Here is a 57,671-nt window from a genome sequence, read left to right on the forward strand (position 1 = left end):
GGAGCTGCGGCGTCGGCGGCTCACGCCCGGTGAGCAGATCGACACCACGTACGCCTGGCCGGACGTCTGGGTCGCGGCGGAGCCGGACAATCCAGACGCGCACCTCGTCCGCGCTCGGTCGTTGCTGATCCGTGCCTGGGAAGTCGGTCGGACCGGCTGGGCCGAGGGGATCAACGAGCGGTCGCTGCCGGAGTTCGTACGGCTGACGGAGCTGGCCGCCATCGAGGCCGACGAGGCCGCACGGTTGCTGCCCTCCGACCCGAATCCGTGGGCTTTCCGGATCTTGCTGTCGATTCCGCTGTCCGCCGAGCGGCCGGCGATGGAGGAGGCGTGGCAGGAGGTGATCGCGCGCGATCCCGGTCACCGCATGGCACACGACGTCAAATTCCTCTATCTGTGCGAAAGATGGCTCGGTTCGCATGAGGCGATGTATCACTTCGCACGCACCGCGGCCGCCACCGCGGCGGACGGGTCGCCACTGCACATCCTGCCGATCTGCGCCAACGCGGAGTGGTCGGCGCGGCGGCCGCGCGGTGGCCAGACTCCGGAACAACGCTGGGCCGGCGCGGAGTTCAACGCCGACCTCGACAACGCGCTCGACCGCTGGTTCCGCGTCGCGCAGACCAGGCACGGCATGTGGCACGAGGACGCGAACACGCTCGCGTACGGCCTGTGGCGGGCCGGCCGGCACGCCGAGGCGAAGCCGGTGTTCGCCGCGATCGGACCGTACGCCACCGCGTCGCCGTGGGCCGGCACCGTGCGCGGCAGACGGCTCAGCTTCCGCATGGCGCGTCGCGCGGCCATGCGCGGTGGCCTACTTAGGACGTGAGAAATCGTTTTCACGTGCCGTTTTTGCCGCTACGGTCGCGACCATGTTGGCTTTCGTTGCGGTCACCGGCTTCCTCGGCGCCGGCAAGACGACCACGCTGGCGGCGATCGCCCGCCGCCTGGAACAGCAGGGCCGGCGGGTCGCGATCATCACCAACGACCAGGGGGACGACCTGGTCGACACCCGGGTCGCCGGTCCGGCGGCCACCGGCATCGGCGAGGTGACCGGCGGCTGCTTCTGCTGCCGGTTCGACGACCTGCTCGAGGTGATCCAGTCCGTCGTCGCCGCCTCACCGGTCGACACGATCCTGGCCGAAGCGGTCGGCAGTTGCACCGATCTGCAGGCCACCGTCGTACGACCGATGAAGCAGCTTTACGGCGACCGGTTCGCCGTCGCGCCGCTGGTGACGGTCGTGGATCCGCAGCGTTACGCCGAGGTCAGGCGCTCGATCGCGCTCACCGACGCCGAGTCCGACATGGCCTATCTCTATCGCCAGCAGCTCACCGAGGCCGACGTACTCGCCGTCAACAAGAGCGACCTCACGGCCGCCGACGACGTAGTCGCTGAGCTGTCCGAGCACTACGATGGCGTCGTGCTGCGCTATTCGGCGCGTACGGGTGACGGTCTCGACGAGCTGCTCGCCGCGCTTGAGCGACCCGGCAACTCGGCGGTCGACCTGGACGTCGACTACGACCGATACGCCGCCGCCGAGGCAGAGCTGGCCTGGCTCAACCACAGCTACCAGCTGCGGCTGCCGGCCGGCGTCGGCTCGGCGGACTGGGCCGACACACTCCTGCGGGAGATCTCGCGCCGGACGGCGGACAACGGCTGGACGGTCGGGCACGTGAAGGTGTCCGTCAGCTCCGATGACGCCATCAGCAAGCTGAGCCTCACGACGGCCGGCGCGGAGCCGCAGCTCGACCTGCGCGCCGCTCCGCTTAAGACGGAATCCACCGCGATCGCGCTGGTCAACGCGCGCGTCGCCTGCGAGCCGGCAGAGCTGGACGAGGTCCTGGAAGCCGCCGTCGCGGTCGCGTCACGGGCGGCTGCCGCCGCACCGATCAACGCTGTCGCCGCGTTCAAGCCCGGCTATCCGCGCCCGGTCCACCGGATCCGGGTGGCGGCGGGATGACTGGCCGCAAGCTGCTGGCCGAGTTTCTCGGCACGGCACTGCTGGTCGCGGTCGTCGTCGGCTCCGGCATCGCCGCGTCCCGGCTCAGTCCGTCGGACGTTGGCCTGCAACTGCTGGAAAACGCGGCCGCGACGGCCGCCGGCCTGGTCGTGCTGATCCTCATCTTCGGCCCGGTGTCCGGCGCACATTTCAACCCCGTGGTGTCCATCGTGGACGCTGTCATGGGCGGGATGCGGTGGCGCGAGGTGACCGCGTACGCCCTCGCGCAGACGGCCGGCGCGGTTTTCGGGGCGATCCTGGCAAACACGATGTTCGGCGCGGTGCCGGTCAGCATTTCCACCAAACCGCGCAGTTCGCTCGCGCTGTGGCTGTCCGAGATCGTGGCGACCGCCGGCCTGGTCCTGCTGATCTTCGCGTTGACGCGTACGGGCCGCGGCCACCTTGCCGCTCCGGCGGTCGGCGCGTACATCGGCAGCGCCTATTTCTTCACCGCGTCGACCAGCTTCGCCAACCCGGCGGTCGCGATCGGCCGCGTCTTCAGCGACAGCTTCGCCGGCATCTCGCCGTGGTCGGTGCCGGGTTTCGTCATCGCCGAGCTCGCCGGTGCCGGAGTCGCCGTCGTACTGATCCGAGTGCTGTTCGCGTCGGAGCGGACGCAGGCCGTCGCCGCCTCCGAACGAGGTGCCGGCTGACCGGTCGCGTACGCGACCACCGATCAGAAAACCTCCGCCGGGTCGTCAGTCCTGGTAGTCCCCGGTGGAAGGATTGACGACCATGACCGACGCCAGGCCAGCAGGCGCCGACGAGGCCGCGTTCATCGCGGCGGCCCGCTCCGACGACACGGCGAGGTTCGCGCTCGTCACCGAGCGCCACCGGCGTGAGCTGCAGGTGCACTGCTATCGGATGCTGGCGAACTACGAGGACGCGAGGGACCTGACGCAGGAGACGTTCCTGCGAGCGTGGCACAAGCGAAAGTCGTTCAGGGGTGAGGCCGCGCTGCGCACTTGGCTCTATCGGATCGCGACCAACGCCTGCCTCGACCACCTGGAGAAGCGCAACGACCGTACGCCCATACCGTCCGGGCTGCCGGACGCCGAGGTGGCGCACCTGCAGCCGTATCCGGACCAGATGCTCCCCGAGGACCCGCAGGAGTCGGTGGTGGCGCGCGAGACGATCGAGCTGGCGTTCATCGTCGCCGTCCAGCACCTGCCGCCGCGGCAGCGGGCCGTGTTCATCCTGCGCGACGTGCTCGGCTGGACGGCGCCGGGTGCCGCGGACGCTCTCGAGCTGACCGTGGCATCGGTGACCAGCGCACTGCAGCGGGCTCGGGTGACGATGCGCGAGCAGCTGCCGGGCCGCCGCCTCGACTGGCGCGGCCCGGCCACCTATGAGCTGTCTGCCGACGAGCGCGGCGTACTGAGGTCGTACATCGACGCCCACGAGCGCAACGACCTCGACGGGTTGATGGCCCTGCTGCGCGAGGACCTGCGCTTCGCCATGCTGCCTGATCCCGGCACCGTGACCAGGGGTGCCAAGGACGCGGTGGACGGCTGGGTCGCCGGTGGCCTCTTCCAGCCCGGCTACGACGACTTGCGCTGTGTCGCCACGACGGTCAACCGGATGCCCGCCGCCGCGTTGTACCGCCGCACCGCCGACGACCCGCGCTATCGGCTGTCGATCATCTCGGTGCTGCACATCGCCGACGGGAAGATCGCCGAGCTGACCGGTTTCGACGTCACCGACGAACCATGGCTGGGCCTGCCCCAGACACTGTGATCATCTCCTCGTCTCGTATCTGGTCAGTACGACGCCACCGGGGAACGTACGGGTCTGCACCAGCCGGAGGTCGACCCAGTGGTCCAGCGTCGTGAACAACGGCGTGCCACCGCCGACCAGGACCGGGTGGGTGGCCAGCTGGTACTCGTCGATCAACCCGGCCCGCATGGCGGCCGCCGCAAGCGTCGCGCCGCCGATGCTCATCGGGCCGCCGTCCTCGGCCTTGAGCCGGGTGATCTCAGCGACGGCGTCACCGGTGACCAGGCGGGTGTTCCAGTCGACCTTGTCGACCGTCGAGGAGAACACCACCTTCGGCGTGTCGCGCCAGTTTCGCGCGAACGCGACCTGGGCCGGCGTGGCGTCCGGTTGCTGGTCGCCGGTCGGCCAGTACGAGCTCATCGCCGCCCAGATCTTGCGTCCGTACAGCGTCAGACTGCTTTCCTGCTCGCGTTCGAGCCACCACTGGAACAGCTCGTCGCTCGGCGCGCTCCAGCCGATGTCGTCGCCGGGCGCGGCGATGTAGCCGTCCAGTGTCACGTTCATACCGAAGATCAGTTTCCGCATCGTGCCAGCCTCCTGTGAGTCGATCTCACACCTACCGACGGGCGCGCCGCGGAATCCTCATCGGTGCGGCTGTGCCTACCGCTCCTGGTTCAACCGATGAAGCATGCGGTGATCAGCAGTGCGACGAGCGCCATCAGGCCAGCCAACTAACATCGCCGACGCCGAATTGTCGAAGTTGATCGTCCAGCCGATGCCGAATCGGCGCGGTACGAACAATCCACTGTCGTCGCGGTTGAGGTAGAAGACGCCCTAGCCTCGATCTTTCGCGTGGGAGTTGAGTGACTGTTTGGCTGGTTGTGGGGTCTGTGTGTTTGTTTGTGGCAGGGCTGGTTTCCGGCGCTGTGTCGCCGGTTCTCCGGTCCTGGTTGTGGGGTTGGTTCGTCGTTTTTAGCTGGGTTGTAGGGATTTCCAGGCGTTGTCGATGAGGTGGTTGAAGGGCCAGTTGCGGGGTAGTCGTAGGCGTCGTCGTCGGCCGCTGTGGATGATGCGGCCGGCGACGGCCAGGATGCGTAGCCGTAGGCGTTTGGGTTCCCAGCGTCTGGCGGGTTGGTGTGTGTCCCAGGCCAGGGTTTGGGTCCAGGCCAGCAAGTCCGCCGCTAGTGCGGCGATTTCCAGCCAGATCTGGTTGTGGGCGTATCCGTGGAAGGGCAGGTTGCGCATGCCGGTGTCTTTCTGCGCGCGGATACGGTCCTCGCAACGGGCTCGTTGCCGGTGGCGTACTTCCAGTGTGTCCAGTGTCCAGCCGGGGCCGTGGGTGTTGGTGGCGAAGCAGGTGATGCGCCACCCGTCCTGGTCGGTGAGGCGTAGTTGCGCGCCGGGGTGTGGTCGTTCCCGGCGGGCGATCACCCGCATCCCGGCTGGCCATTGTTGAGGACCGGGTCGGGTTGCCGGGGTCGGGTCGGGCATCCATCGCGTGAGCTCGGCGACCTGCGCGCCCTCGCGCGGCTGGCCGTCACCGTCAACAGCCGGTCTCCAGGCCTGCGGCGGGATAGCCTCCATCGCGGCTTTGACCGTTTCATGGGCCGGGAATCCGATCGAATACTCCAACCCCAGATCGGTGATGTGATGCAGGAACGCCTTGGAACACGCGCCGGAATCGGCACGGACCAACACCTGCGCGCGCTCGCCTTCGGGCAGCTGGGCCAGCGCCAGATCCAGAGCCTGGACATGGTCCTGCTTGTTCCACGGTGAAGCGTTGCCAGGACGCAGTTGCAGCACCAGGCTTTCTCCGGTCCCGTACTGGCCATGGTCGACGAACGCGCACATCGGCGCGAATCCGAACCCGCGTTTGTGGGTAGCGCAGGCACGTTCTTTGTCCGAGTGCGCGGTCACCAATGTCGAGTCCAGATCGATGATGACTTGGCCGCCGTCGCGACTACCCGCACGGCCGGCCAACGGCCGGCGCCGCTTCCAGACCGCGCACCGCGCCTGAGCCCGCGCGGACCGGATCGCCGGCAGGACAGCATCAACATCGCCAGCCAACGTGCTGACCAGCCGCGATATCGTCGGATCGCTGGCCACCGGCCCGAACAGTCCAGGTTGCGCCCGGACCACGCTCACATCCGCTAAACAGTCACCGCCGAGCGCAACCGCGGTCGCCAGGTCGCAAACGATCTTCCCCGGACCGTGGCGGACCCGGCGACCACGCCACGGATCAAGGGCTACCGACAACGCTCGCCGCACACCTGACAACCGGATCGTCTGCCGTAACAACAGTCCGCCAGCAGAGGACACCAACGACTCGCGAGCCGGATCCAGAACCAACCCGCCAACCCTGTTAACCTTCACCTACGGAGTGCCTTCCAGTGCAGTGACCCTTGAGACGTCGCAATCCCAAGTTTCCCGCACTGGACAGGCACTTCCGTGCATTTCTAGGCCGTGTCACCGGCCAACAGATGAAAGCCCGAGGCTAGGGGCCGAGGTCAGCCGGAGTTTCGTAGTCCTGCCGGTCAGGTACAGACCGCCAAACACGACGACACGTCCGTCAATGACGACTGGCTGATCAACCGGCATCGCTCGTGCAGCCGGAAAGCCGACCGATTCGAGCCGGTCAGTTCCGCCATCAGCGTTCATTCCGGTCCATTGAGAAGAACAGCCGACAGCTACCAACTGTTGATCTATGATCACGTCAAGTAGCAGGTCTACTCGCTCGCCGGTAGGAGGTAACGTTGTCACTCCCCGACTGGAACGAGTATGGACTCCTGCCCCCAGGCATCCATAAAGGAACGCTCGATCAGATCTATGACCGGTTTGTCCTTGACGCACCGTGCCGTGAAAGGCGAGAGGTCCTACACGGAGCATTGGTGACACACTTAGGCCTTGTCCGTGAGCTGATCCCGCAAGGCCGAGCGTGGGTCGACGGAGGCTTCTGTACGTGCAAGACCGAACCGCCGAAGGATGTAGACGTGCTACTCCATCCTGGTGACTGGACGGCTCTGGAGGCGAGCGAGCCGTCAGCGCAAACGCGTATGTATGGGTTGCTAACTTTGCAAGACGTTTTGGCACAGCAGCCGGCGGTGTGGCTGGAACGCCTGCAACCCGTCGGCGGTGCATTGGACGCGTTTCTATGCTTTCCTGGCTCCGAGAACTACTGGTCAGACCTCTGGTCGTCAGTCAAACGCGCTGACGGCCATGTCGAGCTTGGAGTCAAGAAGGGCTTCGTGGAGGTGTCTTGGTGACAAGTGCATTCCGCGATGCTTTCGGCAGAATTCGCGGAAATTCGTGGCTCGATGAACTTGCACGAGCGTCGCTCATCGCGGCAGAGCGCAAGTTCGCAGCTGGTGGCGTGCCGAGTGCTCAGCTGCGAGTCGAATTCAAAGGTCTAACGAGCATCGGTGCTCGTGAGTCTGCCTTGGTAGCCAAGGCGATACAGGATGCGACGGCGAAGGTCGGTCACATCATTCGGGATCCCTCCACTGAGGCGACGGGGGCGTATCCGGGTGACCGCGAAAGAGCCCGTCTCATTCAACGAGTCCAGGCTCGCAATTTTATGGTTTTTTCGTTTCCCGATGAGGCCGCAGAAGAAGGTCAGTTTGATTTCTCAGGACCCGAGTCGCCGAGAACATTGGCAGAGCTCGCAGCCGAGGAACTTGTGGAGATCCTGCCGAGCACTCAGGAAGACGACGACTCGTTAGACGCAGTCCTAGGCCAGCGAAAGACCATCCGCAATGCAGTCAATGACATCGTCGGTGCGGTCAGTAGTACAGGAACTCTGGGGCTGCAATTTGTCCCACGGGTCGGAGCACCTATAAGTTGCGTCGTTTCGAGCGAGCAAGCTGAAGTTCTCGCCGAGAGCCTCAGCGAATCGCAAGTCGAACGCCGGACGATAACAATGCAAGGGCGTCTGGATGGTGTGCGCACACGCCGCCGCATCTTCTACCTGGAGCTAGACACCGGCCGTGATATCCACGGAGCTATCGGAACTGACTTGCTGGAAGACATCAGGGCTAACCTCGACCATCAAGTTGTCGCCACTCTTGAGGAGACGCGGTTCGAGGCAGTATCTGGTAGACGTACGCGACCGTCATACCGCCTTCTCGGCCTCGATCCAGTTGCACCTTTGAGCGGATAGGGCCGGCACCACGGCAGGGCTGCTCGGAGCCGTACGCTGGGGTGCCGCCGGCATGATCTCGCCACTTGTCGGCCTGCTCGGTAACACCGCGACAGCCATGGCGACCGTATGCGCGGCCGGCCTCATCGCAGCCAGCCTGCTGCTCGCCATCCTCACCAAGCCATGGCGCCGCGCTTGACATCGAGACCAACTCAGTCCAACTGGGTGACACCACAGCCGTGACGCATGACAACCCGAGTGTATTCCACCGGCTGGAGCCGTCACTCCGACGAAGTACAACTCGGCGCGATGTGGTAGCGCAGCTAGGTACATGCACTGACCCGGCCCGAGGCGTGGTTGATGTCGGGACGACCAGGCATCACACATGTGCGATGGAACTCGGCCTAGAAGGCGGTCTTTTGCGCAGAAGATCGCAACGACCAGGCCGCGATCGAACAACTCATCGCACGGGCTGCTTGACCGCAACTGCAGTGAGATGCAGGCGATCAACCTGACGCCACTGGCCCACCAAATTCATGCTGCTGGCAAGGGCCTGCTACGACAACGTGCTCACTTTACCGGTGGAGTGTACGTATTCGACCCGTCGTATTCCTGAACTGGCTCAGTACAAGGCAAAAGCGCGCTCATGCCGATGAGCGGACGTTTGGCCGGTGGCGTCATGTTCGGTGATCTGGGTTGAGACCAGAGGTCGGTAGTGGGGCGCGTGACGGCGCGGGTGAACGAGTCCGATGGATGTAACGGTGTTGGACGAGTTCGATGCCCTGTGCCACTTCGCCCCTAACGGCATCGCCCACCGCACCACGATGAACAGGATTTCGTGATCAACACCTGCATCCGTTGGCGCATCGCTCATGCAGAGCCCATTGCTTGACGCGCCGCCGACTCAGCTATCCGCACCGGGATCCATTACCCGTCCACGATTGCAGGACAGCCACCGGACGGTCCGGAACAGGTGTAACAGATGAGCCTGTCAACGCTCGGCTTCACCTCCAGTTGGGCGTACGAATTGGCCAGCGCCGCCAACCTGCGCGGTCTGCCGTTCATGATCTTTACGAAGGCGCACATCCGCCGGTACGCACGCAGCCGCTCGTCATCCGATCCCAGTCTGGCCAGTCCCGTATCGACCCTGTCCAGGACGACACACACCGTACGCACCTGCCATGGGTCCTCGACTGCCATCAGAAAGCCGGCCAGCGCATCCCACGCCTCGCCGAACGGTCGGCGCTTCAGCAGGGCCTCCGCGAGCCACAAGTCGCGCCCCACGTCGGCTACGAACACCTGGGTGAGCTCGTCCAGGTCGGCATCGCTGAGCTGGTCGGGATGAGCCGACAGAATCCTGCCCGCGCCGGCATCGCGGTCGGTCAGGTACCGACGCACCAGGCCGACCAGCTGTTCTGCTTCGACGCCGCTCAGGGCGAGCAGGTCCCACACGAAGTTCGGACTGCGAGAATACCGGGATGTCGCGAGCAGCACCGCAGCGTCGCGATATCGCATCTGCTCCGACAGGGGCGCGTTGGTGAATCCTTCCTCCCAGGGCTCGCAGGCCCACAGCGGGTCCGGATCGGTCTCTGGAGCCAGCTTCACCATTAGGCGGAGCAGCCTCAGAGCCTCCTCCTTCGTCATGCCGGACCTCCGCGGTCGGAGTACGTGCCTGCCGGTTCCAATGATCCGCCACAGTGGCGTTCCCGTCTCCGGATCCCGATTCGCCAGCTCCCGTACGGTTTCTGCCGGCCTTCGGCAAGGTGGTCCTCGGCTATCACGACCGAAGTCGCATCATCGATGACGCTGATCGCGGCCTGTCCGTGGCCGGCGAGCGGTCGTCCTGGTGGACGGCCGCGTCTCGGTGACGTGGAATGTCTGCAACGACAACGTAACCGTGAGCCCGTTGCGTGAACTTTCCCGAAGCGAAAGAGAAGAAGTCGCGGAACAAGCGCGGGAGCTGACTTCTTTCCTTGTCGAAGGAAGAAGCTAGCCGATGAATTCCCAGAGTACGGGCAGAAACTCCTCGGGCGTCTCGACCTGCGGCATGTGGCCGGTCTGCTCCAGCAGCCGGAATTCGGCGCCAGGAATGGCTTTCGCGTACGCGCGGCCATAGTCCGCGTCCACCACCTGGTCGCTGGCACCCCACGCGACCAGCGTCGGATGGCTGATCTTGGCCAGCCGGTCGGTCAGGTTCGGATCGGCCATCGAGAACGGGCCCGAGTAGATCCGCAGCACGTCGCGGTTGGCCGCCATGGTGGCGAGCTGTGCGTCGGTCAGCGCGCTCGGATCGAAGCTGAACTTCGCGGGATCGTGGAAGGAAAGGCGCGCCAACTCAGGCGGCGTGAGGTCGAAAGTGTCGGCGATCGGATGGCCGGGAACCTCGATGCCGACCGCGTCGATCAGCACGACGGAGGCGATCCGGTCGCTGCCGATCGCCGCGACCTCGGCGGCGAGCCAGCCGCCGATCGAATTGCCGACGACCGCGACATCGCGCAGGTCAAGGACGTCAAGCAGCTGCACGTACGCTTGCGCCAGCGTCGTGACGTCGGTCAGCCAGCCTGGCCGGACAGTTCCGTCGAAACCGGGATGGATCGGCGTGAAAACCCGCGCCGGCCGCGCCTCAGCGAGCCGGCCGGCGAACGGCAGGACGGTCTGCGGACCGCCGCCGCCGTGCAGCATGAGGACGGGACGGCCTCGCGCGCCGCGAATTTCCACGCTGATGTCGAGCGCGCCCTGGTCCATAGTGACTGTGGTCATTTTGTTACTCCTCAGAAAAATCGGTCGCGGGCTCGGTGGCGTAGCGGCCCATCACGGCGATGGTCGCCGCGGGCGTGAGCTGCCGGCCACCGGCGATCATGTCGCGCAGGTCGCGGAAATACTGGACGTACAGGTCGGGCGTGAAGGTGTTGAGCATGACCGCGGGCGTGTCGCCGAGGTTCGCGAAGGTGTGCGGTGCGCCCGGCGGGATCATCGCAAGCGTGCCGGCGGGCGCCTCGTGGGTCGTGTCGCCGACGGTGAAATGGACCGTGCCGGAGACGACGTAGAAACCTTCGTCGTGCTGGGCGTGGCGATGCTGCGGCGGGCCCTGTGTGTGCGGCGCGATGGTGATCTCGCCGATCCCGAGCCGATGGCCGGTCGTACTGCCGTCCTCCAGGATGCGCATCTTCGTCGGGCCGAGCTGGATCGACTCGCCGCCGTCCGGCCCGACCAGGGAAACGTCCGTCACTGCTCTGACTCCTTTACGAGAGTTCGCTCTCACGAGAGTAGATAAGAGTCTTCATAAAAGTCAACTCTCATAATGAGAGCAAACTGCTATAATCCGACCGGACGGAGGCGCGATGACGGAGCAACTCGACACTGGCCGGACGAACCAGAAGATGCGGACGCGGTCGGCGATCGTGGCCGCCGCGCGCGACCTGATCTCCAAAGGCGGCGAGGTGACGATGCCGCTGGTCGCGCAGGCGGCGCAGGTCTCCGAAGCGACCGCTTACCGGTATTTTCCGGACCTGCCGTCGCTGATCAGCGAGGTGCTCGCCGGCGTCTGGCCAACGCCCGCCGAGGCGTTCGCGCCGCTCGGCGACTGCGCCGATGCCGTACGCCGAGTCGCCTTCGCCTGCGAGTTCTTGCTCCGCGGCGTCCTCGCCCGGCAGGGTTCCGTACGCGCGATGATCTCGGCGACTATCACCCGCCCAGAGACCGTGACCAGCCGGCCCGGGATCCGCTTCGGGCTGATCGACCACGCGCTCCAGCCGCTGGAAGACAGCCTGGATCCGGAGGTGTTTGCGCAGCTCAAGCGGGATCTTGCCGTCGTCGTGAGCGCCGAGGCGCTGTTCACGCTGACCGACCTCTGCGGACTCGACGCCGAGGTCGCGATCAGCAGCGCCGTACGGACCGCGACGACGCTGGCCGAGGCGGCTGTCCGCCAGAGCGACTAACGCTGCAGGTCGCCCATGTCGGCGACCCGGTCGCCAAGGTCCTCGCTGTGGCGCACGACGGACTCGGCGGCGCGGTCGGTCGCGGCGCGAGCGCCATCGGCCGTACGAGCCACCGTGTCGGCCACGGAGGCCGCGCGGCTGCCGGCCGGGAGCCCCGACTCCGTGCGCTGTTTCCCTTTACGTCCATGGACATGCTGGGTTTCCGGCCCACGGTCCAGCCCACCACCCGTTCAGATGGTCCATGGGGCGCCGCCGTTGGGCGATGATCGCTATCTGGTCATAGGACCAGGCGACCACGAGGTCGGCGTCGCCGATGCCGACGGCAGCGTCGTACTCGCCTTGACCGTACTCGACGCGACCGCCGAGAAGTAGCTACCCAAGGGCGGCGCAGCATCAGGCTGCTAATCGAGCCTCGCCAACGTCCGCTCATGCCGCCGAGAGTGCGTCGATCACGCGGACTGCCGGCAGATATCAGGCAGGAGCATTCGCTGACTTCGAATACCGCGCGTTCCCAGTAGCTGAGGAGAAGTACATCAAGATCCCCATGCCCGGAATTGGCAAAGGTCCGTACAGCACGCGCCGAACGGTCGCCAGCGTTTGGCCATGTGTCGCCGCAGGCTCGACCTCTCGTCACGGCGAAGCTTCGATCAGCCAGTTGTTGTGCAGTTGAGTGCCGATAGCCAGATGCCGAAGCCGATACTTATGGTCGTGGCGGGACAGCGCTATGCCGGTTCGTGGACACGGGTCTCGCATACAGATGTGCCCGGGCTTAGCCTTGCCCACTTAGCGTCGGACGCGCGGATGATCGATCCGTAGGTAGTTGACCGGTTCGTTGGCGGCGACGGGAGGTCGCGTCGAAATGTTCCTTGAACGCCTCACGCTAACCAACTTTCAGTGCTTCGGACCTAGAGCGACAACGATCTGCTTCGACCAGCAGTTAACGGCGCTGCTCGGCGCGAACGCCGCTGGGAAGACCGCCGCTTGCCAGGCGCTGCTGCGGTTGTTCAGCATCGTCGGAGACCAGCGCCGTATCCGTGTCGAGGATTTCCATGTTCCCGAGAACGAGGATAAGCCGGCCGAAACAAGGTCATTGACAATCGAGGCAGTCTTCGCGTTCCCCGAACTTGCCGACGAGACAGAGGCCAAGGCGTCTGCCAGCGTGCCTGAGTTCTTCGCACAGATGACAGCGGATGATCAGGGGCAGCTGAAGCTTCGCATCATCTTGGAGGCGTCCTGGCTAGCAGATGGTTCCGTCGCTGGCACGATCGACCAGAGCCGCCGTGTCGTTCACACCTTCGACGAAGACTACGGTAGGAATTACGTTGAGCTACGCGAATCGGACCGCAGCCGTATCCAGGCGGTGTACGTGCCTGCCACCCGCGACGGTACGCGTCAGGTTGCGACCTTCCTGCGCGGGCGAGTCTGGCGAGCCAGCCAATGGTCGGAAACCTTCCGGAGACACGTGAGTGAGGCCGCCGTAGATCTCTCTGAAAAGTTCAAGAATGAAGGCGTTGTCGCGACTGTGACCGAAGCGATTTCCAAGCGCTGGCAGGCACTTCACCACGTCACCTCCGATCAGAACCTGATGTTCGAACCAATCAGCAGAGATGTCAGTGTCCTGGTCGCCAACGCTGAGATGGTCTTCGAACCGTCCCCGGCAGGGAGGACCCGGCCGGCCCGAGAACTCAGCGATGGACAACAATCGCTGCTCCATATCGCGCTCACCGCTGCGAGCTTGGATCTCGAGGCAGCGATCGCTGGAGGGAAGCACGACGATAGGTTCGATATAACGGCGACCGCTCTGCCGTCCCTGACGCTCCTGGCGATCGAGGAGCCGGAGAACAACCTGGCTCCGTTCTTCCTCTCCCGCGTCGTTCAGCAACTTCTCGACGTAACGTCATCCGGCCGTGCGCAGGCGGTCATTTCTAGCCACTCCGCGAGCGTCATGTCCCGTATCTCACCCGATCAGGTCCGGCACTTCCGGCTCGACACGACCACCAAGACATCCGAGGTGCGCGAGATCGATGTGCCCGCGGATTCCACCGATGCCGGCAAATACATCCGCGAGGCCGTTCGAGCGCACCCCGAGCTGTACTTCGCCCGCTTCGTCATTCTTGGCGAGGGCACGTCCGAACAGGTGGTTCTCCCGAAGCTCGCCGAGGCGAGAGGCTTGCATATCGATCAGTCATTCGTCGCCGTTGTGCCCCTCGGCGGACGGCACACGAAATACTTCTGGCGACTTCTCACCCGGCTCGGCGTCCCGTACGCGACGCTCCTGGACCTCGACTGGGGCCGCGCTGGTGGAGGCGAAGGACGCATCCGCGACGTCTGCACGCAGATGCAGGCCATCGATACCAGCCCATTTGACGGCTGCGCGCAGATCGCCGGCTTCGCTTCGACGGACGACATCGTCAACCTCGACGACACACAGCTCCAGAGCTGGCTCGACCATCTCGAGAAATGGGACATCTACTTCTCAGCCCCGCTTGACCTGGACATGGTCCTCTTGAGCCAGTTCAAGTCCGCCTACACCATGCACCTCAAGGACGGGCAGCAAGGGCCGAGCGGACAGGGAGACCCGCGTGATGCCGTCCTTGGCGAGCCCGCCGTACGGCCGGAGGTCGCTCGTTGGGCGAACGACGACGAAACCGATGACTTGCGCTGGTACCGCTACCTGTTCCTCACCCATTCCAAGCCAGGCACTCATCTGGATGCCCTGTCCCACGTCGGTCCGTCCGACCTTGCCAAGGTCACGGGTCCGATCGCTCGGCTCTTGGACCGGATCGCGAAGGTGGTCAGTCCGACATGAGGATCGTCCCTAATGACTGGCGTCCACGCGGTATCGACGACCTCGAACCCGCGGCCTGGGAGGCGCTACGGGCCGGCACCGCTGCCATCACCGCCGGACCAGGTGCTGGAAAGTCGGAGTTCCTCGCCCAACGCGCCAGCTACCTGCTTGAAACCGGTTTGTGCCGCCCCCCGCAACAGATCCTTGCGATCTCGTTCAAACGGGACGCGGCGGCCAACCTGCGCGAGCGAATGCGAAACCGACTGCCAGAACACGCCGACCGATTCACCTCGATGACGTTCGATGCGTTCACCAAAACCATCGTCGACCGGTTCAAAGACCTCCTACCGCCCGCTTGGTCGATGAGCGGTAGCTACAAGATCGGCTTCGCCAGCCGGGACGAAATCCGCGACTTCCTTGACACGCTCGCTGAGACCGGACCCGAAGGGTTCCGTAGCGCCATCGCCAGGATCGGGCGGGACGGGTTCATCAACAACACCGTTGGCGCTCACGACCTGGAGCCCGAACATCAGGAACCCACCACCGCGGTTGAGTACGTTGTGCAGCGGTGGTGGATCCAGAAATATCAGATCCATGCCGTCCCGACAGTCGACTTCGTCATGCTGAACCGACTGGCTGAGCTGATCATCCGCTCAAGTCCGCAGCTGCAGCATGCGCTTGGCGCGACCTATCCCTATGTCTTCGTCGACGAGTTTCAGGACACCACCTATGCCCAGTACTCGTTCCTCAAGTCAGTATTCGCACGCGACGGCACAACCGTCACAGTCGTCGGCGACCGGAAGCAGCGAATCATGGGCTGGGCCGGCGCCCTCACCGACGCGTTCGCCCAGTTCCAGCAGGACTTCACGGCGGAATCATTCGAACTGACTTGGAACTTCCGCTCGAACCAGCCACTCATTGACCTGCAACATCGCTTCGCGACGCGACTGGCTTCCGGTAGCCAGCAGCAAGTGTCCCAGGTCGTCAGTCAGGTGGAACAGTTTCCGGTACAGATCTGGTCATTCCCCAACGCCAGGCTTGAGGCAAGAACCCTCGCAGCGTGGATCGCAGCTGATATCGAGGAATCGGGACGCCTGCCCGCCGAGTACGCGATGATCGCGCGCCAACGCGTAGCCGATCTCGAACCAGACCTCTCACAGGAATTCGAGGCGCAAGGTCTGAAGATCCGCAATGACGACGCCCAAGTCGGCGAGCTTCGACTCCAGGATCTACTCAAGGACAGTCTCGCGCGACTGCTCATTGGACTGATCCGTCTCGGCGCAACACGCGGCGGCCAGCCGCAGACATGGCGCGAGGTCACCACCACACTCGACCAACTTACGCCGACCGATCAGAATCGCGATATCGGGTCAGGCATCGACGACGCGCTTTCAAGCTTCCTAGCCGAACTGCGCAACTGGTTCGCCTCCACCCCGCTGAACGACGCGACCAGCAGGTCCGTCGACGCTCTCACCGAAGCCCTGATCAACAAGCTCACGATAGCCGTAGACTTCGATGACATAGCCCAGAAGCGCATCTTCGGCGACCGGCCCGAGGACCTGACGACGACGCTCAACGCATTTAGAATTCGCATCGGCGACGTCCTTGGACGCATCCGCTCCTGGGACGAGCTAGCCGACGCTTTCACCGACGACAAGGCGGTGCCCCTGCTGACCATCCACCGAAGCAAAGGGCTGGAGTATCACACAGTTTTCTTCCTCGGGCTGGACGGCGACCAGTGGTGGGCCCACGCCCGCGACACGATCGAGTCCACCATGACGTTCTTCGTCGGCGTATCCCGCGCCGCCGAAAGGCTCATCTTCACCCAGTGCGACCAGCGCGGCTCCCCAAACGATATCGCCGACTTGTACGAAGAGCTGAATCAAGCCGGAGTTCAGATCGTGCGCATGCGGTGAGAGTCTAAACAGGCACGTTAATCGTCCGCTCGTCGTCAACGATCGAATAGACCTATCCAATTCAGCAACTCGGAATACCGTACGTTCCTAGTTGTTTGTGGAACGAGCGTGCGGTGCGGGCTGAGCTGGAGCTTGATGAATTCGCTAAAGCCACGCCACGCGACACGGCAGCGACGCCGTCGGGCTGCCGCTTCTATCCGCGTTGCCGATACGCCGAGGACATCTGCCGCACCGAGGAACCCCCGCTGGTCGACAAGACCGGCCGTGAGGTCGCCTGCAAGTTCGAACCTCGCCGCTTCCGCCTACAGCCGGTAAACCTACCTCAGCTCTTCAGATCGCCGGCAGCCACTCCGACTTGGTCTTCGAAGTTCTGATGGCGCTCGCGAAGAACAGATACGGCGAGCATTACGGCTCGCAACGCGTTCACAGGTGTGTCTGCTGCTTGTTGACCAGATGCACGGTCGCATGCCGGTTCAACGCACTAGGGACAGCAGTACTGTCGTCTGACCGGAACTCTTCAAGGACGCGAACCAACGGCATGTTGACGGCCCCGATGCGTGCATAATATGGGGCATTTCCCAGCTTCTCCGGAACCTTCCGCCATCTCCGAAGGCTCTTGACCTCTGTTTGCAGTAGCGCGTCGATAACGTTGACCGCACCGCTTTGAGCAGGAATGTATAGGCCCACTGTCAACGCCGTGACGGCCTGACCGAGGGCCTCGACGTACATCCGCGAATCGTCTGACCTGCAGTCAAGAAGCGTTGCCCGACAGTCGATCAGAATCTGGTCCTGGTACTCCACGAGCACCTTGTCGACGCCGCCTTCGTCCGCGTGAACCAGCGCCTTAACCACCTCGACCGAAGGCACCCACACCATCGGCATGCCGCAGGCGGCAGGATTCAACGCAGCGTGGCAGTCTTCGGCGTCCAATCCCTGCCAATTTGGTGCCAGGTTGAGGACCTTCTCGTCCAGACGGGCTGAGATGTGCGCGAAGGCGCATGCTAGCTGCGCCGTCATCGCCGCCGGGAAACACCGGCGAGAAAGTCATCGACTGCGTCAGACCGACAAGCGGACTACGGGGCCAGCGCTGCCTGTCCCAGAGTCCGAAGAGATCAAGACCAGGCCGGGTGATGGTCTGGATGAGCTGCATCAATGGCGCGTTCGCATTGATCGGCATCAGGTGGGCGGTGAGATGGTCTTGAAGCATCCTGGGTGGAAGAACAGCGGCGGCCAGGGACTGCGCGAAGACAGTCTGCGTTTGCATCCGCAACATGTCGGACAATCCCGGCGCCACCGAGACGACCAGGTCCTTCGCCGGAACCCTGCCGAGCTGGGTCCAATCAATGCCAGCTGCCGAGTTGCGGGCATCGAGGCCAACCATTCGAACACTCCAACTAGTTGTCCTGCTGGCGCGGTGTGTCCGCGCCACTCTAGTGTCGCCGATCCTTCTGCAACTTCGAGCTTCCGCCGCGCCGGAACACTACGAGCGCGCGCTGAATGGACTCTCCTGCCACTGAGCGAGCGGCTGTGACTGTGAGCTGTGTCTGTCACCTGATGTGAGCGGTACTTGTCACTGGCTGACATTCCGGAGCTGGTCAAGCCAGGCGCTGTTGTGGTGCAGGAGAGTGAGCTCACGGCCCGTCGTACGAGATCGTCAACGGCGCGTGTGTCATCGTGGTCGCTCAGTATTCAGGGGCGACACGGGAGGTGTTCATACGGTGCCAGAGCTGGCCGAGAGGGTCCTGCGCTGGGTGAGTGCCGCGGTGGGAGGCGGCGCTGGAGTTGCTGCGGTCACCGGTTTACGGCAGGGAGCCAATCCGTGGTTGTTGAGGTTCGAGCCGGGCGGCCGTGTCGAGGCGGCCGTACTGCGGCTCGGGGACGCCAGTGATCCCGTCTATTGTCAGGCGTTCGCGACCGAGGTCGCGGCGCTGCGGGTTGCTGGCAACCACCCGTTGCCCGCGGCCAGGTTGATCGCCGCAGATCTCGACGGTTCCGCAACTGGTGTCCTGGCGGTGCTGAGCACCGTCCTGCCCGGGCACAGCCGGATCCCATTGGTCGCCTCCACGGAGCGGCTGCAGGACCTGGGGGCCACCGCGGCCGCACTGCAGGCGGTTCCGCTGGCGCCTCGGGCCGCTCTGCCGCTGCGGACCCGCTCGATCGCGACTGTGGACTTCGCGGCCCAACGCCGTGAGAAGGGAACCACGGCGTTGCTGACGGCTGCGGAAGAACGTCTGGAGCAGCTTCCCGTGCCCGGCGGGCCGACGGTCTTCGTGCATGGTGACCTGTGGTTTGGGAACACCCTGTGGTCCGGTGACCGCTGCACAGGAGTGGTTGATTGGGACTGCGCCGGGGCCGGTTCGCCGGGTATCGACCTCAGCGCGGCGCGTTTCGACGCGGCACTGATGTTTGGGCTACCGGCCGCTGAGCAGGTGCTGGAGGGGTGGCAGCGCGCCGCTGGCCGACCGGCGGAGCGGGTCGCCTACTGGGATGTCGTTGTGGCGTTAGGCACCCTGGCTGATATGGCGTTCTGCGTTCCGGCGCTCCACGACCAGGGCAGATCAGACCTTGACGCCGGCATCCTCGGGCAACGGCGGGACGCGTTCCTCAGCACGGCACTGAGCCGGCTCGACGCAGACGATCAGTAAGCCGGTGATCGGGGATCGACACCACCATGGACGGCGCCTGTGACAGTTAGCTCTCACATGTGACAGATATCCCTCACAGTCACACTGACTTGGCCCAGTTTACCGGTGGAGTGCACGTATTCGACCTCGTCGTATTCCTGAACTGGCTCAGTGTGAGGCCAATGCGCGCTCATGCCGATGAGCGGACGATTTCCGTTCCGTGGCACGACAGATGGCGTACGTCAGTTCCTCTGGGAGGTGACATCCCGGGTACGGACAAAGGCGTGCGCTCAGCCAGATCCGACAACCCGGGCCGCTCAGGAACACCTGGGCAGGAGGTCTCCTTGCCCTACCCGACACGGAGAGTGTACGCGTTTCCGTATGAATCGCCAGTAACCGCACACGCGGTGTGATCATGTCCCTTGGTGCATCTACCAGTGCGACGTAGAGCCTGGCTTTTTATCCAGTCGCGACAGGCATGTTGCGTTAAACTACGGCTAGCCAGGGCTTCACCGCGGAACGATCTCCGGCTGTCTCTCGTTCCATGTCTGGGTGCGTGTGCATGAGCTGAACCGTCGCGATCCTCAGCAGCTCGAGGCAGGCGAAATGGAGTTGTATGTGAACAAGGCGCCGCCTCCGGTTCCGCGACCGGGCGATTTTCGGCTGACATCGCGACCGGCGCCGTCGCACAGCATGCCTCACACGGGGTACTGGCCGCATCGGGAGGTGACCAGGACCAGTTTGCGTGTGGCCGTTGGCGTGACGATCGGCTCGACGATCGCCATTGGCTTGTGGGTGCTCTGGATGCGTCTCGCGGACATGGTGGCGTATCGGGCACCCTACGGGCACTGGCTCTGCCAGATCGACGCCGGTGGAGTTATGGGCGACCCGTTGCTGACCACCATGGTGGTTGGTCAGAGGTTCGAGCTGCTGGTCGTCAGCTTCGGCGTCGTGGCGCTCATCGCGTTGGGAACGGGGCTGCGGGGCTGGCGGAGCTGGCTCTGTTTGGTTGCGGCCGTCGTCATCATTTCGTTGGTGACCTGGGGTTATGTGGCTGGGATCGACAGTCTGATAGCGACGCATGGCCGCTACGAGGTACCGGAATGTCCATGACGGCGTCGGCCGGTCGCCGGGTCACCCGGAGGCTAGGCGACGTCGCCGACTGGGCGCTGCTCTACCCGCGGTACTTCGGCGTTGCCCCAGAGCGCGTTCACACCAACGAACTGAGCCTGATCGACGTAGCGTTCGAGCGACAAAGTCTAATTACGGCGTAGCGACCGACGAGGCCGCGCTGCTGGGTCCCCGGATATCCGACCACGGACTCGCTGTTTCACATAGCGCATTTTTCGGCGCGATTACGGTGAATACATATCACCCGCTGTGGCGCCATCCGGCGAACGCAAAATAGACCAGAAGTGGCCGAGCCCGCCTCGATTCTGCTTTACGTATCGGCCGAATATCTCCCGTACCTTGTCTACCGGCGCGCCATTGACGAAAATCTGCAGGATCGAGTTCCGCAGGGGACTGCACTCCAGAACGATTGTCCGGTCGGCGGTGGCACAGCGTTCGGGGAGCCGCACCACAAGTCGACGCCATACACGGTCGGGTCGATCGCCAAGCCGTCCTCGCCGATGTCGTCCGGTGACTGGATTGTGGCGGCGATCCAGCGCTCCACTGCGACGAGTCGTTCGTCGCGTGGTGGAAGGGCGCCAGTGGCGACCAGAATGCTGCGCAGGTGAGCCAGCGTCTTGCCTGCTGGTAGCTCATCGAGAACCTGGTGGTCCAGTGGCCGGTGGTCGTGTCGCAGGGCGGTAAGTAGTCCGGCGACTTTCGGGCGCGCGAGCCAGTTGTTGGCGGTGTCCGGCCGCTCGACGCCCATTAAGGCGTCGTGGAGTGGGTTGAGGCCAGAAGAGATGACGCCGTTCTGATCGCCGAGCAGGGTTCGGGCCCGCATGTCGAGGGCGCAGCGCGGACATGGAGCGTTGCCGAGCTGCCAGGTGGTTCCAAGGCTGGTAACGACCTTGGGCTGATCGGTCTTGATGGAACTGTTGTCGCACCCAGACCCTTCCGGGACTGGCGGGCAACGCCGAATGCCGGCGGTGAACGGCGTCGGTGAGCCGTGTGCGGGAGAACCGCACGCACGGTTCGATGGGCGGGGACTGGAAACGGAGCAACCGGCCACGGACACGAAGAAGAACAGCCCTTGCCGGGAAACCGGCGGCATCAGATGGCTTCGTGTCCTATCGCCAGCAACTGCTACCGCGCCAGTCCTCGACCCTACACGGATCGAGGCCGGTACGACCTCAGGCTTACGGCCGCGGCACATGACGAGCCGCTGAGCGTACGCGGGCGGTGGTGATCTGCTCCTACCGTCATCGCCATGACCCGTATTCGGTTTCTGCTGATCGCCTGCCTGGCTCTAGCGTCAACGCTCGGCCTGCAGGCTTCGTTGCATTTCCCGGAAATCCTGCTCGATCCGACCTCTTTCGCCACTTCGCTGAGCTTGGTCTATCTTTCTGTGGTGTTGGTGAGGATGGTTTCGATGCCGGTCCAGCCGCTGCCGAATCCTGGCGTGCAGGTGGTGAGGGTGGTGCCTTTGCTGTTGTTCGGGCAGTAGCGCAGGCCGTCGCCGTCGATGTCGATGAGGCCGGCGAGTTGATTGTCGGTGATGTCGACGGTGCGGAGCTGACTGGTTGGTTTCAGGCCTAGCGGAACGTTCACGCACGAGGTGAGCGGGATGCGGTTCGCGCTTTGAGCGATCTGGTTGATGCAGGTGCGGAACCCGCTGGTGCTAGGCATTGTGCCGATGACGTCGAGGAGACCGTCTCCATTGACGTCGGCAAGGAATATTTTGCTGTCTTTTTCCCATCCGCCGCCGATGGGTACGCCGGTGCTGAAGGGTGGGCTGTGGCCGGAGTTGTGGAAGTAGAACATGGTGCCGCGTGTGTCGGTGGTGAGAAGGTCGGCGCGTCCGTCGCGGTCGAGGTCGCCGGCGGACACCTGCGTCGCGCTGTTCCAGTTGGCCCCGCCGCCGTCTTCGCAGCCAACGAATGGGCGGTGGTCGGGGTTGACGGAGGCATTGTTGGCGCAGTAGATGAGTTTTCCTGAACTTGCGGAAGGGTCGATGCCGAGCAGGTCTGCGCTGCCGTCACCAGATACGTCGGCGAGCATTATGCGGAAATTGCTGAACCAGCCGTTGCCTGTGTAGATGCGTTCGTCGAGTAGTGGCGCCTGGGGGTTTGTCGGCCGGAGGTTGCGGTAGTAATAGAGTTGGCCGTCCATGGTGACAGCGAGAAGGTCGGTGACGCCGTTCCCGGTCATGTCGGCTTCCAGTATGTGACGGTAGGTGTCCCATCCGTCCTGACTGATATCCGTGCACGTGTCGAACGGCACGTGATTGGGTTGGGTTTTGGTTTGGTTTGGGCAGTATCGCAACCCGCCGTCGGTTGTGATCGCGAGTAGGTCTCCGACGCCGTCTCCGGAGTAGTCGTTGTCGGCGCGAGCACGCGGTCCTGCGATCTTTGCCTGACTGATTGTGTTGGTTGCTATGGAGGGGGTGTAGGTGAGTAAGGCCGGGACGAGGAAGGCTGCGCTGATGATCAGTGCGGTACCGAGGGCGATGGTGCTGTTGGTGATGTGGGGATGCCGTTGGAACGCACGTCTGATCGGGCGGGTCGCGAGGCCGACGGCGCCGCGTACGGCGGCTCGGCGCCGGCCGTGCCGGATGGCCTTCTCGAATGCGCTGGCGAATGCGCCGCAGGAGGGGAATCGGTCGGTCGGCTGTGGACTCATCGCCTTGCGGACGACGTTGTCGACCGCGGTCGGCAGGTCGGGTCGCCAGTTACGGATCGGCGGTGCAACCACGTGTCGTTCACCGGATTCTGGATCGGTGGTTGGTGCCTCTTCGCCGGTCAGGCAGCGATAGATCAGTTGGGCGAGCGAAAACTGATCACCCGAGGGGGTCGCGTACGCGGGTTCGTCCAAGTTGCCATATTCCGGTGCCGTGTATCCAGGTGTGCCGGGGGAGCGGCCCGGGCGGGTCAGCCGGGGATCGGCTTGATCCACGGAGATGCCGAAGTCGCAGACAAGCGCGTGTTCGGTCGGAGGCTCACCGGAGATGAGGACGTTCTCGGGTTTGATATCGCGGTGGACGATCCGCTTGCTGTGCATGTAGTCCAGCGCCGAAGCGACCTGCGAGACGAGGTGCGCCAGTCGCCTCGCGTTCAGTTGTTTTTCTTCGCCTAGCACGACGGCGAGGCTCTGCCCGGCGACGTACGGCATCACCAGGTGTACGGGTTCGCCGCTCTGCCAACTGCGCAGGCACTGCACGATGTTGCTGTGGGCCAGGCGTCGCCCGAACTGGGCTTCCCGGTAGAACCGGATTACCTCTGTCTTGTCGGTGGTCAGATGCGGCAGGAGGAACTTCACCGCCACCCACTGGCCAGAGTCGCGGTCGTATGCCTTGTATACCTCGCTCATTCTGGATGCGGCAGGGTGTTCGCGGAATTCGTAGCGCGGCAGATGTGCGAGCAGATGCGCTGTCGCTGCCGGCGGAATCGTGTCACCCACGACCTGGCCACTCCCCGATACCTCGATAGTCAGCCACATGATGTCCGCACGACCCGACGGCGTCGACGTGCGGACTCACAGAGAATAGTCGAGTGGATACTGATCGCGTACCTGGAAGGGGCGGCTCTCTGGTGCTTGAGGAGCCAAGCCCTGGGGTGTCAAGTCCTGAACTGGGAGGGGTCCCATTTCGGGTGGGTTAGCCTGATGTCAGGTCGCATCGAAGGAGGCCAGATTATGGGTGGCCTGGTTGCCTGGCCGTTGGAGGCCTCGACACCAAGCCTGGCCGCGGCGGTGCCGGACGCGCCTCCGGGGTCGATCGTGACGTTGTCCGCCGAGGGCGGGTACGTCGCGACACCACGAGAGTTCACCCTGGTGTTTGGCCGGGAGAGCGAGAATGTGCATGTGCCGATCGGTGCCGACGACCGTCACGTGAGTCGCCAACAGGGGGAGTTCACGTTCGACCATGGGAAATGGTGGATGCGCAACCTTGGCCAGTTGCCTATCCGGCTGCCGCGCGACCGGATGCTGTTGAAGGGCCACGGGATGCCAGTGCCAGGAGGCTACCTTCCGCTGCTGATCGGCGCGCCTGGTGAGCAGGAACACCTGTTGGAAGTCCGGATCGTCACGCGGTCGCGCGAGGCCGCATCGAGTGCGTCTGGAAGAAAGACGCTGGGGTCGCCCTACGACCTGAGTGAAAACGAGCGGCTGGTCCTGACCTCGCTGGCGCAGCGTTACCTGCGCGGAGAGGAGTACCCGCAGCCCGTGACCTGGGGAACGGTGACCGACGACATGCGTCAAATCGTCCCCGACGTGACGTGGATTTCACGCACCGTACAGAACGTCGTGGAGCGTGTCCGCAGGCGACTGTCCGATAAGCCGTACTACGTCCGGGGCCTTCGCGCCGAGGAGATCCAACCTCCGCTTGGGAACACACTCAACGTGAATCTCATCCGCGTATTGTTGGAAAGCTCGACCCTGTTGCCGGAGGATCTGTCCGAGCTCCCCAGCGACTGACCGCTGAGGCACAGGACGAGTTCAATGAATATTGGCGACAGTCGATGAGCACGGGTCGAAGCGACAGAGGGCCATCGCCGGCCGAGACACCTCGTGTCAGTGCGCCTGTGAAAGCGCTCTTCGATGCGCGGTCTGCGCGGCATCAGTCGGTCGTACCAGGAGGTAAGTCAATGTGGCGGCGTATGGTGTCGTGGCTTCTCGCCCGCGGAACGCAGCCGCCTCCGACGATCGGCGGCGAGGGTCGGAGGGTAGAAGAAGTCCACGTCTCCCATGTCGCGGATACCCCTCCTCCCAACAATGCCCAGGTGTTTGGCGCTGTCAACTTCCTGAGTGAAGGCGCAAACCTGGCAAGCGATTGCCGAGTGTTTCTTCACCCTGCCCCACCTGGGCTTGACGCCGATCAAGGGCGAATGTTCCTGCTGCAGTTCCTGTTTCAGCGCGAACGAAACGGAACGCTCAGGCCTGGGATTACTGAACGTATGGATATAGCTGAGATTGAAATATCAGAGTACGGCGAGGTCACAATGGCAGTCGTCTACCGCTAAGCGCGTCAGTTTCTGGAAAGCACACTCTGACCTGATCGCTGAACAGGCTCCGTGCGACGGGACGGGAGTCGACGTCATCGGTAACGACGAGGTGGCTACTTGTGTTCGAAGAGAACCAAACGCCTCGAAAATGAGGCGAGGTCTATGGTGCTGTGCCTCGGGCAGCGGACGCGTTCGAATGGCGTTGACATGGAGCCGCGGCTGGGCCGCGCGCTTCTTCCTGATGGGGGACGCAACGGTAGTTGTCCGCCGGGTGCTGATGGCCTGGAACTCGCGTTTCCAACCTCTACAGGAGTCAGCGATGAACCGTGGTGCTACCGAGGATCGGGATGCCGTCGACCTCCACCCGGAGGGTGAACCTCATTAGTCGGTTGCCGTTTTCGCGAACGGTACCCATCCCGCCATTGCCAGCAATAGCAGCGGTCGTGGTTGGTCCGCTACTGCTTTCCGCGGGGTTAGCGACGTGGCTTTTGGTAGACATCTCCAGAGTTCCGGCGTCCCTGCTGTTGCAGCTGATCTCCACAGCAGATCCCGTCCGTTCCAGGTGCATCGAAGACACGAAGTGATCGCCGTCGAAAACGATATCGGTGGCACCTGCAACCTGGATCTCACGGGCCTCCCTGTCGACAGGCGGCCGCGTTGTTACCGTCCGTGGCCGGCTGCCACGTGGGAGGCAGCAGCGCGGTGGGCGAAGGGTTATGCGCTGGGCTCGCGGTCGCTTGGGCCGTCGGATGAGCAGGTGCGGAGCCACAGCCGCCGCCCAGGAGCGCCGGGTCCCAGCATCGTGAGCGCCACGCCAGCACAGCACGTCGAGACGGTGCTGTGGACAGGCGCGAACCTAGCGTTTTTCACTGAAGTTCGTTGCTCATCGACGGTCATAAGGTCGCTATATCGGAAACTGCCGGGACCGGTCGCGATTCGGACATTTCAACCCTTGCGAGGCTAGGGTCGCGGCGTGTATTGGGAACATCGTCGTGCCGTGCGGGCACAGGCAGCGGATTCGCCTGCCAACAAACATGGCTTGCAGTTCAGATTGGATCGATTCGGCGGTCAACCGAGCGCGGCCCCAGCCTGCGAGCAGAAAAGAATGCGCCACCGCAGATCCTCTACGACGGGCTGGCAATGTGTGCGTCCCAGCGTCCACCGGGGCAGACCAAGACGAGCCGCAGCTTGAGGACCGCCGTGGATATCGGTCTGCCATCGCTGAGACGAGGCGGTAATTGTCCGCTTTGGGAGCGGTCCGGCCGTGGAGGTGAAAGCGTCGATGACGGCGGCGTCCCATCGCGGTAGACCGGATGATCGCGGCCGGCAGCCAATGGCCCAATGTCTCGGAGGGACCGAACGTCATGTCTGAACTGGGAGCAGGAACACCGAATGGCGCCAGCGTGGAATCCCGCGGTACCCGAATCTCCGGGACAAGAATGCCCGCTACGGCGACGATCGCCGGCATCCTGTGGGTGTTGAGCGGGTTTTCCTACCTGTGGGTCGCTTCGAGCGGACACCAGCTCGTCGCGGCCAGGGACGCACAGTATGGGGATCAGGGCGGAACGGCCATCGGGGACCTTATTTTCGTCCTCTTCGTTGCGGTGGCGATCACTACATTCGTTTCGGCGTATCTATTTTTCAGCGGGAAGGACACGCGAATCGTTTTGAGCGTGGTCGCCGCTTTCTCGCTCTGTGGCTTCTTTGGGCTACTTCTGACGATACCGGCCATCATTCTTCAGTGGACCGGAAGTAGCAGCCGGTGGCTGGAGGCCCGGGCGGAGGTTCGGCGCATCGCGGCTGGAGGTAGCGTGACGCCGCACACGAGTGAGGCCTCCTGGCCCGCTGAGATCGACCAACGGGTACGAGAGGTTCCGAGACTCGTCATGTTGAGAACCGAATCTGTACGAGAGGTGATTGTCACTCTGTTCGACAGGGTTGCTCCCAGCCTCACCGCCTCTCCCACCACCTCGTGGAAGATCGAGCAACCCTCTTCTAGAAAGGTGTTGTCGGGCGAGCTGCGCGAGGTGGCCGAAGCCCTGAGTGGGAAACTCGATGCCGACGCTCGCCGTCCCGACCATCTTGGCTTTGAAATCGGCATCGAGAGCCGTGACGAATGCAGCATCGGATACGTAGAGTCGGTGCGCTCGGCACCGTCTGGCGATGCTGCAAGTAGAACCTCGTACCGGATCGCATTCACAGGCGAAACGTTTACGCTGTTCGGGGATTTGCGACAGAATTAGTGACGCACTCCCTGGCTGTGGCCCATTCTGCGGCGCGTATGCTGGCGATCGACGATGGCCTGGACACATGAGATTGGTGCGCTGCCGGAACTTCCCAGAATTCTAGGAATTGTGCGGATCGGGGCGAAGGTCACGGTCTGGCAAATACGATCCGGTGATGGGCCGGCTGGCCTGTTGAGCCAGCGATGTATTTGGTAATTATCGTGTGAAATTCCTCTTTCGTCGGCGAGGTTACCTTGTCTCACCACATTTCGAAGCGGTTATGGATGTTGGCCGGCGCCGTTGTGTTGGTGTTGGTCGCGGCCTCATTGGTGGCTGTAGCCATGGGACACCAGTCGGCCGGCCCAGGCTTGCTTCCAGGAGGCTCTCCTGGCGGCTCGGTACCGAGAGTGTCCTACGCCTACGATGCGGCGGGCCGACTGGCAGGCGTGTCACGGGGAACCCGAGCGGGTGGCGCGGCCGTTTCGGCGCGGTACGGCTATGACGCGGCGGGAAACATGACCGGTGTCGAACGTTCGGCATCGTATGCGCCGTCGGTGATGGGTGTGACGCCGACGCGTGCTTCGACAGGCTCGCCGGTGACAATCTCGGGCACGGGATTCATAGCGTTGCCGGCGGCCAATACGGTGACATTCAACGGAGTTCGAGCCACCGTCACAGCCGCGACAGCTAGCACATTGAGTGTTGTTGTGCCGCAGGGCGCCACGACCGGCGCGGTTGATGTGTCGACCTCGACCGGTAGAGGCGTAAGCAACCAGCCATTCGTGGTGCTGCGGCCTACGCCGCGGCTCGCCGTGACAAGCGTGAATCCAGTCACCGGCCATGCGGGAAGCACGATAACCATTACTGGTTCTGGATTTGAAGCGACCCCGACGGGCAACGCCGTCGCGTTTGGGTTGACTCGGGCCCGGGTGATCGCGGCGTCGCCGTCGCGATTGACGGCGGTGGTGCCGGATGCTGCGGGTTCAGGGCCGATCACGGTCGCGACGACCAGCGGCGCCAGCGTGACCTCGGCCGCGGACTTTGTCGCGGTGCCACGAGGCTACGACATGGCGACCGTACAGGTGGGCCCGAGGTTGGTCGCGGACAGTACACCTGGGCGCATCGATCTGGACGCGGGGAAGGTCGGGTTTTTCCGATTCTATGGTATGAAAGGTCAGCGACTGAGCTTGGGTTTTACCGGCTCCACATTCAAGGGCGACTTCCGTGTCGCGCCGTTCACTCCGTACGGCGCGCCGTTCGCGCGGGCCGAATATGACGCGCCGCGGTCGGGAAAAGACCTGGACGGTAGTTATGAGTTGCCGCCGCTGCCGACTACCGGCATTTACCAGATCGCGGTCGACGCGATCGATCGAGGTGCCGGGTCGGCGCAGGCCTGGCTGTCGGCCCGGAAAACCGGTGCGGTCGGCGCCAATGGCGCACGGCGGCCGGTGAGGTTCGACCGTCCTGGCCAGCAGACGGAGTTAACGTTGTGGGCGTCGGCCGGTCAACATGTCGGACTCGGATTCACACCTCTGGGCGCGCGTAAGCTCGCTGGGATTGGCCTGGCTGTGCGTGACCCGGATGGAGCGCCGGTTCCGTGGGATCTGCAGGCAAACACCGTCGCCGGGACGAAAGGGCTCGACGGTAGTGGCGGGTTCACCTTCACCGCGTCGCGTACGGGACCGTACAAGGTCGTAGTCAATTCATCCGACGGCAATCTCGGCCAGATGGCGGTGATCGCATCAGTGGCCCGCGACGTCGGTTCCATCGATCTCCGTAGGGGAAAATCGTTCAGTATCAGCCGTCCTGGACAGGGCGTCATCCTGACCTACGACGGTATGGTCGGTCAGCGACTGAGTCTGGATTTCCCAAACTGGCGGTTCGCTCACGACTCCTACGTTACCGTGCTGGCGCCGAACAGGCGGCCGTTGTGGTCGGACGAAGCGGTGGGCAACCATGTGGACATTCCGATGTTGCCGGCGACGGGGAGATACAAGGTCTTGGTCAACCCGTGGTCATCGACTGGGTCAGCCATTGCGCTGTTGAGCCCGCGCCGGGAGGCCGGCACGGTGTCGGCAACCGGTCCTGCCGCCACTGTCGCGTTGTCTCGACCGCAGCAGCCGGTTGGGCTGGGCTTTTCGGCCAGTCGGGGGAAGGGACTAGCCTTCGCGGTCAGCAATTGGACCTTGCCTGCACGTGCGAAGATCCGAGCGCTTCTCATCAGCCCAGAGGGATCTGTTGAAGAGTCACTCGATGACGTCGGATCGCATTCCCTTTTCTGGTACACGCCGACGGCGACCGGCCGTCATGAGCTCGTGCTGATGGCACAAGACGCCAGCAGTGTCGGATCGGTCGCGATCACCTTGTCGAACGGGCGTGAGGGCGGCACTCTGCCGATCGGCTCGACCCGAGTGATGTCCGTGGCGCGGCCGGGACAACAGACCCGGTTCACCTTTGCGGGAACGGTAGGTCAGCGGCTGACGCTCGGCGTAGCCTCATCCACCGTGGCCGCCGACGCGCGCGTCATCTGGGAGACGGGAAGCCCGGACCGCGCACTCGTTGTTGACGCGTCGGTCCCCGAGAGCGGACTCACGATCGGCCCTCTTCCTGGTTCTGGCACATATGAGGTCAACGTCTATCCACTCGGCGGCCCGGGAGTTGCAGCCGTCACGCTCAGCTCAGCCCGTATGGCCAGTGCTCGGCCGGCCCTTTATCAGCAGCGAAGCGGAAATGATCAACCGATCAGCCACACCCCACATCGGATTCTTCCGCCATCCAAGCCATCGAGGCCCGGCGCCGGCAACGCGTGGACGCCCGACAATCGAAACTTGGCCGGCGCCGATTGGAACACCCACCTGCCGGCGACGGGGGATGCGGGGCCCGTGCCCCTGCGAGCCACGAGCGGTGCCACCGCACTCTCAGGAATCGTCAAGACCCTCGACGGTGCGCCGCTGCCAGCAGTGTCGGTCTCGGCGGGCGCCACTCGTACGACGACCGATATACAGGGCCGGTTTCTTTTGGGCCTACCGGCGGGCCATCATGTATTGCGCGTGGACGGAGCAGCAGCCAATGGGCCGGGTCGTCGGTTTGGGCTCTTCGACATCGGTGTCGATGTCGCCGCCGGTCGTACAACGGTACTGCCGTACCCCATTTGGATGTCCACATTGGACGTTGAACATGTCGTACGGTTCGCCGCTCCGGCTACGCGAGAGGTGGTGATCACCACTCCAGCCATACCGGGATTGGAGGTGCACCTGCCCAAGGGCGCGGTGGTACGTGACACGGCTGGTAAACCAGTGACTTCACTGGGAATTACTGCGATTCCTATCGACCGTCCGCCGTTTCCGTTGCCGAACTCGCGGGTTCCGGTCTACTTCACCGTCCAGCCGGGGAGCGCGTACGTGTTTCCAACTGGCGCCCGGGTCATCTATCCGAATTACACACATGCACGTTGCGGCGCGGTGATGGACTTTTGGCACTACGATCCTGCCGGACGTGGCTGGTTCGTCTACGGACACGGAAAAGTCACCTCGGATGGCCGCCAGGTGGTGCCAGACAAAGGCACCGAGGTCTACCAGTTCACCGGCGCGATGCTCATCCAACCCGCCGGTGCCGCGCCACCTCCGACGGGGCCACCGCCTGGTGGCGACGCGACCGGCGCCGACCCGGTTGACCTGGCGACCGGATTGATGATCGGATCCCAGACCGATCTACGCCTTGATGACACGGTGCCGATATCGGTCAGCCGCACCTACCAGCAATCCGACACCAGTCAGCGGCCGTTCGGCACCGGCTACAACCTCGACTACAACATGTATCTCTACTCAAGCAAGCAATGGCTTGATGGGCAGCTGATCCTGCCTAATGGCAGTCGTATCACCTATCACCGCACGACCACCGGCGGCACCGCGGATGCCGGCTATCGAAACGCGGTGTTCGCTGCCGACCCTACCCCAACCCCATTCGCTGGTTCGGTGTTGGCGTGGAACGGAGATGGGTGGGACGTACGGCTACGTAACGGTACGACGTACGTGTTCGGTGAAGAGGCGCCGTTGCAAGCAGTCCGCGACCGCTACGGCAACACAGTCACCATCACCCGCGCACCCGCATCGCCCGACCCCGACGGCGTGACGCGCGCCAAAGGCCCTATCACGCAGGTCACGTCACCGCACGGCAGGTGGATCCGGTTTTCCTACGACATCAGCGAACGCATCACCCGAGCCGAAGACAACCTCGGCAGGGCGATCGCCTACGTCTACGACGGCACCGGACACCTGAGCACCGTCACCGATCCCACCGGCGCCGTCACGACGTACACCTACAACAAGAACGGAAAACTGGCCACCATCAAGGACCCACGCGGCGCCATCGCGCTGTCCAATGTGTACGACACCGCCGGCCGCGTCGCCCAGCAGACACTTGCCGACGGCAGCACCTACCGGATCGGGTACAGCACCGGCGCCTGGGGCGCGGTCACCGCGACCACACTGACCGACCCACGCGGCATCCGTCGCCGTGTCACCTTCAACGGTGACGGATACTCGACCAGCGACACCCGTGCATACGGCACCGATCTCGCTCAGACCACCGCGATCGTCCGGGACCGGAAGACAAACCAGCCAGTCGCGATCACTGACGCACTGGGCCGCACCACCCAGCTGAGCTACGACCCCTTCGGCCACGTGATCGCCCGCACCGACATGGCCGGCACCGATCAAGAACGCACCGAACGGCACACCTACCACGGGCCGTACGACCAGCTCAGCCAACAAACCGACGCGCTCGGGCGAACCACCACCTACCGATACCGAGGCGCCGCCCTGTCCGCGATCACCGATCCCTTGGGCCGCACCACAAGGCTTGCCGTCGGCAGGGACGGACAGCCCACCTCCATCACCGACAATCTCGGCGACACCATCACCTACGGCTACCTGCTCGGCGATCAGGCCACCATCACCGACCCACTCGGCCACACATCCCGACAGGTCGTCGACGGAGCCGGTCGCGCCGTCGTTGCCATCAATCCGATCGGTGCCACCACCAGCAATACCTACGACCAAGACGACCGAACCATCTCGACAACCGACCCGCTGGGACAGATCACCCGATACACCTACGACACCAACGGAAACCTCACCCAAGTCACCGATCCCCGCGGCAACTCCACCACCAACACCTACGACTCGCGCAACCGACTCATCCGCTCGACCGACCCGCTCCGCCGCAGCTGGTCCTACGGATACGACCGCAATGGCAACCGCACCGCTGTCACTGACGCCCGCGGCAGGCCAACCCGATACGGCTACGACGCACTGGACCGGATGACCTCCGCCCGCTACGACACCACGCACGGGACACCGGAGAGCTCAATCAGCTACGCGTACGACACGGGCAACCGCATCACCGCCATCAACGACTCCACCGGCCCCAGCCTCACCTACACCTACGACGCATTCGATGACATCGCGCGCGCCAGCACCGGGGGCTCAGCATTCACCTACAGCTACGACAACGCTGGACGACGTACGGCGATGTCGGTTGGCCGAGGCCCTTCCGTCTCCTACAGCTACGACGCGGCCGACCAACTGACCGACCTCACACGTGATGGAGACACGGTGGCGATTCGTTATGACGGTGCGGGCCGACGGTCCGCAGTGAGTCTGCCCAACGGAATTACCCAAAACTACCGTTATGACACCTCTAGCCGGCTCACCAGCATCGCCTACCAACGGGATCAGGTGCGCTTCGGCGACCTTCGCTACAGCTACGATGCCGCCGGCCAACTCACCAGTATCGAAGGCCGACTTGCCAATGTAAGCATCCCTACCACGCAGGCTCCCGCCACCTACGACGCCGCCAACCAGCTCACCGCGCACGGGACAACGCACCTGACCTATGACGCGAACGGAAACGTGACCTTCGACGGTCGCACCAAATACAACTGGAACGGTCGTAACCAACTCGCGGCCACCGCATCCGGCGCCATGGCCACGCGGTACACATACGACGCACTCGGCAGGCGCACGAGCAAGACCATTGGGACATCGAAAACCGGCTACCTGCACGACGGCCTGAATGTCGCACAAGAACTCACCGGTGCCACCCCCTCCGCAGTCCTGCTCACCGGCGGCGTCGACGAAGTGTTCGCTCGCACCAATGGAGACGGAACGCAATCACTGCTCACCGACGGGCTCAACAACACGATAGGAGTCGCCGACGCCTCCGGAACCGTGTCGGGCATGTACACTTACCAGCCCTTTGGCGCCACAACAGTTACGGGCCGCGACGGCGGAAACCCCACGCGCTACGCCGGGCGTGATGACGACGGAAATGGTCTCTATTACTACCGATCCCGGTATTACTCCACCACCAACCAACGATTCCTCAGCCAAGACCCGATCGGCTTCGCATCAGGCGACACCAACCTCTACGCCTATGTCGGAAACCGGCCAACCGGCTATCTCGACCCGCTAGGCACAGACCCACAACCAAACGAATCGGAGCAAGCCAGCAGCAACCGACAAACCTTCACCTTCGACAGAGAGACATGGATGGAGCTTCAAGACCGCACCGGTGGAAGCCCACCCGAAAACGCCACGGAACCACCGCTAGCCACCAACCGCTGGCGAGACCTCAATCTAATCCGAACCTGTGACTGCATCAGCGGGAGCCTGGCGCCGGTAAGAGGCACCACAGCGGGGATCTCGCCGAGCGAAGAATTTATGGTCGAAAAACATCTCTCCTGCAAGTACCCGCAGCAACTCGGCTTCCGGGAATCGGCAAGAGGAGTCAGGGGTGCTGAGGCACTCATGGTACTTATCAAACTCATTGACGCCTACCACACATTTAGAAAGCCATTCGACAAATGACCGCGCGGCAACTTATGTGCCTGCACAGCGAGCTGAGAGGACAGTGAATGCACAGGCGAACAGCTCTGCGGTGCGGGCTGGTCACCGCAGCGACGGCAACGCTCACTACTGGATCGGCGAAGATGGCAATCCGGGACGCGGCCAGAAAGATGCCGAATCACCAACCTGGCATCACCTCCGTACCGCCGCGAACGGCTCTCTTCATTGGAGCCGATATCACGCCGGGCGCATTGGAGCATGTCTTCCGTGCGGCCAACCTCGCGACGCCAGACGCTGAGGTCACCATCGCGGTCGGCGCATCACTTTTCGACCGTCGCTTCGGCCTAGCGAAGCAACGTCCACGCCAACTCACGACAATGCCCAGCTTCCCCAACGACCTACTCGATCCAGCACAGTGCCACGGCGACCTTCTCCTACAGATCTGTGCGGACAATCCACACGCTGCGGAAGCCACCTGGTGCCAGATCAGTGCCGCGGCCAAGAGTCGGCTACGAGAGCGATGGCGCATCGACGGCTTCCGCGACCAGAACACCATCGGGACAACAGGACAGTGCAAGACCCGAGACTTGTTCGGCTTCCGCGAGGGCGCCGGCAACCCGGACACAAACAACCCCGGCGTCATGAACCAATTCGTCTGGACAGCCAATGATGGCAGCGAACCCGACTGGGCGGCTGGCGGCTCGTACCAGGTAATACGGCGGATCCAATTCGCCCCCACACTGTGGGCGTCCGAGCCACTCGAGCGCCAGGAGGCGATCATCGGGCGCCGGAAGATCGACGGAGCACCTCTGGGCCACGACCACGAGGACTCACCATTCGACTACGCCAACGATCCGTACGGCCGAACAATCCCACTAGACGCCCACATACGACGGGCCAACCCACGCACCCCACAAAGCCAATCAAGTCGAATCCTTCGCCGCGGCTACTCATATCGACGCGGTACCGAACCCGAGGGGAACCCCGAGGAAGGGTTGATCTTCGTATGCTTCCAACGCGACCTGCGTTCAGGCTTCGAAACAATCCAACGCAGACTGGTCGGCCAGGCCCTCGACAGGTATATCTTGCCGATCGGCGGCGGTTATTTTTTTGCTCTACCTGGTCGAACAAGTGAGACCAACGACTACGTGGGCCGACCTCTCCTGTCGCCTGACAGCATAACCAATCGACGTGCACGTTGAACGAAAGCCGGTCGGGCGGCGCCAGCCGTCGTCGGGCGATCCGGCGTCGGCGCCCCCTGGATCAACGACAAACAGCAGCGATTCAATGCTTCCCGGCCCGGTCCAGGTCACCCGCCCTAACAAACACGCGTGGCTTCACGGCTTTCACGTCGACTTCGCCGGCTTCGGAGAGAGTGGCGGCGCGCCGCGGCAGGCCCAGATGCCGGTGCGGAAGATCGCCAACATCAACGCCGTGGCCGAGTATGTGTCGACGCTCTCGTACGTGAATCCCAGGACGGTCGGCTATCTGGCCGTGTGCGCGAGTGCGCAGTACGTGCTGGCCGCGATCACCGGCGGCGGCGCGATCTCCTCGTTCGTGAGTGTTGCCGGCTGGTTCCAGGCTGGGAAAGACGCTGGTCAGCATGTCCCGCAGCCGGTTGATCATCCGCACGCGATCGGCGATCAGGTCCGCCCGATGCCCGGTCAAGACCGCAAGATTGCGGACCAGGTCGGTGTCAGCATCGATGACCGCCAAGTCCTGGCGCAGGCGCGCGGACGACTCGTCGAAGGCGCCACCATCCACGGCTGGAAAGCCGCCCTCGGCGCACTCGCCGTGGATCGCGAATCTTCGACTTGGCGCAGCCAATAACCCTAGATCTGAATAGCCGTATCCGTCCATGATGGGCTTCATTATTTCGTGCAGAGGATGTTCACCAGGCCTTGCGGGCAGCGAGGGAACGGACGTCCAGTGTGAAACCGCGTGGTTACTTGTCGGCGGCGGGTGAAAACTGACCCGGCGTGGCACTTGGGTTCTAGGTCTCGTCGCAACACTTCATGATCAAATAGGGAGTGTTGATGGGCAGGCGCGGACGCAAGCGCAGACTGGTGATCGAGGCGGAGTACTGGCGGCTGCTGGCCTCCGGTATGGGCACGGCTGAGGCGTGCGGGCAGCTGGGGATCGGCCGCAAGACCGGGTACCGATGGCGGGCGGAGAATGGCGGCCTGGCCCCGCTGACGCTGCCGGAGCGTGCGCACTCGGGCAGGTACTTGTCGTTGCTGGAGCGGCGGAGAATTGCCACCCTGCGCCGGGACGGACTCACCGTCCGGGCCATCGCGACCGCGCTTGGACGTTCACCGTCGACCATCAGCCGCGAGCTGAAACGCAACACCACAGCTGACGACCGGTCCTACGACGGCGACCTGGCACACGCCCGGGCACGCGAGCGAGCCCGTCGACCACGCCGCGGCCGCCTCCTTGCCGACACCGAGCTTCGGGCGCACGTGCAGTCCAAGCTCGAACTCGAGTGGAGCCCGGAGCAAATCGCGGCATGGCTGCGCACCGAATTTCCCGACAAACGCACCTGGAACCTGTGCCACGAAACCATCTACAGGGCCCTCTATCTGGGCGGGCCCGGCGGGCTCGATCGACAACTGACCAAGCGGCTACGCACCAGCCGACCGTTGCGCAAACGCCGCCGACGCCCCGACCAGCGCCGCCCACGATTCACCGTCCCGGGCACCCCGATCAACCAACGCCCGCCATCGTCACCGAACGAACCCGGATCGGCGACTGGGAAGGCGACCTCATCGTCGGCCGAAGCAGCCGCTCGGCGATCGCCACCGCGGTCTGCCGCACCAGCCGCTATGTGAAACTCATTCACCTCCCGCACGGCCACTGCGCCGCCGCGGTCGACCACGCCTTAACCGCGTCATTCGCCCCGTTGCCAACCACTGTTCGCCTGACGCTGACCTGGGATCAAGGTTCGGAGATGGCCCACCACGACCGAATCGCGCAGCACTTCAGCGAGGGTGTGTACTTCGCCTTTCCCGGCTCGCCCTGGCTACGCGGCACAAACGAGAACACCAACGGACTGTTGCGCCAGTACTTCCCCAAGGGCACCGATCTATCCATCCACAGCGCGGAAGAACTGCAACGCATCGAGCAACGGCTCAACGACCGCCCCCGCAAAACCCTCGGCTGGCGCACCCCAGCCGACATCTTCACCGCCGCTTTGACACCATGACCTAACAGCAACGTTGCGACGATCACTGGAATTCACCGTTCGATCGCATAGCAGGGTCGCGTTATAAGTTTCTTGGCGACACGGGCCGATCGCTGCACTTATCGGCTGCACTAGAGCCGGGCTGCAGGCCGGCTGATCCGGTGCTTGACCTTGATCTCCTGCATTTCAGTCATAAGTCGTCAATCGCCGTCTCTGTTGAACTCACACGCCGGTAGGCCGATTCTATCTAGCGTCGCGGTTGATCAAGGAGCCGCCTCATGCGACGGATCAGTCCGCGTGACGCGCAGCGCGAACGCCGGCACGGTGGCGCATCTGTCGGGGCGGGGCCGCGCGAAGGCGCCTGACGGCTTGGCCCGGCGGCGAGGGTGACCCCTTCCGCATCAACGGCGTCCAGATCGAGTCGTGGCTCCGCTAAAGGAGCGGGGCTCGGAATCGCGGACAGCGCTGCCGTATTCCTGAGACATCTCCGGCGGCAAGTAGGTCTCTCCGCGGCCTCTTTACTTCTCAATTCTACGTTGGAGTGAACCTTGTCGAAGATTGCAATTTTCATTGCCTTCCCGGTTCTTCTTGTGTTTCTGATCGCTACAATGATTTCCGGTCTCCTAGGAATGGGTGGCGACGCTGGTGTGTCGGCGTGTACGCCGATACGGCCAGCGGAGCTGGGCAGTAGCGGGATTACCGAGGAGATGTTCGGGAACGCGGCAACGATCGTTCGGGTGGGGCAGCAGATGCGAGTTCCCCAGCGCGGGTGGGTGATCGCGGTGGCGACAGCGATGCAGGAGTCAAGCCTGATCAATTCGCCTGATGGTGATCGGGACTCGGTCGGATTGTTTCAGCAGCGCCCGTCGCAGGGGTGGGCTCGGCTGAGCAGCTGCACGATCCGGTGTATGCGTCTCAACAGTTTTATAAGGCTTTGCTGAGGGTTCCTGGGTGGGAGCAACTGCCGCTAACGGTTGCTGCGCAGCGGGTCGAACGCAGCGCATACCCAAACGCGTACGCGAAGCACGAGGCGATTGCCGCGCGAATCGTGACTGCGATCGCGACGGCCATCTGCGCCGCTGCCGGGCCATTCGGACAGCGCGTCGTCGAGTTCGCGTCGCGATGGCTCGGCAAGGCGGGCTACGACTGGGGAGCCGGCGACTTCCATGGCCCGACGGGAGGGAACTTCGACTGCTCGGGTCTCACGCTGTATGCGGTATATCAAGCCAGCGGTGGGAAGATCCGTTTGTCGCACGCGGCCAGCGGTCAGATCTCGTTCGGCACCACGGTGTCCCGGATACAGGCTGCACCTGGCGATCTGATTTTCTTCCACGATCGTGGCGATTCGTCATCGTACTACCACCATGTCGGCGTATACCTCGGCCAAGGAATGATGATCCATGCCCCCGACTACGGCCAGCTTGTCGAGAAGTCTCGAGTATTCGGTGTGAAGTATTGGGAATCGCAAGACATCCGGTTCGTACGCTACGGCTTGTAGGTTCTAATCGTATCTGTCGCTTGTCTCATCGATCTGTCGCCTAAATGTCGCTTGCGACAAATTGGTGAGACGGTACGGCGTGTCGAGGCGTCCGGCGAGTCGTGCTGCTGGGACCCTTCGGTATGGCGTCGAGTGCTCGTCGGCGGGTCGAGAGCGTAGCCGTGCACTATCGCCGCGCGGACGACGTCGTGGTGGACACAACTCTTGATCGAGTTGCCGTCGATGATGTTGTTGCCGGCCTGCCTGTGAGGGAGTTTCGATCTTATAAGGGCAGGCGCCACTATTCCGGCCGGTACGGTCCGCGACGATCAGCGGCCTGCTGGCGTATGAGAGCCGCTTGGAATTAGCGCGGATTGTGTTGGCCGACTTTGATCGAAACGTTGTCGCGATCGCGTCGCAGCCGTTTCAGTTAGTAGGCGCGGACGGAAACCGTACGCGTTCGCGAGCAGTTGGCAGTTCCAGACAGTTGCCGCGCAACAGGACAGGCGAGACGCTTGGAGCAAACTCGGCGAACGGGAGTCTTTAGCCGTTGAGCATCAGCGTGATGGGCAACGCCGCGCCGAGGACGGCGTTAGTGATGAAATGCGCCGTGATCAGCGGGATCAGTCGCTGCTGTCGGTGGTAGATCCAGCCGCTGACCAGACCCCAGCAGAAGAACGACACTCCGAAGACGATCATGCCGGCGGCGCTGAAGGCGTACAAGGTGTGCTGCAGGCCGAAAGCCACGGCCGGCAACGCGATCGCGAGCGGCGCGCCAACGCTGGCCACGAGTCGCTGTTGCGCGTACGCGCGATAGGCCATCTCCTCGACGATCGGGTTGGTGATGGCGAAAATGACCAGGTTGGCGACGAAGACAGTCTGCGGCAGGGTGAAGACCGCGCCGGCCTGGGAAGCCTCGCCGACAAATGTCTTCTGATACATGGCGGAGAATTCCGCGGCGGTGTGTGGCTGGAACAGCAGGATGGGCAGGAGGCTGGTCACCAGCCAGAAAATCGTGGTCAGCACGAACAGCCAGAGCACCCCCCAGCAGATGTCGGCCACCAGCCGCTCGCGGCGATAACCGACGAGCTCGCGAAACCGGGTCGGTTCGCGACGCAGCGCTGATCGCAGCATCAGGACGGTCACGACGTTCAGCAGGTTGATGACGCTCTGTGCGATCAGAATACCGACGGTCAGTCCGTACGGACGGCCTTGGAGGGCGAATGTGGCAGTGACCGTGCCGACGATGGCGAACAAGATCACAAACCGGCCGTAGCTGATAGCCAGAGGCCAGCCAGGGCCGATCCCTTTGGCGGCCAGGTCGTCAAGACCGTTGCGATTGGCGAGTTGCTTCACAGTGTCATCGTCACCACGAGGCGTGCGTATCACACGGTCCCGAGGGTGGAAATTCCCTCCACCTAGCGGGATGGGCGATCGCGCCGCCGAGGCTCTGGTGAGGTTGATCCTTGCAATCTGGCCGCGGTCCGCGCGTCGGTGTGGTTGGGAAGCAGATTGAGGGAGGCGAGTGAAAGGGTTTGCCAGATCAGCTCGGTGACGAGAAGCCCAGGATGCGGTCGACGTCGCGGAAAAGGTCGCGACCGACGACGAGACGCGGGGGACGAGACGCGGGAGATGAGACCCAGGAGACGCGGCGCGGGAGATCCTGGCCGTCATCAACGAGGCACCGCCTCCGCGGGTGGACAGCGGCTCCACCCGCGCTCCGATGGCGGTCGCGGCACCGGAACGCATACTGGAGCGATGAAACGTCCGTACGTCGGCTGGCTGCTGGCCGGAGCTGGCTACGCGTACGGGCTCTTCGCCGCCAGCACAGCGGTGCAGCCAGTTCTGCAACGACTGGGCTGGCCGGGCCTCGTGCTCCTGTGCTGCCTGAGCGCGATAGTCGGCGGCGCTTATTGCCATGCCATGACTGGCGTGCACTCCGCTTGGCGGACCGCGGCGGCGCTTGTCAGCCTCGCTGCGGCACTGTGGATCGGCGCGCTGGGACCGTTTTACAGCCCGCTCGGCTTCACCTATGTCATTCTCTCTGGATCGCCGCGTTCCGGTTGCCACTGCCGGCCGCGATCGCCGTGGTCGTCCTCGATGCGCTCGGGATCACCGTCGAGTATCTGCTGATCGGCACCGTCGACTACGGCCTCATTTTCGGGATGGCGATGGGCACGTTGGCCCTCGGCGCGTTCGCGATCGTGGTCCAGTTGCTGATCGCCGCCCGCCGGCAGAATGAGATCACCGCCCGGGCCCGTGCGCAGGCCGCGGTCCTGGCCGAACGGCAGCGGTTGGCCCGCGAGATGCACGATCTGCTGGCGCACACGTTGTCAGCACAGGTCGTCCATCTTGAAGGTGCCCGGTTGCTGCTTGAACACGATCGCTTCGAGCAGGCCAAAACGCAGGTGGCGCGGGCCGTACGGTTGGCCAGGGACGGCCTGAGCGAGACCAAACGGGCGCTGGAGGCCCTACGCGGCGATGATGTCCGGTTGGCCGACCGACTCGGGGAGTTGGCCAGTGATTTCCACGGAAACTGCGAAGTCCACGTCGTCGAGCCGGAAGGACTGACCGTGGAAGCGCAGTGGGCCATCCTGCGCACCGCGCAGGAAGCTCTCACCAACGTACGAAAACATGCCAGCGGTGCCCGGATTTCGGTCATCCTGCGGCGAAAGGGGGCATCGTATGAACTGGAGGTCGCGGACACCGGCGGACAGCCCGGCGAGCTTTCCGATGCCGGCGGCGGCTACGGCCTGACCGGCATGCGAGAGCGGGCCGAGTTGTTGGGCGGTTCGCTCGACGCCGGGCCGAACGGTGCCGGCTTCCGGGTACGGCTGACGGTGCCGGCATGACCCGGGTTTTGGTGGTGGACGACCAAACCGTCGTACGCGAGGGGCTCGTCCTGATCCTCGGGCTGCTGACCGATGTCGAGGTCGTCGGCACCGCATCCGATGGCGCGCAAGCACTCCGCCTGGTCGCCGAACATCGGCCCGACGTCGTGTTGATGGACCTGCGCATGCCACGGATGGGCGGGGTAGAGGCGACCCGCCGGATTCGCAGCGAATTCCCGGACATCGGTGTCGTGGTCCTAACGACGTACTCCGACGACGAGTCGGTGCTGGCCGCATTGCGCGCCGGAGCACGCGGATATCTCACGAAAGACGCATCGCCGGAAGCCATCGGTCGCGCGATCGCGGCCGTACGGGACGGCACCGCGCAGTTCGATCCGCGCGTCCAGCGCCGGCTGGCCGACGCCGTCACGGCCGTCGTGACGCCACCGCCGGACGGCCTCACCGGCCGCGAGGTCGAGGTGCTCGCGCTCATCGCCGGCGGCCAATCCAACGCCGAGATCGCCGCCGAGCTCGTCATTTCGGCCGCGACCGTGAAGACGCACATCAACAATATTTTCGCCAAAGCGCGGTTGCGTGACCGCGCGCAAGCCGTCGCGTACGCCTTCGCCCACGGTCTCGCCGAACCGAAGAACTGATCCAGCAGCTTGCCCATTGACCGTTCGGAGTCATGCCGTTACCGCGAACGCGCATCGCTCACGGGCGCTTGCGACCAGCCGATCGACTGTCGTCTTTCCGACCGCAGGCGGACCTGTCAGCACCACAACACGCATACACCAATCATCCATAGCGCAGCCTGAAGGCCCCGGGACCCTGCTGATCACCCTGCCCGCGATCACCGGCATCATCGGTGTTCCGGAACCGTGCGAGCCAGGACCATGACGGCACCCGACGAAGCGCCCGAAAGAAACTGAACAAGTCAATGAAACGGACCAGGGCAAAACGATGAGAAAAGCCTGCGAAATACTGGAACCATATCCGCTACGGAGCCGGAGCGAGGTCCAATGAGGAAATGGACAGAAAGATGAGAAAATTCGTAGGACAAGACGATGAGACACCTTGCGAAGTCCCTGGTCAGCGACGCTTACTGAGACAAGTTCCGCGAGAACCTACAGCTGATGTAGCTTCTCAAAAGAGATGACCCATTCTCAAAAGAGTTGTCCATGATTTGTCCCATGGGACAAATAGATGAGAATCGTTTGGGCGTGTCGCCGAAGTTTCGCCGTCGTCGGCTGGAAGCATGGCCCGATGGTGCGGGTGTCGGCAGACTCGGGCGCGCGCGTTGGGCTGCGGTACCGGTCGCGTCTGGGTGAGGTAGCCGGACTCGACGCTGGATCGTGTCACGGTTGACAGCCTAGCTTCGGCCTTGCCGATCCGAGAATTCCATTCGTATAAGGAAAGAGTTCACTACTCGCGCTGGTATTGGTCGTCGACGGCGGCCGACTTGGTCGCGTACGAGAGCAGGCTGGGGCTGGTCAGGCTGATGCTGTTAGCTCCTGGATCAGCTCGGTCTTGGCTCGGGTGTAGTCGCGCGCGGTCATGCCGGCGGCGGCGAGAGTCCGCTTGAGTTGTGCGTCGCGGTCCGCATCTCGTGGGTGGGTACGCAGGTGGTCACGCAGGATCCGCTGGTTGCGGTTCGGCCAGCTCTCCAGCGTGACTACATGCAGGATGTGCGTACGCGCACCGCGCACGTACAGCAGCCGATCGGCCATTCCGTTGAAATGACGGCGATAACCGAGACTTTTCAGGGAATCCCGATCGACCATGCCGAGGTCCGGCGCCGTCGCCATCAGGTCGATGATCGGTTTGGCCGCCAGGCCCAGGCGCCGCCGTCGACCCGATGTGCTCGATGTGGATCAACACAGGCAGCGCCTGCCTGAGCTCGACGCAGTCATTCGCGGACTCGGTGCAGCCGCGGCCCGCAGACCACTGCGGCACCGAGGACGCAACCACTCCGCTCACCCACCCTTCTCGATGTCGAGCGGCGTGCTGTGGCTGGTTGCGAGGGCGATCACCCAGGCGGTGTAGGCCAGGAATAGGACCCGGTCCGGCCAGCCACCGGCCGGGATGAGACCGGCGGCCTCAGGTACCCAGATCAGGAGCAGTCCGGCCAGTGGGAGCAGGGCCAGACGGTAGAGGTGGCGGCGGCGTGGAGTCCTGGGCTGGTGGTTGCGGGCGATGCTGCGGGTGATCAGGAGCGCGGCGATGGGCAGGAGGATCAAGGCGCCGCCACCGAAGGCGGTGTGCAGCAAGCCGCGGGTGGTGAGCTGGTCTGGTGAGGTGGTCATGGGATCTGTGACGAAGACTCCGACGCCAGCGCTGCCGAGGGTGCAGACGAGCAAGATGACCAGCCCGATCCGGCCGGCGAGCCCGCGGGTGGAAGTACGGACGGCGATGGTGAGCATGCCGTAGGCCAGTGCCAACGCGAGGAACGCCGCGACCTGTAGCCAGCCATGGCGGGCGAGGGCGTATTCGCTGAGCTGTCGGGTCAGCGGGTTCCATTGAGGGTTCACGATGACCACGGCCGCAGATAGCAGCCAGTACGCCACGGTCGCGGCGATCGCGATCCGCGCCGGCATGGGACTTCGGTGCGCCGCGACGACTAGGCGATTGGCGCGGATGTGGTTGGGAATGGGCAGGCTCATGGAAGTTTCTCTTCCGTTCAGGGACACCTCTGACGTTGGTGCCCGTTCAGCAAGGACGTCGGCGCGGTGTGGGTGATCCGGACATCAGCCGTCGAGATTCGACGTGATGGTGCACGGCGCCGGCGCGGCGCAGGCCCTCCTCGTGCGCGGTGTCAGAGTGCGACGGGCCGGTTGGTGACTGCCCGGTTATCCGGCGTTGGTGAGACGAGCCGCTTGGGCGTGCAGGTAACGCTGATGCGGCAGGCTGGTGGTGTGCCGGGCGGCGTCCAGGCCGGCGGTGCGGGCGCCGGCCGGATCGCCGGCCATCTCCAGCAGTTGGGCCCGGACGGCGTGGAACCGGTGTCCGGCGGTGATGCGGTCATCGCCGGCGACTGGACCAGCTACGTCGCCGACGTTAGCCAACGACCCACAAGAGGCATTCAGACAGTTTGAACATCTGACCATTCCATTTTCGTACTTGTCATTTTCTCATCGATCTGTCATCTCGATGACGCTTGCGACAAGTTCGCTGAGAATCAGCTGGTCACAGCTCTATCCGCGATGCGGCGCCTCAGATTCCAGCGAGGAAATGGACAGAACGATGAGAAAATCGTGGGACAAAAACGATGAGACGTTTTACGAATGCGCAGGTCAGCGACGCCGATTGGGACGGCCTAGGCCCGTTGATGCGGGTTGACCTGAACGTACGTGGTTTCAGCGGCGCGTCGGTATGTGCGTTCGTTATTTTGACCGTTGGCGCGGACCGTCGCGGATGATGTTGCACCGCCGTTTATTTGAACGTTCTCCGATGCTCGAGCTGAGCGGTGCGTCGGACCGGAAGCTGCTTTGTCATGGCGCCGCATGAGGGCCGCCGTCTTCATCCGCTGATTGGCTGACCGCCGGTTGATCAATGCAGGGGTTGATCCAGTGCGGCGGACGGTTCAGAAGGTCGCCGTCACCGTACGCTCAGAATGCGTCGAATGCAGACGACTGGCCCGCTCTGGGGGAACTCTGTGGGGTCTTGGCACCTGTGACTGTGCCCAGTACGGTCATCTGGGCACCGGATCGGAACCCAAACGGAATCCTCCGGCCATTCTCGTCACGAAACCTCGGGATTTCGCAAAGAAGGGCCAGGCTGCGGCTATCGCCTACCCGATTCCTCGGCCACTTCTCTTGGTGGCGGCTCACCAAATCATCGTTACAACTGAAGGGGAAATCATGCCTGCTGGATCAGTCACACGATACTGCCCATGTCGCGATCCCGAAACCGGCGCAGAGCTGGGATCGTCGTGCCGTCGTGCGAACAGCGCGAAGCATGTTGTGCGGTGGAAGGTTCGGCAAGAACTTCGTCCGGATCCGAATAGCAAGAAGCGGCGGCTTTTCCGGCGGGGCGGCTACGGCACCAGTGCCGAGGCGCAGGCTGTGCACGACAGGGTGCGGACGATATTGGCAATTCCGGACCGCGATGATGAGGACGGCCAGGAGCGCGTCGCCGCGCTGTTGGCGCACCTGTCGCGTACCCGAGAGTCGCTGCCGGAGGTTGCGGATGTCCAGCGGCGGTTACGTTCCACGCTGGAGATCACATCGGACCTGACGGTGGCTGAGCTTCTTGACCTGTGGCAGGACTCGCGGCGCAAGCGTGGGCGGATGACGAAACAGTACGAGACCGACATCCGGGTTCACCTCAAGCCGCGGATCGGCCGGCACCGCGTTCGCCGGCTCGGTGTGGGGCACTTGATCCAGATGTTCGATGACATTGATGAGGCGAATCTCGCGATCGAGGCCAACAACGCGGCCCGAAAGGATCTGGAAGCGACCATCAGCGTCACCGTCTGCCGGGCCGCGAGGAAGGTGTTGAAGGATCAGCTCCGGTCGATGCCGCCGTATCGGCGCGTCACTGGACCGACGACGCAGCGCAACATTCGGGCGACTCTGCGCGCCGGTTTGAACTGGTGGCTCAAACAGGAGCCCGGCAACGTCAACGTCGCGGCCTTTCTGGATATGGGTGACAGCAGCCCACGCAAGCCGATGGTCTGGACGAAGCAGCGCGTCGAGCGCTGGCAGCAGACTGGGGAGGTTCCGAGTCCAGTCATGATTTGGACGCCAGCGCTGACTGGTCAGTTCCTGGATTCCATCGCCGATGACCCGCTGCATGACCTGTTCGAGTTCATGGCCTACTGCGGGCCTCGCCGAGGCGAAGCCTGTGGCGCGAAGTGGGAAGGACTGCGCGACGAGGAGAAGCTGCTGGACATCACCTCGCAGCTGGTGCTGGACGGATGGGACGTTCTGGAAGCGCCGCCCAAAACCGAAAACGGCGTCCGCACGATCGGGCTCGACGACATCCCGCTGGCGGGGATGCGCAGACGAAGGGCACGGCAGAACCGGGAACGGCTACGGTACGGGTCCGAGTGGAAGGACACCGGGTACATCTACACCGAGCCCGATGGGAGTCACCTGCATCCCGGCAAGGTCTCCGATCATTTCGAACGCCTCGTCATCGAGAGCGGCTTGCCGCCGGTTCGGCTCCATGACCTTCGCCACGGCGCCGCCACGTACGCGCTCGCGGCAGGTGTCGACATCAAGATCGTCTCGGAAAACCACGGCCACGCCAGTACGGCGTTCACCCGCGATGTCTACACCAGCGTCCTACCGGAACTCGCTGTGGCCGCGGCCGAGGCGACCGCGAAAATCATTCCCCGGCAGGCGTCCTGAGACGAAACCAATGTTCTGGGCACGTCCTGGGCACATTCATGATCCACATGCGCACACGTTGATGAATCAAGGAGCTAACCTGATGGCCGAACAACTGACAAACCCGCAGGTCAAGCTATGTATAACGGCGAGAGAGACAGGGTGGCCAGGGGCGGGGTCGAACCGCCGACCTTCCGATTTTCAGGCTGGGTGCCGTAGGGGGCTTTGTCGCTGGTCAGCCGCTTGTGGCCGACTCGGCGTGCCCCCTACGTGCCCCAAGGTCAGAGACCGTCCAGGTCCGGGAGCTGGGCCACATCGCCATGTTGCGCGATCTCGGAGAGCCGCTTAGCGATGGCCTCGTCTCGGCCGTCGACGCTGTGAAGGTACAGGCGCGCCGCCGCGTCTGTCGAGTCGCCGAGCCGCTTCCGGAGGTCAGCCATATTCGCGCCGGCCGCACCGGCAAGCGTGGCTCCCGTGTGGCGCAGGTCGTGAAACGTCAGATGCTCCAGGCCCACGCGCTTACGCGCACGCTTGTACGCCTGGTAGACCGTATTGCCGCGCATCGGTTCGCCTTTGCTGTCAACGAAAAACCGTACGCGACCGGCCCATCTCTCCGCGTGTTCCTTGAAATAGGGGAGTACGTGCGGTGGCAGGTGAACGGTCCGCTTGCCGGCTTCAGATTTGGGGTCTTTGTCATATTTTTTCTTTGACTCCAGGAGTTCCGCTCGGCTCTTGCGTACGCGGACCGTACCGGCTTGCAGGTCCACGTCAGCCGTCAGCACCGCGCAGACCTCACCGCGCCGCAGCGAGGCCCACGCCGCCAAAAGTACAGCGGCCCGGTATTTGGCCGGCGAAATAGCGTCCACGAGCTGCTGCACCTGGACAGGTGTTGCAGTCTGGCGTTCCCGCGCGACGTTCGATCCGGCTCTCTTGACCATGCACGGGTTCTTGATCACCGCGCCTTCCCGGACGCCTGCGGACATCGTCGCCTTGAGAAATCGGTACGCCTGCGTGATGACGGTCCGACCGGCGCCGTTCCGAAGCGCGGCACCGTACCACTCCCGAACGGTCGCCGGGCCGATCGAGCGCATCGGCAAATCCTTCAGAATCGCCATATGCAGCCGGAGATTCCGCCGGCAGGTCTCGGCCCACCGTTCGCCGATCTCGCCGGCCGCGAGCTTGTCATCCAGCACCCGCAATGCGTACACGCCGAACGGCTGTTTGCCGAGATCTACGTTGAACCAGCCGCCCCGACTCATGTCGGTCTCTACGCCGGACAACCACGTCGACGCTGACGGCCGGTTAGGGAACGTGAACGGCGCATTGTGGCGCTGCCCGTCCGGTCCGATGTACGACGCCTGGAACTTGCCGGAAGGCAGTTTCCGAATCTTGCCGAAAGTTCGACGTGCCATCACGCCACACCCCGACGAGCATTCAGTGTCTCGACACGAAGCGCGCGCAGGTACGCGTCAACGTCGGACGAGGCGATCCGTACCGAGCGACCCACCTTGTAGAAGGGGATCGAGCGCTCACTGACCAGCCGCCGGACGTGCCGAACGCTCATGCCCATCCGCTCAGCCGCTTCGTCCACGGTGAGCATTTGGCTATATGCCTGCATTTTCTTGTGTCCTCTCAAGTCCCCGTTCACGCCGCAGCCTCCGTTGCCGGAAGTTGTCCCGCTGCGAGCGCTTGCGCCTGGTCGAGCTCGCGGCGCCAGCGTTGTCGGTCGGCGATGGCGTGCATGAGCAGCTGTCGCCGGCCGATGGCATCAGTGTCCGATGTGGACAGACGTTCCCAGGCGTACCGGTCGGGATTCTCGGTTGCCGAAACCTCGACGGCCGCCTGGTCGCCGTTGTGGTGTTTGAGTTTCTGGATCATGCTGAGGACCCAGCGGCGCCGGTCGTTGCGGGTGTCGGTCAGTGTCTTGCCGGACCATTTCCGCGACAGCAGGACGCGCCGGCCGCCGAAGCCGAGTGTGGCTCTTTTGTGCGCACGGCCTTTGCAGTGACCCGGAGTCAGACCGGCACGGGTGTTTTTCGGTTGTACGCCGTACATAAGCCAGTTGGCGCAGGTCGGCGAGCACGGCTCGAACCGCAGCGCGTCGGCGTACCGGTCCAGGTGTGCCTTCTGCCGGTCGGTGGTCGCTTCGTGGCACTCGTCCAGCTGTTTCGTGAGGTATTTCCCGAGGTACCCGATGAGCAGGTCGGCCCGTTCGGTGCCGGCCTCGACTCCTTTGGCGTCGACTTGCGCGCCGAACCGTACGACGTGCGCCGGCTGGTCGTCCTCGCCGATGGCGTCGAGCGCCTGGTCCCAGGTCGGCAGCTGTTCGCCGTTGTCGGGGTCGACGTACGCGCCGAGCTGGTCATCCCAGACCGGAAGATTTCCCGGCAGATAAACGGGTTCGTCGCACGCTGGCCACCACACTTGGTGGTACGTGGCCGCCGCCACTTGCTTGATCAGAGTCCGCGGAATGGTCCCGCGTATGGCCGCGTGCAGGTGCGGCGCCAAGCGGCGTTGTGGTTCCAGGGACGCGAAGTACTGCACGTCCCAGCCGACCGCGCGGCGCAGGTTCTGCCAGAACCGGTCAACGAGCTTGGGGAAGTGGATGGCATCTCGCGCGGCCCGCCGGTAGTCGTAGCTCGATCCGTTCACCGGAGCGCCATCGGGACCGACGCGGCCGTAGGAGTCACAGGTCAGCGTGATGAACATCGATGGCCGCCAGACCGTGCCGTCGTTGGCGGTGTAGGTCCGGCCGACCGTACGTTTATCGACTCGCAGCCGGGGCAGCTCGGCGGCGTCCTGGCGACGTTTGGTCGATCGAGTGCGCCGAGCCGGCTTGTCCGTCAGGGTGCCGCGTACGCCGGCCTGCCGTAGTTGCTCGTCGACCTCGGCCAGATGGACGTCCAGCTCCGCGACCTCGGGGTGATCGTCCCCGAGCTGCCCGGCCAATTCGTCACGATGGCTCTGAGCGTCAGCACGGGCTGTCGCTAGCTGCTGTTGCAATTCGGTCGGGTCGTCGGATTCCAGCGGTGGTTCTTCGTTGAGATGCCAGCCTTCCCTGCATTGCGCCAGCCGGAGTGCCTTGGCCCGTTTGGCGCACGGCTCGCACTTGGACGCAAGCCGAGCGCCGCACGGGACCGGGATGATCTCCGTTGTCCCGGTGGTCGTATCTATGCGCCGCATCGCCATCGGTCGTACGCACACGCCGAATTGCAGCGCGACCGATTCCAGGACTTCCTTGGCCAGCGGCATCCTGGCCCGTTCGATCCGGGACAGGTTCCGGTCGCTTGGGTCAGACGTCGTTGTCATCGCGGGGTTCCCCGTGCCCTCGGTCATTCGCCCGCGTCCCCGAATTTCGGCCGGGGAAACTCGACCGTGTTGGAGTCGATGACGCCGGGCACCGCCTGGTCGCCGTCCATCGCCGCCAGCTCCGCGAACGTGTTGCGCCGGCCCGGTGCGTACCAGGCCGCGACGCGGTGAATCTCGTCGTCAGTGACCCAGCCGAACCGCAGCCGCACCGGTTCGGGCATGCCGTCCAGCACGACGTAGGCGACGCCTTCTTGCCCGGTGGCGTCGATCAGGTCGGCGTAGGCGCCGCGCTCTCTGGCGCCGTCGCCGAGCACCAGGTCGACTTGGCCGTCCTCGACCAGCCGCAGCGCGATCCGGGTGGGGAACAGGTCCCGGAACGGCAGCACCTCCTTACGCGGGTCCTGCAACGCGGCCAGCAGGTAGATACCGACCGCGCGACCTTGGGAGGCCAGCAGCGCGAGCGCGGCAGCGATCCGTTTCTTGGCCTCCCGGTCGATGACGTACGCGGTCAGCGACGCCAGCTCATCGATAATCACGACAACCGCCGGGCTGTCCTTGCTCGGCGTGTGATCCCGCGCCACACCACGCAGTTTCGCCTGCCTGCCTTGCATTTCGGTCACAAGGTCTTCGAGGAATTCGGCGTAGGCGATTTCGTAGGAGCGTTTGCGGTCGGGGTCGGCGGTGTCGTCTTCGCCGTAGCAGAACCGGTGAAACAGTGACCGGCCGAAGGCCAGTTCCATGCCGCCTTTGGGGTCGATGACCCACAGCTGCACCCAGCCGTCGTGTACGGCGCCGGCGAGTGCGCGGATGACGGACCAGATTACGGAGCCTTTGCCCGATCCGGTGGCGCCGGCGATCAGCACGTGCGAGCCGGCCAGCCGGAGCGTGTAGAGCGCGCCATCCTCACGGACCGCGACCGGCAGGGCCTTCAGGTTGGGGACGCGTGGAATTTCCAGCGGCATAACCGTTTTCGCCAGCCGATCCCGCTTGATTAGTGTCAACACAACACGGTCGGGGTGGTCGCGGTAGCGGAGCCGGTCGAGCAGCCGCAGCAGCCACGCGAGGCGGCCGGTACGGTCCGGCGCGATCGGCGGGGCCGAGGAGATCCGACACTCACGAACACCGAACGTGCGCGCCAACTCTTCCGCGCGATACGTGTAGTGGCCCGGTTTCTGGCCCATCAACATGCGAACGGTGACCCGATCAACCCACCGATTCGCCGATACCCACACCAACGCCGGCAAGTACTGGCGATGGTTGTAGGTCGCATCCAGCTTGCACAGCGTCATCGCCGGCCGCCACCGGACCTGGTACTTCCACATGTGCCGAAACCGCGAGATCACCGGCCACAACGCGAACCGGCGAAAAACTGCCGGTTTCCAGACGGCCCACGCCGTGAGGGCCAGGCCGACGACGCCGACCGCGATAGCCGGGGCCGGCCAGCCGTACTGGACCCACAACCACCCCAGGCCGACCAGCGCGGCCACGTCGAGGGGATGCATCAGCACCCACCGCAGAAACCGGCCGATGGTCCGCAGAATCGCCAGCGGCACGGCCCACTTGCCGCGTACCTCGTCCTCGGATACGACCACCAGGCCGGTGGTCTGTTTTGCTCCGCGCGGCCCGATCATCGGTAACCACCACGCTTGGCCGGCCACCCGACGGAGACGAACTTTCCGCGCGTACGGCCCAAAGGACCGAACGGCAGCTGCCCGTGGCAGGACGCGCATGCCGTGCCTTTTTCCAGGCCAGCCGCCGGCCATCCGCATCGGAGGCACCGCGTCCCGCGCATGCCGCGACCGCCCCGTTTACGCTTACCCATGCCAGACACTCGCTTTCCCCTCCCCGTGGGGAGATCGGGTTGTGTGGTTACACCGTGTGCGAGGACCGGGACCGGCCAGGCCGCCAAACCGAGACCGGCCCCGTCCTCGCGCACCAGCCATCAGCCGAGCTGGTGATTGATCTGTTGCGAATCCCGCACCGGTACGCGGACCCGAGTCAGCAACGCGGCACGGAACGCCGCTTTCGTCTCGTACTCCCGCAGGCCAGGGAAAAGTACCTCTGCCAACGAATGCGCCTGCTTGGCCTCGACGTACGCCGCATCGTGCAGCAGCCGGCCGCGCGCATCGCTGGACATGTTCGCCCGCCACGCATCGCCGACAGCCCGCGTACAGGCGACCATCTCGACCACAGCCGCCGCCAAAGCGGCCCGGTCAACGTCGATTTTCCTGCGGCTGTTGGTCATGAGGCCACCGCCGCCGTTGACGGGCAGGTGCAGTCGGGACAGCGATCAGAGACCGCATTTCCCCGATGCAGCGCCGCATGCAGCAACGCGTCTCGGAACGCGTTCGCCTCACCGTCGCCGGTCAAGAAGGTCTCCGGATAGAGCGCTTTGGCAACCTCATACATGCTTCGCGCGAAGAGCGCACAGGCCGCCTCACGCGAGTCGTCCTCCGTCGAGTCCAGCCGATAAACCAGCCGTGCCCCGGCAACCGTCATGTCTCGGGTGCCGGCGACCAACGCGATTACGGCCGCCGTAACTGCGCCCCGGTCCACCTTCACGACATCCACTTCGGTCACGCGCACATTCGAGCCGGTCACGATCGCGCCCCAGCAGCCTCGACAGACGCCTTACCGGCCGCCTTGCCCGTACCAGCCGTACCGGTCGCCGCCGGCTGTTTGAACCCGGTGGCGAAGTAGGCCCACCCGATGCCCTTGAACTCACCCTGGCCGACCAGTCGAGGCGAGACCTGCAAGCCCTCCAGCTCCACCGGACGCATCCCCAGCACCGTCTCCCCGTTGCCGGCCGGAACAGGCTGCACGTCCGCGAGGAAGGTGATCTCGATCGAGTGATTCTTCGCCTTGCCGGCGGACTGGTCGATGAAGATCCCCTTCCACTGCCGCTTGCCCGTCACCTCGTCCACCCGCTGCCGCACCGGACGACCCGCCGCCCGCTCATCCCGCGACTGATACTCGGTGTCCGCCTCCACATCCCCGCAAAGCAGCAAACCCTGCGGGAACACCACCGACTGCGCCTCGGCGAACCGGTGCCTGTTCTGTACCGCCATGATTCCTCCGGTCGTTTGTTCACCCGCGTAACGGGTTAACCTGTCAAGTACAACTGTACGATATGCCGTTTAGATTTAGCCTGTCAAGTGTTTCTGGATCTTCAGCGAGACGTGTCGAGAAGTGCGCCTTCCAGGTTGAACCGGCCCTGGATCTCCTGCCGCGTGGACGGCATCGCCACATCAACAACCATGATCGGATCGCCGGCCAGGTCGCAGACCGTCAGCAGGGTCGTCAGCACCCATTCTTTGGTAGTGAGCTTGAGAATTTCGCTCTCATCCTTGGTTGCCGGCCGGCACGAGATGACCTCGTGCGCGTAGTTCGGCTCAACGTTTCGCTCTCGCATCAGATGCCGTAGTACGCCGCCGTCCACCGGTTCTTGCTTGACCAGCTGGGTATCCGTCGTGAGCTGAACCGGCACGTACACCGAGATCAGCTCCGTTGGCCCCAACTCGTCGGACACGGCGAGCCGCTGGCGCTGCAACACGGGGCTTCCTGATTCGACTTCCAGTGCGTACGCGATCCGGTTGGACGCCGCCACGAACCCGACCCGGAGCAGGTTGACGTTGCTGGTCTCGTCCCCGTTGAGCAGATCGGCGACGTGTTCGGGGACCTCGGAGCGTGTCTTGGCGGGGTCGCCGATGATGATGCGGCCCTTGCCTTGGTGGCCGCGAATCCAACCGTCTTGCATCAGGATGCTGACGGCCTTGACGACGGTCGGCCGGGAGACGTTGAACTCTTTGCGCAGCTCAACCTCAGTAGGCAGCATCGAGCCGGGCGGGTACGTGCCGTCCACGATCCGACGCTGGATCGCTTGCAACACCTGCACGTACTTGATCACCGGCATCTCGTACATCGACACCGCTCACCATCCATATCGACAACCAATTGACCGGTCAACAGGTTACCGGAGTGTTTGCCCTGGTCGCAAACACCCTCTCCGCGCCTGACCAGACCACATCAGGCCCGACGGCGCCGGCCGGGTGAGTTCGACTCGTCATCGTCGTCTAGTTGAAGTTGGATGTCGATCATGTCGATGATCATCTGGTACGCCATGGCCTTGCCGGAGAGATGATCGACCTTGCGCTGATCTCCCTGGTTACGTGCGGTGTGCAGCAGCTGCGTAGCGTCCAGCCTGGCCTGTACGACCTGTCGCCGCAGTGACAAGAGTTCCGCGATCGTGCTCACCGGCCCGCCAACGCCGTCGTGTGGCGAGGAGCCGGCCGTGTCCGCCGCGCTGGTCGTTCGTCATAGGCCCGCGGATCGATCCCAGCCGCCGACAGCACAGCCTCGGCGACCGCTCGGATGTCGCACGGCCAAGCATCGTCACACCTACGGCAGAAAACACCGCTTCGCCGTACGTACGGCTGATGCGTACGCGAGTGCGTCAGCGCCGTTCGCGCCAGCACCGAGTCAGGCCGTATCAGGACGAGCATGCAGAAGCCTCCAGGGAAAGAAAGGACTCCAGCTCGGCGCCACGGAGATGAGGATCCGGGACCGTAGCGGCAACGTCCGAGCTGGAGTCCGTCGAAGGCCAGACAGGTCCGGGAGCCGCACTCCCGCCGCACCCCCGCGCCGCGACACGGCAGCGAGAGGTCTCAACCGGACCTGTCCGGCCGGCTTTTACTTGTATGTCCGCAAAAACTTCGACGCCGAACGCGTGACCGGCCGTGGAGCGATCAGCGAATCCGGCAACAGGCCGACTTCGGCAAGCGCCAGCTGCGCGTCCAGCCGTTCCACGCATCCGTTAATGAAGCCGGGACCGTCGCCGAGCTGCGCCGAGTCCCACACGCCGCCGCAGTACGAGCAGGTGCGCGTACCAACCTGCACGCCGTGCGGCCGGTGCTGCACCAGGACGAGATGTAGCTCGTCCAGGTCGCCGGGAGGCAGCGCCTCAGCTGGCCTCGACACGTCCACTCCCGAGGCAATCCATGCACGGCGTACGCGGGTGGTTGGACGTCGTTTCCGACATCGGTAGGACCCGCAGCAGGAAGACCAGCTTCCAGCCACGACCGTCACACGACCGGCACGCCTGTTCACCAGGTTCACCCGGCAAGCCGTCCACCCGCCCATCTGCTGACTTGTCCATGCGACAGAGCCTGTCGACTGGCAGCCTGCTATCCCATGGCGCGGCGGCATATGGCATGTAGTCATAGCCAAACGGCCTCGGTCACCCGTCGCGTGCCTACAATCACTGTGGATGACGTTTCCGCAGCTACGGGGAAGGCAGCGACCGCGTGCCGGGGTATGACCCGATCCGACTACCGCCGGACTTCTGGACCGACCCGGCAGTCCGCGAAGCTCTGCGCGCACGCGACATCGGCCGGTTGCTCAAGATCATGACGAGCCCGCCGCTCAAGATCTCCCAGACCCGAATCGGTGTCGCCATAGGCGGCAAGGATCAGGGCCAGATCAGCCGCATGATCAACAAGACCAAAGAAAAGACACTCGGTTCCCTCATTGACATCGCTGACGGCCTCGACATGCCGCAGAGCGCCCGCTACGACCTTCTACACGGCCTCCTGGGAGCCAGTCCACAGCCGGACCCGATCCCAACACCCGATCCGACTGTCGGCCTCATCTATCCGGCCGGGGACCAGCCAGACCGCGCCAGTGTCGCCGAGCTGCTGCGCGTCGATCTCGACGGGCACACAGCCGTGACGGATGCGGCTGTCAATCTCGACGCATGGAAAACGACTTACATGCAGTGGCTCCTGGCCGACACCGACCAGGCCGCGCCGGCTGACATCGGCCGTATCGCTGGTGTTGAAGGGATTCGCCGTACGACCGAGCTTTTCGCGCGCCTGGACAACCAATTCGGTGGCGGCCACGCGCGCCAGGCCCTCGTCCAGTACCTCCGCAGCGACGTACTACCGCTGCTCGACGAACACCATCCCGACCCCATCCGCGCCGAGCTGTACCGCGCCACCGCCGAGGCCGTGTTGTTGGCCGCGTGGATGTCGTACGACGCCGGCAACCACGGACTCGCGCAGCGATATTTCATCCAGGCCGCCAAAATCGCCGACTCAGCCGGCGACCGCGTACTGTCCGCCAGCATCCTGGACGCGATGAGCCACCAGGCCACTTTCATCGGCAACTACACCGAAGCTGCGCAACTGGCCCAGGCCGCACAAGCCGGTACACGTGGCCGCGCCACCGCCACCCTGACGGCCCACTTCTCGCTCATGGAGGCCCGCGCGCTCGCGCGTCTCGGCGACGCCACCGGCACCGACCGCGCCATCTCCAAGGCCGTCACCCTTTTCGAGAAGCGCAGGCCAGACGATGACCCGGAGTGGATTCGCTACGTCGATGACGCCGAGCTGGCCGCCGAGATCGGCCACTGCTTCCGCGACCTCGACCGCCACCAAGCCGCCGCCGGCTACCTCCTGCAATCAGTCGGCGGAACCAGCGACGAATACCTACGCAGCAACTACTTCGCCACCATGGTCCTGGCCGATGCCCACCTAGCCGCTGGCGACCGTGAACAAGCGCAAGCTATCGCCCTCAAGGGAATTGAAGTAGGTGAATACCTCAAGTCCGCTAGGACAACGACTTACCTACGCGAGTTTAGAGCCCGTTTGGAGGCTTCAAGCTCCACCGTGGACACGGACTTTGTTGACGCTTTGAGTGGGTCCAATCTATGGCGCCGCGCCGAGGAAGAGCTACGCACGGAAAACCGCTAGTCATGTCCGCTGCGTCGGTACAATTAGTGCGCATCACGCATTCGATCTGCCGCTTCCCTGTACGCCTCCGTCCACTTTTCTACAATCCACGTCAATTTCTCGCGTATAGCGGCAGTGAGCTGGTGCATTTGCGTAAACATTGCCGGGCCGTCGAGGAGAACCGTCGCGTCCTCTTGCTGAATTCTATCGACATATCGACCGATCATGATCGAGGCGCCGGCGCCTAAAGTCACCTCGGGTGCGCCGCGAACATTTGAAATTCCTACCCAGATCTTGAGTGACGGCAGATCGCTATGAGGCTGGATGAATATCCCCCCGGCCATGGTAATAGGAGGCTCGGCGCCAAGTAGCTTCATTGTGGCTAGGGGGCCGACAATTGCCGCAATTTCCTCGGAAGCATCTGTATTGAAAGGACCATTTAACATGCCTGGTGGACCACCGTACACGGGTATCTCAGCCCTTACGATGTCATCGTGCAAGACAGACGC

General features: G+C 63.9%; 50 protein-coding genes and 3 pseudogenes (2 of these 53 only partly in view). 27 read left to right on the forward strand and 26 right to left on the reverse strand.

Annotated elements, in window-relative coordinates:
* The 4 genes from GNX95_RS40040 to GNX95_RS40055 form a co-directional block, all read left to right on the forward strand.
* Nucleotides 1-829 carry the 3' portion of a DUF4034 domain-containing protein gene (locus tag GNX95_RS40040; protein WP_163513234.1) on the forward strand. 179 nt of this gene lie to the left of the window's left edge, so 829 of the gene's 1,008 nt are visible here — the last part of the coding sequence; the start codon falls outside the window, past its left edge; its stop codon occupies nucleotides 827-829.
* Between the two features lie 43 nt (nucleotides 830-872).
* Complete coding sequence (locus tag GNX95_RS40045; RefSeq protein ID WP_163513236.1) at nucleotides 873-1,961, forward strand: GTP-binding protein; 1,089 nt, start codon at nucleotides 873-875, stop codon at nucleotides 1,959-1,961.
* Nucleotides 1,958-2,653, forward strand: a complete 696-nt coding sequence (locus GNX95_RS40050) for an MIP/aquaporin family protein (RefSeq protein ID WP_163513238.1) — start codon at nucleotides 1,958-1,960, stop codon at nucleotides 2,651-2,653. The genes GNX95_RS40045 and GNX95_RS40050 overlap by 4 nt, the downstream gene beginning before the upstream one ends.
* Before the next feature lie 82 nt (nucleotides 2,654-2,735).
* Nucleotides 2,736-3,737, forward strand: coding sequence for an RNA polymerase subunit sigma-70 (locus tag GNX95_RS40055; RefSeq protein ID WP_163513240.1), 1,002 nt, complete (start codon nucleotides 2,736-2,738; stop codon nucleotides 3,735-3,737).
* Here GNX95_RS40055 and GNX95_RS40060 read toward each other — a convergent pair whose 3' ends face one another.
* The 3 genes and pseudogenes from GNX95_RS40060 to GNX95_RS40065 all read right to left on the reverse strand — a co-directional run bounded on the left by GNX95_RS40060 (nucleotide 3,738) and on the right by GNX95_RS40065 (nucleotide 6,089).
* Entirely contained in the window at nucleotides 3,738-4,301 is a 564-nt protein-coding gene (locus tag GNX95_RS40060) for a dihydrofolate reductase family protein (RefSeq protein ID WP_163513241.1), read from the reverse strand.
* 75 nt (nucleotides 4,302-4,376) lie between these two features.
* Nucleotides 4,377-4,529, reverse strand: a pseudogene (locus tag GNX95_RS44570) (DUF5808 domain-containing protein); the annotation flags it as partial.
* A 159-nt stretch (nucleotides 4,530-4,688) separates the two neighbouring features.
* Nucleotides 4,689-6,089, reverse strand: a complete 1,401-nt coding sequence (locus tag GNX95_RS40065) for an IS1380 family transposase (protein ID WP_281356868.1) — start codon at nucleotides 6,087-6,089, stop codon at nucleotides 4,689-4,691.
* Between the two features lie 380 nt (nucleotides 6,090-6,469).
* Between GNX95_RS40065 and GNX95_RS44575 the strand changes: the two genes are divergently transcribed.
* Genes GNX95_RS44575 through GNX95_RS43975 form a run of 3 tightly spaced genes read left to right on the forward strand, consistent with a single transcriptional unit; the run spans nucleotide 6,470 to nucleotide 8,050 of the window.
* Entirely contained in the window at nucleotides 6,470-6,979 is a 510-nt protein-coding gene (locus tag GNX95_RS44575; RefSeq protein ID WP_425483948.1) for a DUF6932 family protein, read from the forward strand.
* Complete coding sequence (locus GNX95_RS40070) at nucleotides 6,976-7,872, forward strand: hypothetical protein (protein ID WP_163513243.1); 897 nt, start codon at nucleotides 6,976-6,978, stop codon at nucleotides 7,870-7,872. The genes GNX95_RS44575 and GNX95_RS40070 overlap by 4 nt, the downstream gene beginning before the upstream one ends.
* Nucleotides 7,873-7,924: 52 nt before the next feature.
* Nucleotides 7,925-8,050 (forward strand): hypothetical protein, encoded by a 126-nt coding sequence (locus GNX95_RS43975; RefSeq protein WP_281357009.1) that lies wholly within the window; start codon nucleotides 7,925-7,927, stop codon nucleotides 8,048-8,050.
* 728 nt (nucleotides 8,051-8,778) lie between these two features.
* On the opposite strand, the gene GNX95_RS40075 is transcribed toward GNX95_RS43975, so the two are convergent.
* On the reverse strand, nucleotides 8,779-9,495 hold the full coding sequence (locus tag GNX95_RS40075) for a hypothetical protein (RefSeq protein WP_163513245.1): 717 nt from the start codon (nucleotides 9,493-9,495) through the stop codon (nucleotides 8,779-8,781).
* Between the two features lie 53 nt (nucleotides 9,496-9,548).
* On the opposite strand from GNX95_RS40075, the gene GNX95_RS42840 reads away from it, so the two are divergent.
* Entirely contained in the window at nucleotides 9,549-9,719 is a 171-nt protein-coding gene (locus GNX95_RS42840; protein WP_222854296.1) for a hypothetical protein, read from the forward strand.
* Nucleotides 9,720-9,840: 121 nt separating this feature from the next.
* Here the strand turns inward: GNX95_RS42840 and GNX95_RS40085 are convergent, their stop codons facing one another.
* A complete protein-coding gene (locus tag GNX95_RS40085) occupies nucleotides 9,841-10,611 on the reverse strand; it encodes an alpha/beta fold hydrolase (protein ID WP_163513247.1) in 771 nt (256 codons plus the stop codon).
* Between the two features lie 4 nt (nucleotides 10,612-10,615).
* A complete protein-coding gene (locus GNX95_RS40090) occupies nucleotides 10,616-11,080 on the reverse strand; it encodes a cupin domain-containing protein (protein WP_163513249.1) in 465 nt (154 codons plus the stop codon).
* A gap of 112 nt (nucleotides 11,081-11,192) precedes the next feature.
* On the opposite strand from GNX95_RS40090, the gene GNX95_RS40095 reads away from it, so the two are divergent.
* Nucleotides 11,193-11,789, forward strand: coding sequence for a TetR/AcrR family transcriptional regulator (locus GNX95_RS40095; RefSeq protein ID WP_163513251.1), 597 nt, complete (start codon nucleotides 11,193-11,195; stop codon nucleotides 11,787-11,789).
* On the opposite strand, the gene GNX95_RS43980 is transcribed toward GNX95_RS40095, so the two are convergent.
* Entirely contained in the window at nucleotides 11,786-11,914 is a 129-nt protein-coding gene (locus GNX95_RS43980) for a hypothetical protein (RefSeq protein ID WP_281357010.1), read from the reverse strand. The genes GNX95_RS40095 and GNX95_RS43980 overlap by 4 nt on opposite strands.
* Before the next feature lie 66 nt (nucleotides 11,915-11,980).
* Between GNX95_RS43980 and GNX95_RS44580 the strand changes: the two genes are divergently transcribed.
* The 5 genes from GNX95_RS44580 to GNX95_RS40115 all read left to right on the forward strand — a co-directional run bounded on the left by GNX95_RS44580 (nucleotide 11,981) and on the right by GNX95_RS40115 (nucleotide 16,867).
* Nucleotides 11,981-12,055 (forward strand): hypothetical protein, encoded by a 75-nt coding sequence (locus GNX95_RS44580; protein ID WP_484489527.1) that lies wholly within the window; start codon nucleotides 11,981-11,983, stop codon nucleotides 12,053-12,055.
* Nucleotides 12,024-12,161, forward strand: coding sequence for a hypothetical protein (locus GNX95_RS40100; RefSeq protein ID WP_163513253.1), 138 nt, complete (start codon nucleotides 12,024-12,026; stop codon nucleotides 12,159-12,161). Before GNX95_RS44580 ends, GNX95_RS40100 begins: the two co-directional genes overlap by 32 nt.
* A gap of 448 nt (nucleotides 12,162-12,609) precedes the next feature.
* Nucleotides 12,610-14,598 carry an ATP-dependent nuclease gene (locus tag GNX95_RS40105; RefSeq protein WP_246281924.1) on the forward strand — a complete coding sequence of 663 codons (1,989 nt, stop codon included), beginning with the start codon at nucleotides 12,610-12,612 and terminating at the stop codon, nucleotides 14,596-14,598.
* Entirely contained in the window at nucleotides 14,595-16,493 is a 1,899-nt protein-coding gene (locus GNX95_RS40110) for a UvrD-helicase domain-containing protein (RefSeq protein WP_163513255.1), read from the forward strand. The genes GNX95_RS40105 and GNX95_RS40110 overlap by 4 nt, the downstream gene beginning before the upstream one ends.
* A gap of 113 nt (nucleotides 16,494-16,606) precedes the next feature.
* Nucleotides 16,607-16,867, forward strand: coding sequence for an ABC transporter ATP-binding protein (locus GNX95_RS40115; RefSeq protein ID WP_246281925.1), 261 nt, complete (start codon nucleotides 16,607-16,609; stop codon nucleotides 16,865-16,867).
* A 49-nt stretch (nucleotides 16,868-16,916) separates the two neighbouring features.
* On the opposite strand, the gene GNX95_RS40120 is transcribed toward GNX95_RS40115, so the two are convergent.
* Nucleotides 16,917-17,510: a hypothetical protein gene (locus GNX95_RS40120; RefSeq protein ID WP_163513257.1), complete on the reverse strand. Its 594-nt coding sequence runs from the start codon at nucleotides 17,508-17,510 to the stop codon at nucleotides 16,917-16,919.
* Between the two features lie 701 nt (nucleotides 17,511-18,211).
* Between GNX95_RS40120 and GNX95_RS40125 the strand changes: the two genes are divergently transcribed.
* On the forward strand, nucleotides 18,212-19,138 hold the full coding sequence (locus tag GNX95_RS40125) for an aminoglycoside phosphotransferase family protein (RefSeq protein ID WP_163513259.1): 927 nt from the start codon (nucleotides 18,212-18,214) through the stop codon (nucleotides 19,136-19,138).
* A gap of 531 nt (nucleotides 19,139-19,669) precedes the next feature.
* The gene (locus GNX95_RS40130; RefSeq protein WP_163513261.1) at nucleotides 19,670-20,230 is read left to right on the forward strand and encodes a hypothetical protein; all 561 of its coding nucleotides are present in this window, start codon (nucleotides 19,670-19,672) and stop codon (nucleotides 20,228-20,230) included.
* 361 nt (nucleotides 20,231-20,591) lie between these two features.
* Here the strand turns inward: GNX95_RS40130 and GNX95_RS40135 are convergent, their stop codons facing one another.
* Both GNX95_RS40135 and GNX95_RS40140 read right to left on the reverse strand, forming a co-directional pair.
* On the reverse strand, nucleotides 20,592-21,341 hold the full coding sequence (locus GNX95_RS40135; RefSeq protein ID WP_163513263.1) for a hypothetical protein: 750 nt from the start codon (nucleotides 21,339-21,341) through the stop codon (nucleotides 20,592-20,594).
* A 284-nt stretch (nucleotides 21,342-21,625) separates the two neighbouring features.
* A complete protein-coding gene (locus GNX95_RS40140) occupies nucleotides 21,626-23,686 on the reverse strand; it encodes a protein kinase domain-containing protein (protein WP_163513265.1) in 2,061 nt (686 codons plus the stop codon).
* Nucleotides 23,687-23,920: 234 nt separating this feature from the next.
* On the opposite strand from GNX95_RS40140, the gene GNX95_RS40145 reads away from it, so the two are divergent.
* The 4 genes from GNX95_RS40145 (at nucleotide 23,921) to GNX95_RS40160 (ending at nucleotide 35,502) form a co-directional block, all read left to right on the forward strand.
* Entirely contained in the window at nucleotides 23,921-24,700 is a 780-nt protein-coding gene (locus GNX95_RS40145) for an FHA domain-containing protein (protein WP_163513267.1), read from the forward strand.
* Nucleotides 24,701-26,540: 1,840 nt separating this feature from the next.
* On the forward strand, nucleotides 26,541-27,470 hold the full coding sequence (locus tag GNX95_RS40150) for a hypothetical protein (RefSeq protein ID WP_163513269.1): 930 nt from the start codon (nucleotides 26,541-26,543) through the stop codon (nucleotides 27,468-27,470).
* Between the two features lie 497 nt (nucleotides 27,471-27,967).
* Entirely contained in the window at nucleotides 27,968-34,321 is a 6,354-nt protein-coding gene (locus tag GNX95_RS40155; RefSeq protein ID WP_163513272.1) for an RHS repeat-associated core domain-containing protein, read from the forward strand.
* 122 nt (nucleotides 34,322-34,443) lie between these two features.
* Nucleotides 34,444-35,502 (forward strand): Dyp-type peroxidase, encoded by a 1,059-nt coding sequence (locus tag GNX95_RS40160; RefSeq protein ID WP_163513274.1) that lies wholly within the window; start codon nucleotides 34,444-34,446, stop codon nucleotides 35,500-35,502.
* A gap of 367 nt (nucleotides 35,503-35,869) precedes the next feature.
* Here GNX95_RS40160 and GNX95_RS40165 read toward each other — a convergent pair.
* A pseudogene (locus tag GNX95_RS40165) lies at nucleotides 35,870-36,034 on the reverse strand (IS110 family transposase); the annotation flags it as partial.
* A 302-nt stretch (nucleotides 36,035-36,336) separates the two neighbouring features.
* Here GNX95_RS40165 and GNX95_RS42850 point away from each other — a divergent pair.
* Nucleotides 36,337-37,505, forward strand: a pseudogene (locus tag GNX95_RS42850) (IS30 family transposase).
* A gap of 853 nt (nucleotides 37,506-38,358) precedes the next feature.
* Nucleotides 38,359-38,982 (forward strand): C40 family peptidase, encoded by a 624-nt coding sequence (locus tag GNX95_RS40175; protein ID WP_163513276.1) that lies wholly within the window; start codon nucleotides 38,359-38,361, stop codon nucleotides 38,980-38,982.
* A 522-nt stretch (nucleotides 38,983-39,504) separates the two neighbouring features.
* On the opposite strand, the gene GNX95_RS40180 is transcribed toward GNX95_RS40175, so the two are convergent.
* The gene (locus GNX95_RS40180; RefSeq protein WP_163513278.1) at nucleotides 39,505-40,224 is read right to left on the reverse strand and encodes a CPBP family intramembrane glutamic endopeptidase; all 720 of its coding nucleotides are present in this window, start codon (nucleotides 40,222-40,224) and stop codon (nucleotides 39,505-39,507) included.
* A 495-nt stretch (nucleotides 40,225-40,719) separates the two neighbouring features.
* On the opposite strand from GNX95_RS40180, the gene GNX95_RS40185 reads away from it, so the two are divergent.
* Genes GNX95_RS40185 through GNX95_RS40195 form a run of 3 tightly spaced genes read left to right on the forward strand, consistent with a single transcriptional unit; the run spans nucleotide 40,720 to nucleotide 42,448 of the window.
* Nucleotides 40,720-41,094 carry a hypothetical protein gene (locus GNX95_RS40185; protein WP_163513280.1) on the forward strand — a complete coding sequence of 125 codons (375 nt, stop codon included), beginning with the start codon at nucleotides 40,720-40,722 and terminating at the stop codon, nucleotides 41,092-41,094.
* On the forward strand, nucleotides 41,049-41,813 hold the full coding sequence (locus GNX95_RS40190; protein WP_163513282.1) for a sensor histidine kinase: 765 nt from the start codon (nucleotides 41,049-41,051) through the stop codon (nucleotides 41,811-41,813). Before GNX95_RS40185 ends, GNX95_RS40190 begins: the two co-directional genes overlap by 46 nt.
* Nucleotides 41,810-42,448, forward strand: a complete 639-nt coding sequence (locus tag GNX95_RS40195; protein WP_163513284.1) for a response regulator transcription factor — start codon at nucleotides 41,810-41,812, stop codon at nucleotides 42,446-42,448. Before GNX95_RS40190 ends, GNX95_RS40195 begins: the two co-directional genes overlap by 4 nt.
* 837 nt (nucleotides 42,449-43,285) lie before the next feature.
* Here the strand turns inward: GNX95_RS40195 and GNX95_RS40200 are convergent.
* The 3 genes from GNX95_RS40200 to GNX95_RS40210 all read right to left on the reverse strand — a co-directional run bounded on the left by GNX95_RS40200 (nucleotide 43,286) and on the right by GNX95_RS40210 (nucleotide 44,857).
* On the reverse strand, nucleotides 43,286-43,633 hold the full coding sequence (locus GNX95_RS40200; RefSeq protein WP_343035101.1) for a GrpB family protein: 348 nt from the start codon (nucleotides 43,631-43,633) through the stop codon (nucleotides 43,286-43,288).
* A gap of 135 nt (nucleotides 43,634-43,768) precedes the next feature.
* Nucleotides 43,769-44,455, reverse strand: coding sequence for a DUF998 domain-containing protein (locus GNX95_RS40205; protein ID WP_163513286.1), 687 nt, complete (start codon nucleotides 44,453-44,455; stop codon nucleotides 43,769-43,771).
* 186 nt (nucleotides 44,456-44,641) lie between these two features.
* Nucleotides 44,642-44,857 carry a hypothetical protein gene (locus tag GNX95_RS40210; protein ID WP_187369764.1) on the reverse strand — a complete coding sequence of 72 codons (216 nt, stop codon included), beginning with the start codon at nucleotides 44,855-44,857 and terminating at the stop codon, nucleotides 44,642-44,644.
* Between the two features lie 897 nt (nucleotides 44,858-45,754).
* Here GNX95_RS40210 and GNX95_RS40215 point away from each other — a divergent pair.
* Nucleotides 45,755-47,146 carry a site-specific integrase gene (locus GNX95_RS40215; RefSeq protein WP_163513288.1) on the forward strand — a complete coding sequence of 464 codons (1,392 nt, stop codon included), beginning with the start codon at nucleotides 45,755-45,757 and terminating at the stop codon, nucleotides 47,144-47,146.
* 260 nt (nucleotides 47,147-47,406) lie between these two features.
* Here GNX95_RS40215 and GNX95_RS40220 read toward each other — a convergent pair whose 3' ends face one another.
* The 10 genes from GNX95_RS40220 to GNX95_RS40265 form a co-directional block, all read right to left on the reverse strand.
* A complete protein-coding gene (locus GNX95_RS40220) occupies nucleotides 47,407-48,537 on the reverse strand; it encodes a tyrosine-type recombinase/integrase (protein WP_222854299.1) in 1,131 nt (376 codons plus the stop codon).
* Complete coding sequence (locus GNX95_RS40225; protein WP_246281926.1) at nucleotides 48,537-48,773, reverse strand: helix-turn-helix domain-containing protein; 237 nt, start codon at nucleotides 48,771-48,773, stop codon at nucleotides 48,537-48,539. Before GNX95_RS40225 ends, GNX95_RS40220 begins: the two co-directional genes overlap by 1 nt.
* Nucleotides 48,770-50,434: a replication initiator gene (locus tag GNX95_RS40230; protein WP_246281927.1), complete on the reverse strand. Its 1,665-nt coding sequence runs from the start codon at nucleotides 50,432-50,434 to the stop codon at nucleotides 48,770-48,772. The genes GNX95_RS40225 and GNX95_RS40230 overlap by 4 nt, the downstream gene beginning before the upstream one ends.
* A 23-nt stretch (nucleotides 50,435-50,457) precedes the next feature.
* On the reverse strand, nucleotides 50,458-52,065 hold the full coding sequence (locus GNX95_RS40235; RefSeq protein WP_163513294.1) for an FtsK/SpoIIIE domain-containing protein: 1,608 nt from the start codon (nucleotides 52,063-52,065) through the stop codon (nucleotides 50,458-50,460).
* 311 nt (nucleotides 52,066-52,376) lie between these two features.
* Nucleotides 52,377-52,679, reverse strand: a complete 303-nt coding sequence (locus GNX95_RS40240) for a hypothetical protein (RefSeq protein ID WP_163513296.1) — start codon at nucleotides 52,677-52,679, stop codon at nucleotides 52,377-52,379.
* Nucleotides 52,676-53,035, reverse strand: a complete 360-nt coding sequence (locus tag GNX95_RS40245; protein ID WP_163513297.1) for a hypothetical protein — start codon at nucleotides 53,033-53,035, stop codon at nucleotides 52,676-52,678. Before GNX95_RS40245 ends, GNX95_RS40240 begins: the two co-directional genes overlap by 4 nt.
* Nucleotides 53,032-53,502: a hypothetical protein gene (locus GNX95_RS40250; protein WP_163513299.1), complete on the reverse strand. Its 471-nt coding sequence runs from the start codon at nucleotides 53,500-53,502 to the stop codon at nucleotides 53,032-53,034. Before GNX95_RS40250 ends, GNX95_RS40245 begins: the two co-directional genes overlap by 4 nt.
* Nucleotides 53,503-53,603: 101 nt before the next feature.
* On the reverse strand, nucleotides 53,604-54,356 hold the full coding sequence (locus tag GNX95_RS40255; protein ID WP_246281960.1) for a GntR family transcriptional regulator: 753 nt from the start codon (nucleotides 54,354-54,356) through the stop codon (nucleotides 53,604-53,606).
* 104 nt (nucleotides 54,357-54,460) lie between these two features.
* Entirely contained in the window at nucleotides 54,461-54,688 is a 228-nt protein-coding gene (locus GNX95_RS40260) for a hypothetical protein (protein ID WP_163513302.1), read from the reverse strand.
* Between the two features lie 435 nt (nucleotides 54,689-55,123).
* The gene (locus GNX95_RS40265) at nucleotides 55,124-55,411 is read right to left on the reverse strand and encodes a hypothetical protein (protein WP_163513305.1); all 288 of its coding nucleotides are present in this window, start codon (nucleotides 55,409-55,411) and stop codon (nucleotides 55,124-55,126) included.
* Nucleotides 55,412-55,737: 326 nt separating this feature from the next.
* On the opposite strand from GNX95_RS40265, the gene GNX95_RS40270 reads away from it, so the two are divergent.
* Nucleotides 55,738-57,183 carry an NsdA family TPR-like regulatory protein gene (locus tag GNX95_RS40270; RefSeq protein ID WP_163513307.1) on the forward strand — a complete coding sequence of 482 codons (1,446 nt, stop codon included), beginning with the start codon at nucleotides 55,738-55,740 and terminating at the stop codon, nucleotides 57,181-57,183.
* Nucleotides 57,184-57,206: 23 nt separating this feature from the next.
* On the opposite strand, the gene GNX95_RS40275 is transcribed toward GNX95_RS40270, so the two are convergent.
* A protein-coding gene (locus GNX95_RS40275; RefSeq protein WP_163513309.1) for a serine/threonine-protein kinase crosses the window boundary here: on the reverse strand, nucleotides 57,207-57,671 show its end. Its footprint extends 942 nt past the window's final position; the window shows 465 of its 1,407 coding nt (coding positions 943-1,407); its start codon lies off the right edge, out of view; the stop codon is at nucleotides 57,207-57,209.

Origin of the sequence: Fodinicola acaciae, from assembly GCF_010993745.1 — a bacterium.
Classification (GTDB): Bacteria; Actinomycetota; Actinomycetes; order Mycobacteriales; family HKI-0501; genus Fodinicola; species Fodinicola acaciae.

What these genes read in the sequence shown, in the direction of transcription:
- GNX95_RS40045 (WP_163513236.1), top strand. Translation starts at nt 873, where the DNA reads ATGTTGGCTTTCGTTGCGGTCACCGGCTTCCTCGGCGCCGGCAAGACG.
- GNX95_RS40050 (WP_163513238.1), top strand. Translation starts at nt 1,958, where the DNA reads ATGACTGGCCGCAAGCTGCTGGCCGAGTTTCTCGGCACGGCACTGCTG.
- GNX95_RS40055 (WP_163513240.1), top strand. Translation starts at nt 2,736, where the DNA reads ATGACCGACGCCAGGCCAGCAGGCGCCGACGAGGCCGCGTTCATCGCG.
- GNX95_RS40060 (WP_163513241.1), bottom strand. Translation starts at nt 4,301, where the DNA reads ATGCGGAAACTGATCTTCGGTATGAACGTGACACTGGACGGCTACATC.
- GNX95_RS43975 (WP_281357009.1), top strand. Translation starts at nt 7,925, where the DNA reads ATGATCTCGCCACTTGTCGGCCTGCTCGGTAACACCGCGACAGCCATG.
- GNX95_RS40075 (WP_163513245.1), bottom strand. Translation starts at nt 9,495, where the DNA reads ATGACGAAGGAGGAGGCTCTGAGGCTGCTCCGCCTAATGGTGAAGCTG.
- GNX95_RS40085 (WP_163513247.1), bottom strand. Translation starts at nt 10,611, where the DNA reads ATGACCACAGTCACTATGGACCAGGGCGCGCTCGACATCAGCGTGGAA.
- GNX95_RS40095 (WP_163513251.1), top strand. Translation starts at nt 11,193, where the DNA reads ATGACGGAGCAACTCGACACTGGCCGGACGAACCAGAAGATGCGGACG.
- GNX95_RS40100 (WP_163513253.1), top strand. Translation starts at nt 12,024, where the DNA reads ATGGTCCATGGGGCGCCGCCGTTGGGCGATGATCGCTATCTGGTCATA.
- GNX95_RS40110 (WP_163513255.1), top strand. Translation starts at nt 14,595, where the DNA reads ATGAGGATCGTCCCTAATGACTGGCGTCCACGCGGTATCGACGACCTC.
- GNX95_RS40120 (WP_163513257.1), bottom strand. Translation starts at nt 17,510, where the DNA reads ATGACGGCGCAGCTAGCATGCGCCTTCGCGCACATCTCAGCCCGTCTG.
- GNX95_RS40135 (WP_163513263.1), bottom strand. Translation starts at nt 21,341, where the DNA reads ATGCCGCCGGTTTCCCGGCAAGGGCTGTTCTTCTTCGTGTCCGTGGCC.
- GNX95_RS40145 (WP_163513267.1), top strand. Translation starts at nt 23,921, where the DNA reads ATGGGTGGCCTGGTTGCCTGGCCGTTGGAGGCCTCGACACCAAGCCTG.
- GNX95_RS40150 (WP_163513269.1), top strand. Translation starts at nt 26,541, where the DNA reads ATGATCGCGGCCGGCAGCCAATGGCCCAATGTCTCGGAGGGACCGAAC.
- GNX95_RS40155 (WP_163513272.1), top strand. Translation starts at nt 27,968, where the DNA reads ATGACCGGTGTCGAACGTTCGGCATCGTATGCGCCGTCGGTGATGGGT.
- GNX95_RS40160 (WP_163513274.1), top strand. Translation starts at nt 34,444, where the DNA reads ATGGCAATCCGGGACGCGGCCAGAAAGATGCCGAATCACCAACCTGGC.
- GNX95_RS40185 (WP_163513280.1), top strand. Translation starts at nt 40,720, where the DNA reads ATGAAACGTCCGTACGTCGGCTGGCTGCTGGCCGGAGCTGGCTACGCG.
- GNX95_RS40195 (WP_163513284.1), top strand. Translation starts at nt 41,810, where the DNA reads ATGACCCGGGTTTTGGTGGTGGACGACCAAACCGTCGTACGCGAGGGG.
- GNX95_RS40205 (WP_163513286.1), bottom strand. Translation starts at nt 44,455, where the DNA reads ATGAGCCTGCCCATTCCCAACCACATCCGCGCCAATCGCCTAGTCGTC.
- GNX95_RS40220 (WP_222854299.1), bottom strand. Translation starts at nt 48,537, where the DNA reads ATGGCACGTCGAACTTTCGGCAAGATTCGGAAACTGCCTTCCGGCAAG.
- GNX95_RS40230 (WP_246281927.1), bottom strand. Translation starts at nt 50,434, where the DNA reads ATGACAACGACGTCTGACCCAAGCGACCGGAACCTGTCCCGGATCGAA.
- GNX95_RS40235 (WP_163513294.1), bottom strand. Translation starts at nt 52,065, where the DNA reads ATGATCGGGCCGCGCGGAGCAAAACAGACCACCGGCCTGGTGGTCGTA.
- GNX95_RS40240 (WP_163513296.1), bottom strand. Translation starts at nt 52,679, where the DNA reads ATGACCAACAGCCGCAGGAAAATCGACGTTGACCGGGCCGCTTTGGCG.
- GNX95_RS40250 (WP_163513299.1), bottom strand. Translation starts at nt 53,502, where the DNA reads ATGGCGGTACAGAACAGGCACCGGTTCGCCGAGGCGCAGTCGGTGGTG.
- GNX95_RS40255 (WP_246281960.1), bottom strand. Translation starts at nt 54,356, where the DNA reads ATGTACGAGATGCCGGTGATCAAGTACGTGCAGGTGTTGCAAGCGATC.